This is a genomic window from Mesorhizobium sp. M0018, from assembly GCF_040323955.1.
In the GTDB taxonomy this organism is placed as follows: Bacteria; Pseudomonadota; Alphaproteobacteria; order Rhizobiales; family Rhizobiaceae; genus Mesorhizobium.
Window position 1 is genome coordinate 1 of record NZ_JAMYVL010000024.1, and the last position, 57671, is coordinate 57671.

Annotated in this window: 53 protein-coding genes and 1 riboswitch (1 of these 54 running past the window's edge); of the genes, 31 read left to right on the forward strand and 22 right to left on the reverse strand. The window is 63.6% G+C overall.

All coding sequences use genetic code 11. The features are described from left to right. Positions 1-161 precede the first annotated feature (161 nt). Genes NKJ81_RS26365 through NKJ81_RS26380 form a run of 4 tightly spaced genes read right to left on the reverse strand, consistent with a single transcriptional unit; the run spans position 162 to position 3918 of the window. A complete protein-coding gene (locus NKJ81_RS26365) occupies positions 162-1202 on the reverse strand; it encodes a heme-dependent oxidative N-demethylase family protein (RefSeq protein WP_352502038.1) in 1041 nt (346 codons plus the stop codon). Between the two features lie 9 nt (positions 1203-1211). Next, complete coding sequence (locus tag NKJ81_RS26370) at positions 1212-2177, reverse strand: PDR/VanB family oxidoreductase (protein ID WP_352542203.1); 966 nt, start codon at positions 2175-2177, stop codon at positions 1212-1214. Further along, complete coding sequence (locus NKJ81_RS26375; protein ID WP_352542204.1) at positions 2174-2770, reverse strand: dimethylamine monooxygenase subunit DmmA family protein; 597 nt, start codon at positions 2768-2770, stop codon at positions 2174-2176. Before NKJ81_RS26375 ends, NKJ81_RS26370 begins: the two co-directional genes overlap by 4 nt. Before the next feature lie 14 nt (positions 2771-2784). Beyond that, a complete protein-coding gene (locus NKJ81_RS26380) occupies positions 2785-3918 on the reverse strand; it encodes an aminomethyl transferase family protein (RefSeq protein WP_352542205.1) in 1134 nt (377 codons plus the stop codon). A 286-nt stretch (positions 3919-4204) separates the two neighbouring features. Between NKJ81_RS26380 and NKJ81_RS26385 the strand changes: the two genes are divergently transcribed. The 16 genes from NKJ81_RS26385 to NKJ81_RS26460 all read left to right on the forward strand — a co-directional run bounded on the left by NKJ81_RS26385 (position 4205) and on the right by NKJ81_RS26460 (position 21951). Next, positions 4205-4492, forward strand: a complete 288-nt coding sequence (locus NKJ81_RS26385) for a hypothetical protein (RefSeq protein WP_352472310.1) — start codon at positions 4205-4207, stop codon at positions 4490-4492. An 11-nt stretch (positions 4493-4503) separates the two neighbouring features. Beyond that, positions 4504-4881, forward strand: coding sequence for a hypothetical protein (locus tag NKJ81_RS26390; RefSeq protein ID WP_023673992.1), 378 nt, complete (start codon positions 4504-4506; stop codon positions 4879-4881). Positions 4882-4896: 15 nt separating this feature from the next. Continuing rightward, on the forward strand, positions 4897-5058 hold the full coding sequence (locus NKJ81_RS26395; protein ID WP_023673991.1) for a hypothetical protein: 162 nt from the start codon (positions 4897-4899) through the stop codon (positions 5056-5058). A gap of 15 nt (positions 5059-5073) precedes the next feature. Beyond that, entirely contained in the window at positions 5074-6474 is a 1401-nt protein-coding gene (locus NKJ81_RS26400) for an APC family permease (protein ID WP_352472309.1), read from the forward strand. A 46-nt stretch (positions 6475-6520) separates the two neighbouring features. After that, the gene (locus NKJ81_RS26405; RefSeq protein ID WP_352542206.1) at positions 6521-7201 is read left to right on the forward strand and encodes a hypothetical protein; all 681 of its coding nucleotides are present in this window, start codon (positions 6521-6523) and stop codon (positions 7199-7201) included. Continuing rightward, complete coding sequence (locus tag NKJ81_RS26410; protein WP_352542207.1) at positions 7198-7530, forward strand: hypothetical protein; 333 nt, start codon at positions 7198-7200, stop codon at positions 7528-7530. Before NKJ81_RS26405 ends, NKJ81_RS26410 begins: the two co-directional genes overlap by 4 nt. Before the next feature lie 84 nt (positions 7531-7614). Further along, positions 7615-8508 carry a class II glutamine amidotransferase gene (locus NKJ81_RS26415; protein ID WP_352542208.1) on the forward strand — a complete coding sequence of 298 codons (894 nt, stop codon included), beginning with the start codon at positions 7615-7617 and terminating at the stop codon, positions 8506-8508. A 4-nt stretch (positions 8509-8512) separates the two neighbouring features. Next, positions 8513-9247, forward strand: coding sequence for a GltB/FmdC/FwdC-like GXGXG domain-containing protein (locus NKJ81_RS26420; RefSeq protein WP_352453795.1), 735 nt, complete (start codon positions 8513-8515; stop codon positions 9245-9247). A 6-nt stretch (positions 9248-9253) separates the two neighbouring features. Further along, positions 9254-10582: an FMN-binding glutamate synthase family protein gene (locus tag NKJ81_RS26425; protein ID WP_023673984.1), complete on the forward strand. Its 1329-nt coding sequence runs from the start codon at positions 9254-9256 to the stop codon at positions 10580-10582. Between the two features lie 33 nt (positions 10583-10615). After that, a complete protein-coding gene (glnT, locus tag NKJ81_RS26430; RefSeq protein ID WP_023673983.1) occupies positions 10616-11923 on the forward strand; it encodes a type III glutamate--ammonia ligase in 1308 nt (435 codons plus the stop codon). Between the two features lie 36 nt (positions 11924-11959). After that, positions 11960-13213, forward strand: coding sequence for a sarcosine oxidase subunit beta family protein (locus tag NKJ81_RS26435; RefSeq protein WP_352542209.1), 1254 nt, complete (start codon positions 11960-11962; stop codon positions 13211-13213). Positions 13214-13230: 17 nt separating this feature from the next. Further along, on the forward strand, positions 13231-13506 hold the full coding sequence (locus NKJ81_RS26440; protein ID WP_352542210.1) for a sarcosine oxidase subunit delta: 276 nt from the start codon (positions 13231-13233) through the stop codon (positions 13504-13506). A 223-nt stretch (positions 13507-13729) separates the two neighbouring features. Next, entirely contained in the window at positions 13730-16711 is a 2982-nt protein-coding gene (locus NKJ81_RS26445) for a sarcosine oxidase subunit alpha (protein WP_352542211.1), read from the forward strand. Next, positions 16704-17333, forward strand: a complete 630-nt coding sequence (locus tag NKJ81_RS26450; RefSeq protein WP_352542212.1) for a sarcosine oxidase subunit gamma — start codon at positions 16704-16706, stop codon at positions 17331-17333. Before NKJ81_RS26445 ends, NKJ81_RS26450 begins: the two co-directional genes overlap by 8 nt. 265 nt (positions 17334-17598) lie before the next feature. Beyond that, positions 17599-19968 (forward strand): trimethylamine N-oxide demethylase, encoded by a 2370-nt coding sequence (locus NKJ81_RS26455; protein WP_352542213.1) that lies wholly within the window; start codon positions 17599-17601, stop codon positions 19966-19968. A 273-nt stretch (positions 19969-20241) separates the two neighbouring features. Beyond that, positions 20242-21951 (forward strand): trimethylamine N-oxide permease, encoded by a 1710-nt coding sequence (locus NKJ81_RS26460; protein WP_352542214.1) that lies wholly within the window; start codon positions 20242-20244, stop codon positions 21949-21951. 146 nt (positions 21952-22097) lie between these two features. On the opposite strand, the gene msuE is transcribed toward NKJ81_RS26460, so the two are convergent. The 9 genes from msuE to NKJ81_RS26505 all read right to left on the reverse strand — a co-directional run bounded on the left by msuE (position 22098) and on the right by NKJ81_RS26505 (position 33539). After that, positions 22098-22658: an FMN reductase gene (msuE, locus tag NKJ81_RS26465; protein ID WP_352542215.1), complete on the reverse strand. Its 561-nt coding sequence runs from the start codon at positions 22656-22658 to the stop codon at positions 22098-22100. Between the two features lie 112 nt (positions 22659-22770). Next, positions 22771-24126 (reverse strand): LLM class flavin-dependent oxidoreductase, encoded by a 1356-nt coding sequence (locus NKJ81_RS26470; RefSeq protein WP_352455214.1) that lies wholly within the window; start codon positions 24124-24126, stop codon positions 22771-22773. A gap of 133 nt (positions 24127-24259) precedes the next feature. Next, positions 24260-25753 carry an aldehyde dehydrogenase family protein gene (locus NKJ81_RS26475; protein WP_352542216.1) on the reverse strand — a complete coding sequence of 498 codons (1494 nt, stop codon included), beginning with the start codon at positions 25751-25753 and terminating at the stop codon, positions 24260-24262. A gap of 70 nt (positions 25754-25823) precedes the next feature. Continuing rightward, positions 25824-28964, reverse strand: coding sequence for an efflux RND transporter permease subunit (locus tag NKJ81_RS26480; RefSeq protein WP_352542217.1), 3141 nt, complete (start codon positions 28962-28964; stop codon positions 25824-25826). 208 nt (positions 28965-29172) lie between these two features. Beyond that, positions 29173-30321, reverse strand: coding sequence for an efflux RND transporter periplasmic adaptor subunit (locus NKJ81_RS26485; RefSeq protein ID WP_352542218.1), 1149 nt, complete (start codon positions 30319-30321; stop codon positions 29173-29175). A 62-nt stretch (positions 30322-30383) separates the two neighbouring features. Then, positions 30384-30992, reverse strand: coding sequence for a TetR/AcrR family transcriptional regulator (locus NKJ81_RS26490; protein WP_352542219.1), 609 nt, complete (start codon positions 30990-30992; stop codon positions 30384-30386). A gap of 238 nt (positions 30993-31230) precedes the next feature. Beyond that, entirely contained in the window at positions 31231-32871 is a 1641-nt protein-coding gene (locus NKJ81_RS26495; protein ID WP_352542220.1) for an acyl-CoA synthetase, read from the reverse strand. A gap of 90 nt (positions 32872-32961) precedes the next feature. Continuing rightward, on the reverse strand, positions 32962-33291 hold the full coding sequence (locus tag NKJ81_RS26500; RefSeq protein ID WP_352542221.1) for a type II toxin-antitoxin system RelE/ParE family toxin: 330 nt from the start codon (positions 33289-33291) through the stop codon (positions 32962-32964). Between the two features lie 2 nt (positions 33292-33293). Next, positions 33294-33539 (reverse strand): type II toxin-antitoxin system ParD family antitoxin, encoded by a 246-nt coding sequence (locus NKJ81_RS26505; protein WP_352453248.1) that lies wholly within the window; start codon positions 33537-33539, stop codon positions 33294-33296. Positions 33540-33685: 146 nt separating this feature from the next. On the opposite strand from NKJ81_RS26505, the gene NKJ81_RS26510 reads away from it, so the two are divergent. The 4 genes from NKJ81_RS26510 to NKJ81_RS26525 all read left to right on the forward strand — a co-directional run bounded on the left by NKJ81_RS26510 (position 33686) and on the right by NKJ81_RS26525 (position 37394). Beyond that, complete coding sequence (locus NKJ81_RS26510; protein WP_352542222.1) at positions 33686-34651, forward strand: sugar-binding transcriptional regulator; 966 nt, start codon at positions 33686-33688, stop codon at positions 34649-34651. An 81-nt stretch (positions 34652-34732) separates the two neighbouring features. Next, positions 34733-36787, forward strand: a complete 2055-nt coding sequence (locus NKJ81_RS26515) for a bifunctional aldolase/short-chain dehydrogenase (RefSeq protein ID WP_352542223.1) — start codon at positions 34733-34735, stop codon at positions 36785-36787. Positions 36788-36862: 75 nt separating this feature from the next. Beyond that, positions 36863-37120, forward strand: a complete 258-nt coding sequence (locus tag NKJ81_RS26520) for a type II toxin-antitoxin system RelB/DinJ family antitoxin (protein WP_352472285.1) — start codon at positions 36863-36865, stop codon at positions 37118-37120. Position 37121: 1 nt separating this feature from the next. Further along, positions 37122-37394, forward strand: a complete 273-nt coding sequence (locus NKJ81_RS26525; RefSeq protein ID WP_352502059.1) for a type II toxin-antitoxin system YafQ family toxin — start codon at positions 37122-37124, stop codon at positions 37392-37394. A 29-nt stretch (positions 37395-37423) separates the two neighbouring features. Here the strand turns inward: NKJ81_RS26525 and NKJ81_RS26530 are convergent, their stop codons facing one another. The 4 genes from NKJ81_RS26530 to NKJ81_RS26545 all read right to left on the reverse strand — a co-directional run bounded on the left by NKJ81_RS26530 (position 37424) and on the right by NKJ81_RS26545 (position 42116). Then, positions 37424-38266, reverse strand: coding sequence for an acyl-CoA thioester hydrolase/BAAT C-terminal domain-containing protein (locus NKJ81_RS26530; RefSeq protein WP_352542224.1), 843 nt, complete (start codon positions 38264-38266; stop codon positions 37424-37426). 157 nt (positions 38267-38423) lie between these two features. After that, positions 38424-39479 carry a substrate-binding domain-containing protein gene (locus NKJ81_RS26535; RefSeq protein ID WP_352472282.1) on the reverse strand — a complete coding sequence of 352 codons (1056 nt, stop codon included), beginning with the start codon at positions 39477-39479 and terminating at the stop codon, positions 38424-38426. 46 nt (positions 39480-39525) lie between these two features. Beyond that, positions 39526-40521, reverse strand: coding sequence for an ABC transporter permease (locus NKJ81_RS26540; RefSeq protein ID WP_023676003.1), 996 nt, complete (start codon positions 40519-40521; stop codon positions 39526-39528). Positions 40522-40604: 83 nt separating this feature from the next. Then, positions 40605-42116, reverse strand: coding sequence for a sugar ABC transporter ATP-binding protein (locus tag NKJ81_RS26545; RefSeq protein WP_352542225.1), 1512 nt, complete (start codon positions 42114-42116; stop codon positions 40605-40607). Between the two features lie 135 nt (positions 42117-42251). On the opposite strand from NKJ81_RS26545, the gene mtnK reads away from it, so the two are divergent. The 10 genes from mtnK to dhaL all read left to right on the forward strand — a co-directional run bounded on the left by mtnK (position 42252) and on the right by dhaL (position 52948). Then, positions 42252-43523, forward strand: a complete 1272-nt coding sequence (gene mtnK, locus NKJ81_RS26550; RefSeq protein ID WP_352542226.1) for an S-methyl-5-thioribose kinase — start codon at positions 42252-42254, stop codon at positions 43521-43523. Beyond that, a complete protein-coding gene (gene mtnA, locus NKJ81_RS26555) occupies positions 43520-44614 on the forward strand; it encodes an S-methyl-5-thioribose-1-phosphate isomerase (protein WP_352542227.1) in 1095 nt (364 codons plus the stop codon). The genes mtnK and mtnA overlap by 4 nt, the downstream gene beginning before the upstream one ends. A 181-nt stretch (positions 44615-44795) precedes the next feature. Further along, the gene (locus tag NKJ81_RS26560; RefSeq protein ID WP_031211585.1) at positions 44796-45680 is read left to right on the forward strand and encodes a helix-turn-helix domain-containing protein; all 885 of its coding nucleotides are present in this window, start codon (positions 44796-44798) and stop codon (positions 45678-45680) included. Positions 45681-45809: 129 nt separating this feature from the next. Continuing rightward, complete coding sequence (locus NKJ81_RS26565; RefSeq protein ID WP_352542228.1) at positions 45810-46469, forward strand: 2Fe-2S iron-sulfur cluster-binding protein; 660 nt, start codon at positions 45810-45812, stop codon at positions 46467-46469. Between the two features lie 3 nt (positions 46470-46472). Further along, positions 46473-47459 (forward strand): FAD binding domain-containing protein, encoded by a 987-nt coding sequence (locus NKJ81_RS26570; RefSeq protein ID WP_352542229.1) that lies wholly within the window; start codon positions 46473-46475, stop codon positions 47457-47459. 71 nt (positions 47460-47530) lie between these two features. Further along, positions 47531-48001 carry a nuclear transport factor 2 family protein gene (locus NKJ81_RS26575; RefSeq protein ID WP_352503006.1) on the forward strand — a complete coding sequence of 157 codons (471 nt, stop codon included), beginning with the start codon at positions 47531-47533 and terminating at the stop codon, positions 47999-48001. 98 nt (positions 48002-48099) lie between these two features. Then, complete coding sequence (locus tag NKJ81_RS26580) at positions 48100-50409, forward strand: xanthine dehydrogenase family protein molybdopterin-binding subunit (protein ID WP_352542230.1); 2310 nt, start codon at positions 48100-48102, stop codon at positions 50407-50409. A 116-nt stretch (positions 50410-50525) separates the two neighbouring features. Further along, positions 50526-50672, forward strand: a riboswitch (FMN riboswitch). A gap of 77 nt (positions 50673-50749) precedes the next feature. Then, positions 50750-51223 carry a 6,7-dimethyl-8-ribityllumazine synthase gene (locus tag NKJ81_RS26585; RefSeq protein ID WP_352542231.1) on the forward strand — a complete coding sequence of 158 codons (474 nt, stop codon included), beginning with the start codon at positions 50750-50752 and terminating at the stop codon, positions 51221-51223. 69 nt (positions 51224-51292) lie between these two features. After that, on the forward strand, positions 51293-52300 hold the full coding sequence (locus NKJ81_RS26590) for a dihydroxyacetone kinase subunit DhaK (RefSeq protein ID WP_352503003.1): 1008 nt from the start codon (positions 51293-51295) through the stop codon (positions 52298-52300). Positions 52301-52309: 9 nt separating this feature from the next. Then, positions 52310-52948 (forward strand): dihydroxyacetone kinase subunit DhaL, encoded by a 639-nt coding sequence (gene dhaL / locus NKJ81_RS26595; protein ID WP_352542232.1) that lies wholly within the window; start codon positions 52310-52312, stop codon positions 52946-52948. Here dhaL and derI read toward each other — a convergent pair. The 3 genes from derI to NKJ81_RS26610 are packed head-to-tail and all read right to left on the reverse strand — an operon-like array spanning position 52945 to position 54948. Further along, complete coding sequence (gene derI, locus NKJ81_RS26600; protein ID WP_023676015.1) at positions 52945-53388, reverse strand: D-erythrulose-4-phosphate isomerase; 444 nt, start codon at positions 53386-53388, stop codon at positions 52945-52947. The two genes, dhaL and derI, sit on opposite strands and share 4 nt — an antisense overlap. 26 nt (positions 53389-53414) lie before the next feature. Then, positions 53415-54173 (reverse strand): triose-phosphate isomerase, encoded by a 759-nt coding sequence (locus NKJ81_RS26605; protein ID WP_352472271.1) that lies wholly within the window; start codon positions 54171-54173, stop codon positions 53415-53417. A 10-nt stretch (positions 54174-54183) separates the two neighbouring features. Beyond that, positions 54184-54948, reverse strand: a complete 765-nt coding sequence (locus NKJ81_RS26610) for a DeoR/GlpR family DNA-binding transcription regulator (RefSeq protein ID WP_023676017.1) — start codon at positions 54946-54948, stop codon at positions 54184-54186. Between the two features lie 255 nt (positions 54949-55203). Between NKJ81_RS26610 and fba the strand changes: the two genes are divergently transcribed. Further along, positions 55204-56268 carry a class II fructose-bisphosphate aldolase gene (gene fba, locus NKJ81_RS26615; RefSeq protein WP_352472270.1) on the forward strand — a complete coding sequence of 355 codons (1065 nt, stop codon included), beginning with the start codon at positions 55204-55206 and terminating at the stop codon, positions 56266-56268. 47 nt (positions 56269-56315) lie between these two features. Here the strand turns inward: fba and NKJ81_RS26620 are convergent, their stop codons facing one another. Together NKJ81_RS26620 and NKJ81_RS26625 are read right to left on the reverse strand one after the other, a co-directional pair. Beyond that, positions 56316-57254 carry a sugar phosphate isomerase/epimerase family protein gene (locus tag NKJ81_RS26620; RefSeq protein ID WP_352542255.1) on the reverse strand — a complete coding sequence of 313 codons (939 nt, stop codon included), beginning with the start codon at positions 57252-57254 and terminating at the stop codon, positions 56316-56318. Next, on the reverse strand, positions 57254-57671 hold the 3' end of the coding sequence (locus NKJ81_RS26625; RefSeq protein ID WP_352542233.1) for a glycerol-3-phosphate dehydrogenase. Its footprint extends 1100 nt past the window's final position; 418 of the gene's 1518 nt are visible here — the last part of the coding sequence; the start codon falls outside the window, past its right edge; its stop codon occupies positions 57254-57256. The genes NKJ81_RS26620 and NKJ81_RS26625 overlap by 1 nt, the downstream gene beginning before the upstream one ends.

The following is a 57671-nucleotide window of genomic DNA, read 5'->3' on the forward strand; positions in this document are numbered from 1 at the left end:
ATCAGAAAATCCAAACCATCGACCTCAACCTCGTCGAGAGATAGCATGGAGCACTGTTCGCGATGTCCTCGCACACCTGTTCGCGATGTCTCCGGTCCAAACACCCCCCTTGGGGGGAGATTGGCAGCTTGACGGGCAGCGCGAACCTCGCAAACAGAACCTCAATCCGGCCCGAACCCCGGCGATGTCGCACTGCCGTCATCCAGCTTCGACAGCCATTCGACCAGCGTCGCGCGGTAGCGCGTCAGGCCTTTGTAGTTGGCGAGTTCGTCGGGAAGGTCGCGGATGACGCGGTGCAGGCGCCTTGCCCATTTCGGCTGCGTCACCAGCTCGTCCATCTTGATCAGGTAGCAGCGGATCGGGAAGACGATCGCATTCGAGCGCGGCAGCCGCCAGAAGCTCTGCAGCTCGACGCGCAGATGGACCTTGTCGCCGACGTTTTTGGGCGTCACCGTGGTCCGGTCCGGACCCCATTTGTGATAATTTTCCGGGCTGGTATCGAGGCGAGGATTGATTGTCATCGTCCAGTTCAGCCGGCGCGCCGGCTTGCCCTGCTGGATGTTGGTGAGGAATTTCAGCGCCCGGACGAAGATGCCCTTCTCATGCGCCAGCGGCACCGGCGCGTGCCATTCGAAGAAGTTCATGCCGATGTCGAAATCGAGCGACCAGTCGGCCTGGGTGGTGACCATGCCGGCATCCATCCACAGATTGCCGTCGCGCTGGTCGAGAATGCAGAAATCGCCCTGGCTCTGGCGGGTGATGTATTCCATCGGCCCATAGGGCAGCGTCGAGACGTCGCCGAATGTGAAGCTGTCGTCGATGCCGAGCGGCCGGTTGATCCAGCGCCAGCGGTCGCCATGGCGCGTCAGCGTGAAATGCTCGGGATAGCCCAGCGCCTGCTGCTCCATCAAAAGCTCGAGCAGATCCCAGCCGGCCAGCGTCATGTGCGGCAGCGACTGGCAGCGCAGCGGATCCTCGGCCAGCACCAAAGCGCGGTCCTGCATCTCGGCGACATAGTGCTCGTCGACGTCGATCAAATTCTCCAGCACGCTGCCCTTCGGCCCGACGACATGCGGCTCGATGTTGACGGCATACATGTAGCTGTCTTCATGGAACGGGAACGGGAACCGCCTGATGTGCTCGGGGCTGTTCCTGAACGTGAAGTCGTCGCGGAAGGTTTCCTTACGAAAGGTGATGCCCAAGCTCGCCTCCTATCTTTCCAGCACCAGCGACCTGCCCTCGAAGCGCGAGACGCAGGGCATGATCTTGCAGCCCGAACGGTGGTCTTCCTCGCTCAGCCAGTGGTCGTTGTGGATGAATTTGCCGTCATGCGAAATGACGTTGGTCTCGCACTGGCCGCAGACGCCGCCGCGGCAGAGATAGGGCGGATCGACCCCGGCCGCCTCGATCGCCTCGAGCAGGCTCTGCTGCTCGTCGACACGGATGATCTTGCCGCTGAGCGCCAGCGTCACGTCGAAGGGCGCGCCGGGCTGCGGTGCCGCGAAATGCTCGAAATGCACGGTCTCGGCAGGCCAGCCTAAGGCAGCCGCGCGATCGCGCACCCAGTCGATCATGCCGGACGGGCCGCAGACATAGAGATGCGTGCCGAGCGGCTGCGACGACAGCAGCCGGTCGAGATCGACGCGCTCGTCGCGGTCATCGTGATAGAGCCTGACCCGGCGATCGTAGCGCTCTCTCAGCAGGTCGGCATAGGTGCCGAGCGAGGCGGTGCGGCAGGTGTAGTGCAATTCGAAATTGCCGCCTTCCGCCGCCAGCTGCGCGGTCTGCGCCATGAACGGGGTGATGCCGATGCCACCGGCCAGCATCAGATGCTTCCTGGCGCGCAGATCGAGCGAGAACAGGTTGACGGGGTAGCTGACCACCATCTCCGTGCCCGGCCTGACCTGCCTGTGCATGAACAGCGAGCCGCCGCGGCCGGCGTCGTCGCGGCGCACCGAGATGGTGTATTCGCTGGTGTCGAGCGGCGAGCCCATTAGCGAATAGGGATTGAGCCTGGTGCGTTCGCCATCGCGCATCTCGACGACGACATGGGCGCCGCCGGAGAAGGTCGGCAAAAGCTCGCCGTCGCGCCGGCGGAAATGAAAGCGCGTCACCAGCTCGTTGACCGGGACGACATCGCTGACGACGACATCGAGTTTGGTGGTGCCGGTGCTCATCGAAAGACCTCCTCGATCGGAGGAATTTCGCTGCGGTCCTCGGCGTTGATGCAGACGCCCTGGAAGGCGGCGAGGCGCCGCGAATAGTGATCGCGCACCAGAAGCAAGAGGCCGCAATGCGAACAGGTTGCCGGCTGCGTCGTCACGTTCTCGGTGATGCCCTTGCAGTGGACGCACTGCATGCGGCGCGCCAGCGAGCCGCGATGCTCGGTCTGAACCGAGGTGTGGTCGATGCCGGCTTCCAGCGCCGCCTGCATGGCCTGGCCGATCAGCCCCTCGGTGCCGGCAAGATAGAGCCTGAGTCCCATATGCGCGTTGGCCAGCGTCTGCTTCAGCCGCGGCAGGGCGCTGGCAAAGGAATGGCCGAGGTAGAACTGTGCCGGCTTCAGGGCTTCGAGCGCATCGGCGTATTTGCCGTCGCGGCCGGGAATGAAGATGATGTGGGCGCCACCGAAGAAATCCGCCGGTGCCTTGGCGGCCAGATCGGCAATCGCCAGCGCTCCCTCTGCATCCGCTATGAAAAGATGATGCTTGCCAGGCTGCGGAGACAGGGTCCCATAGACCGGGCGACTGATGATGCTTTTCGCTGCCATACCCGCAGTATGCCTCAGCCTTTCGCCGTGCGCTTGGTCTTCTTCGGATCATCGAAAGGAAGCGGCTCGGCGGTTGCGCTGATGGTGCCGCTCTTGTTGCGGATCTCGAGCCTGGTGCCCTGCACCGCGCAGTCGACGTCGAGTCGGGCAATGCCCATCGATTTTTTGACCAGCGGCGAATACATGGCGCAGGTCACCACGCCGACCTTTTTGCCGTCGCGATAGACCGGCGCGCCCTCGTCGGCCGGCTCCTTGCCTTCGAGCAGCACGCCGAAGATCTTGAAGCGCTCCTTGCCCTTGAGGCGGTAGTGCTCCTCGGCACCGCGAAAGCCCGTCTTGCCGGGGCTGACGGTGAAGTCGAGACCAAGCTCCCACAGTGTGTCGCCGGGGCCTTCGTTCTCGAACGGGTATTTCTGCGAATTGTCGTAGGGGTAAAACAGCAGGTAGCTCTCGACGCGCAGCATGTCGAGCGTGGTGAAGCGGCACGGGATGATGCCGGCACTCTTGCCCTCGTCGAGGATCCTGTCCCAGATCGTTCCGGCGTCCTGGCCACGGCAGAAGATCTCGTAGCCGCGCTCGCCGGTGTAGCCGGTGCGCGAGATCATCACCGGAAAGCCGAACAACTGGGTCTGCATGTGGTGGAAATAATTGAGGTCGCGAATGCCGGGCACATGCTTTGCCAGATAATCGACGGCGGTCGGGCCTTGCAGCGAAAGATCGTGCAGATTGTCGTCGAAGCGCAGCGACACGTCGCGACCGACGGAAGCGCGCTGCAACTCTTCATGGCCGGTGCCCGAGCCATGCACGACCATCCAGGAATTCGGGCCGGTGCGGTAGAGGATGCAGTCGTCGGTGAACTTGCCGGCCTCGTTGAGCATGCAGGCATAGGCCGACTTGCCGGGATAGATCTTTTCGACGTCGCGCGTCGTCGCCAGGTCGATCAGGTGCGAGGCGTGCGGCCCGGTGATGTGGACCTTCTTCAAGCCGGACACGTCCATCAGGCCGGCCTTGGTGCGGATGGCGATATACTCTTCGTCGGCGTCCTTGTCGTAGGTCCAGGCGGTGCCCATGCCGCTCCAGTCCTCGAGCTTCGAGCCGAGCGCGCGATGGCGGTCCGCAAGCGTCGAAAATCTCCAGGATGCCGTCATCCGCTGTCCTCCGTTCGAAAGAAACTTTTTTGCTTTCCCCTGCTCCCTGCACACAGGCGGGAGCGTTGGCTTGAATATTGATCGCAAACGCCGGGAGCCTGCAATACCCGTAAGCAAATAATTTCATTGTCAGGCAAATCCGGCGCGCCCAAACAAACGGTTAACGTCGCGTAAAATCGTCTTGACAATTCCACAATTCGGCCGGATTTTATGAAAAAAATTTCACTCTCTTGAAAGAGGGCAATGACCGGCCAATCTGGACCGGCGTTGAAAAAGGGGAAAGCCGATGTCCGACCTGCAACAGCGCGTGGAAGCGTTGTACCGTTCCGACGTGCGTGGATCCGTGCTCCTGATCGTCTGCCTGTGGGCGACGATCCTCTTTGTCCTGTTCATGACATGGCCATACGTCCCCGACGCCGGCATCAAGCTCGTCGTCGCGGTCGCCGCCGCCGCGGTGCTGATCTTCAACACGGCCGCCATCCTGGCGATGGTCAACCACTACAAGGAAGACAAGGACTTCATCTACGGCCTCGACATCAAGAACGCCGACGCCTACCGCAACCGCAAGTCCTGAGGGGGAGACGCATGGCCCGCTATACACCGCCCGAACAGAGCAAGGCCGGACAGGTTTTCGATATCGCCGTCGTCGTGGTCGCGATTTTCGTTGCGCTGTGGCTGCCGCTGAAACTAGGTCTGGCAGGGGCGGCAAAATCCATCGACGCGCTCGACGCCAAGACGTGGGAAGCGCTCGGCCAGAACCCGACCATGGCCTCGATCTGGGAAAAGCTCGGCTACACGCCGGAAACCGCGCACGACATCATCCAGAACCGGTTCCACTACATCATCGACTGGCCGACGCTGATCATCATGGCGGCGGTGCTGATCGGCTATTTCATCTTTCTGTTCCGCGCATCGGACCGCGAATACCGCGACGTCATCGACGAAAAGTTCGGCGACAAATAGATAGGAAGCATCGTCATGTGGGTGGCACTCTCTTACGCATGCTGGGGCATCTCGATCGTGCTCGCGCTGTGGATGCTCTACGACTGGTTCAAGATCGACACGACCTATTCCGAAGAGATGCTGACCTCGTCCAGGGAAGGCGAACTTGAAGCCGTGTCCGAAAAACACCGGATCTGAGTGGGGGATTGAGCGATGACGATCACGGCTGAACCAGCGGTGCAAGTGCAGGGCGACAGGGTTTCACTGCTCAGGGTGCTTGGCCCCGCCCATGTATGGGCGCTCGGCGTCGGCATCGTTCTGGTCGGCGAATTCACCGGCTGGAATTTCGCGGCGGACAAGGGCGGCGCGCTGGCGGCGCTGATCGTCTGCTGGATCGTCGGCCTGCTCTACACCTCGGTCGCGATGATCGATTCCGAAGTTACCTCGACGGTTGCCGCCGCCGGCGGCCAATATGCGCAGGCCAAGCACATTGTCGGGCCGCTGATGGCCTTCAACGTCGCGCTGTTCCTGGTCTTTGCCTACACCATGCTCGAAGTGTCGGACGCGATCCTGCTCGGCGACACCATCGTCGCCAAGGCCGGCGTCGAGGGCCTCAACCACAATTCCTTCATCGCCGCGACAATCGTCGTGCTGGCATGGCTGAACTATCGCGGCGTGCTGATGACGCTCAACGTCAACTTCGTCATCACCGCCATCGCCTATGTCTCGATCGTCATCCTGTTCTTCTCGGTCAGCCCGTGGACGCAAGGCGCCGTGCTCAAGCTCAACGAGTTGGTGACCCCGGGCAACGCCCTGCCCTACGGCTGGATCGGCGTCATCGCCGCCTTCCAGTTCGGCATCTGGTATTATCTCGGCATCGAGGGCACCACGCAGGCCGCCGAGGAAGTGCGCTCGCCGGCGCGCTCGCTGCCCTACGGCACGATGGCCGGTATGATCACGCTTCTGATCGCCGCCGCCATGACCTGGTATGTCTGCGCCTCGATGATGCCCTGGGAATATCTCGGCATCACCTATTATCCGCTGTGGGATGCAGGCAAACTGACCGGCAGTGCGCTGCTGGAGAACCTGTTGTTCATCGCGACGCTGCTTGCCGCGCTCGCCTCCGCCAATGGCTGCATCAACGACGCCGCGCGCGCCTGGTTTTCGCTCGGCCGCGACCGCTATCTGCCGACCTGGTTCTCGGCGGTGCATCCGAAATACCGCACGCCCTATCGCTCGATCCTGTTTCTGCTGCCGATCGCGCTCGCCTTCGCCTTCATCGCCGACCTCAACCAGGCGATCACCTTCTCGATCCTGTCGGGCGTGCTGCAATACACTTTCATGAGCATCAACATCATCATGTTCAGGAAAAAGTGGCCGCTCGGCTCGATCCGCCGCGGCTACACCCATCCGTTCCATCCGCTGCCGGCGATCGTCTTGTTCTGCCTTTGCGTCGTCACCTTCTTTGCGATCTTCCTCGGCTTCGGCTCGCAGCTGATCGCCATGGTCGCCTTCTACTTCCTGATCTCGCTGTGGTTCCACTTCTACCGCTACAAATTCGTGCGCCGTGGCGCCCAGTTCACCATGCCGTGGCCGAAGCCGCAGGGCTACTGACGGCGCGCCCGGTCTGGGCGGGCATTTGCGTGACGAGGTGCGTTAGGTGATCTCAGCATTGCTCGCCGGGGCGGTTGCCCTGGCTCTCGTCCTCCATATAGCCTGGCTTGCGCGGGCCAGCCGCGCCAAGGCTTCGACCGGGCTTGCCGCCGACGAAGCCGGCGTCCGCGTCGTCGTCCCCGACGCGGCCAACGTCTCGGACGGCACTGCCGGCGTCGTCACCTTCGCCGGCTCGTGGAACGGCCGGCGGGTGCAGGTGCGGACCATCGTCGACACGCTGGCGATCAGGAAGCTGCCGGCGCGCTGGCTTAGCGTTTCGATCACCGAAAAGGTCGCGATACCAGGCACTTTCGATATGATGATGCGGCCGGGATCGCCGACGACTTTTTCCAATTTCGATCATCTCGTCCACCCGCTGCCGAAGGCGGCGGGGTTTCCGGCCGAGGCGGTGCTGCGGAGCGACCGCAAGGGCGTGCGCTTCCCCGAAGCCATCATCGCCGGCCACCTCGATGTCTTTGCCGAGGAGCGCGCCAAGGAATTGCTGATCACGCCGAACGGCGTGCGCATCGTCTGGCTGCTGGCCGAGGCCGAGCGGGCGCGCTACGGCGTATTCCGGCAAGCCGAATTCGGCACGGTCAGGCTCGATCCGGTGCTGATCGAGAGGCTGCTGTCGTCGGCTTCGGCGCTGCGCGATGCCATCAATCAAAGCGAACGGCAAGCGGCATGACCAGCCAGATCACCACCTCCCCCGCACCACCGAGCCCCTATCTGGTTCTGGGCGCTGCGATCGTTTTGCCGGCGAGCGGGCATGTCGTGCTCGGCGTGCCGGTGCGCGGCCTACAATTCCTGTTCTTCATGGTGATCCTCGCCTGGGTCACCGCCAAGATCGCGCCGCCCGACGCCAGCTTCGTCGGACGCCATGCCGGCGGCTTCCTGATCTATGCCCTGTCGATCCTGGATGCCTACAAGATCGCCCGCATCCGCTATGCCAAATGGGTTCACAATGGCGGCCAGCGCAGCGATAGTGCGGCCGGCGGCGCCTCAGCCGATATATAACGACAGGAAAATTTTTTTCATACCAATTGAATTCCCGGGACTCATTCGATACATCTCGGAGGGAACAAACTCGCGGAGGCTGACATGTGCGGAATCGTCGGACTGTTTTTGAAGGACAAGTCGCTCGAGCCCCAGCTTGGCGCGATGCTGTCGGAGATGCTGATCTCGCTCAGCGATCGCGGTCCCGACAGCGCCGGCATCGCCATCTATGGCGCGCCCTCCAATGAAGCCAAGATCACCATCCAGTCGGCCAAGCCGGAGCGCGATTTCCGCAGCCTCGACGCCGAACTCGCCAAGGCAATCGGCGCGCCGGTGAGCATTGCTGCGAAGTCGACGCATGCCGTGGTCCGGACGACGCCTGCCAAGATCGACGAAGCACGCGAGACGATCCAGGCGCTGCGCCCCGACATCCGCATCATGGGCGCCGGCGACGTCGTCGAAATCTACAAGGAAGTCGGCTTGCCCGAAGCGGTCGTCGACCGTTTCGGCGTCCGCGAGATGACCGGCACGCACGGCATCGGCCATACCCGCATGGCGACCGAATCGGCGGTGACGACGATGGGCGCGCATCCGTTCTCGACCGGCGCCGACCAGTGCCTGGTCCATAATGGCTCGCTGTCCAACCACAACAATGTCCGCCGCGAGCTGATCCGCGAAGGCATGACATTCGAGACCGAGAACGACACCGAGGTCGCTGCCGCCTATCTCTCCTCGCAGATGGCGCATGGCAAGAACCTCGGCGAGGCGCTGGAAGGCACGCTGAGTGATCTCGACGGGTTTTTCACCTTCGTCGTCGGCACCAAGAACGGCTTCGGCGTGGTGCGCGACCCGATCGCCTGCAAGCCCGCCGTAATGGCCGAAACCGACCAGTATGTCGCCTTCGGCTCGGAATATCGTGCGCTCACCAAACTGCCCGGCATAGACAATGCGAAGGTCTGGGAACCCGAGCCCGCAACCGTCTATTTTTGGGAGCATTGAACCAATGCCGGCAATTAACCTCTCCAAGGCGGCTCGCGAGCCGGGCCATGCATCACGGGTCTTCGATCTGGCCGAAATGTCGCTGCGCGAGCTCAACCAAGCGCTGCACGATCTGGCGCCCGGTTCGAACGAGACCGCCTGGGAGGTGCTCCACCCGCGAGGCAGCCATTCGGTCGCCGTCGGCGTCGACCAGCCGGTCGCCATCGATGTGCGCGGCAGCGTCGGCTATTATTGCGGCGGCATGAACGACGGCGGCACCATCACCGTGCATGGCTCGGCCGGGCCCGGCGTCGGCGAGAACATGATGTCCGGCCAGATCGTCGTCAAAGGCGATGCCAGCCAGTATGCCGGCGCCACCGGCCGGGGCGGGTTGCTCGTCATCGAAGGCAACGCGTCGTCGCGCTGCGGCATCTCGATGAAAGGCATCGACATCGTCGTCCATGGTAATATCGGCCACATGTCGGCCTTCATGGCGCAGTCCGGCAACCTCGTGGTGCTGGGCGACGCCGGCGATGCGCTCGGCGATTCCATCTACGAGGCGCGGCTTTTCGTGCGCGGCAAGGTCGAAAGCCTCGGCGCCGACTGCATCGCCAAGGAGATGCGGCCCGAGCATCTCGAATTGCTGCAAGGCTTGCTCGACCGCGCCGGTGTGACCGGCGTCAAGGCGGCGGAGTTCAAGCGTTATGGCTCGGCTCGTACCCTCTACAATTTCAATATCGACAACGCCGACGCGTATTGAGGCTCAATGACCTATCGCAACCCGCCGACGACGCCGCGCAAATCCGCGACCTTCGACGACTACACGCTTTCCGAGATCCGCCGCGCCGCGGCGACCGGCATCTATGACATCCGCGGCGCCGGCGCTAAGCGCAAGCTGCCGCATTTCGACGACCTTCTGTTCCTCGGTGCCTCGATCTCGCGCTACCCGCTCGAAGGCTATCGCGAGCGCTGCGACACCAGCGTCGTGCTCGGCTCGCGCTATGCGAAAAAACCGATCGAACTGAAAATCCCGATCACTATTGCCGGCATGAGCTTCGGCTCGCTGTCCGGCCCGGCGAAGGAAGCGCTTGGCCGCGGCGCGACGCTGTCCGGCACCTCGACGACGACCGGCGACGGCGGCATGACCGAGGAAGAGCGCGGCCATTCGAAGACGCTGGTCTACCAGTATCTGCCGTCACGCTACGGCATGAACCCGCGCGACCTGCGCCGCGCCGACGCGATCGAAGTGGTCGTCGGCCAGGGCGCCAAGCCAGGCGGCGGCGGCATGCTGCTCGGCCAGAAGATCTCCGACCGCGTCGCCGAAATGCGCACGCTGCCGAAAGGCATCGACCAGCGCTCGGCCTCGCGCCACCCCGACTGGACCGGGCCGGACGACCTCGAGATCAAGATCCTCGAACTGCGCGAGATCACCGACTGGGAAAAGCCGATCTACGTCAAGGTCGGCGGCGCGCGGCCCTATTACGACACCGCGCTTGCGGTGAAATCGGGCGCCGATGTCGTCGTCGTCGACGGCATGCAGGGCGGCACTGCGGCGACCCAGGAAGTGTTCATTGAAAATGTCGGCCAGCCTACGCTTGCCTGCATCAGGCCGGCCGTGCAGGCGCTGCAGGACCTCGGCATGCACCGCAAGGTGCAGCTGATCGTCTCCGGCGGTATCCGCAACGGCGCCGACGTCGCCAAGGCGCTGGCGCTCGGCGTCGATGCGGTGTCGATCGGCACGGCAGCGCTTGTCGCGCTCGGCGACAACGACCCGCGCTGGGAGGCGGAATACAACGAGCTCGGCACCACCGCCGGCGCCTATGACGACTGGCATGAGGGTCGCGACCCGGCCGGCATCACCACGCAGGATCCCGAGCTAATGAAACGGGTCGATCCGATCGCGGCCGGCCGACGGCTGGCGAATTATCTTAAGGTGATGACACTTGAGGCTCAGACAATCGCCCGCGCCTGCGGCAAAAACAGCCTGCACAATCTCGAGCCCGAGGATCTTGTGGCCTTGACGATCGAAGCCGCCGCCATGGCCGGCGTGCCGCTGGCCGGCACCAACTGGATACCGGGCAAGAACGGCTTCTAAGACAAACCAAATGCCAGTAAGCGAGGAACTATAATGGGGAACGATCTCGCCGCCTTCGCCAAGGAAAAGGGCGTCAAATATTTCATGATATCCTACACCGACCTGTTCGGTGGACAACGCGCCAAGCTGGTGCCGGCGCAGGCGATCGCCGACATGCAGCGGGACGGTGCCGGCTTTGCCGGCTTTGCCACCTGGCTCGATCTGACGCCGGCGCATCCCGACATGCTGGCGGTGCCGGATCCGGCCTCGGTGATCCAGTTGCCTTGGAAGCCGGAGGTCGCCTGGGTCGCCGCCAACTGCATCATGGACGACAAATCGGTCGAGCAGGCGCCGCGCAACACGCTGAAGCGGTTGATCGCGGAGGCTGCTGGCGACGGCATGCACATCAAGACCGGCGTCGAGGCCGAATTCTTCCTGATCTCGCCGGATGGCAAGACGATTTCCGACGAATATGACACGGCGTCGAAGCCCTGCTACGACCAGCAGGCGGTGATGCGCCGCTACGACGTGATCGCCGAGATCTGCGACCACATGCTGGCGCTCGGCTGGGGCGCCTACCAGAACGACCACGAGGACGCCAACGGCCAGTTCGAGATGAACTGGGCCTTCGACGATGCGCTGGCGACCGCCGACAAGCATTCCTTCTTCAAATTCATGGTGAAATCGGTCGCCGAAAAGCACGGCCTGCGCGCAACCTTCATGCCTAAACCCTTCCAGGGCCTGACCGGCAATGGCTGCCATGCGCATATCTCGGTGTGGGACAAAGACGGCAAGACCAATGTCTTTGCCGACAATGCGATGGAGCTCGGCCTGTCGGCCAAGGGCAGGAATTTCCTCGGCGGCATTATGAAACATGCGTCCGCGCTTGCCGCCATCACCAACCCGACGGTCAATTCCTACAAGCGCATCAACGCACCGCGCACCATCTCCGGCGCCACCTGGGCGCCGAACACGGTGACCTGGACCGGCAACAACCGCACCCACATGGTGCGCGTGCCCGGCCCCGGCCGCTTCGAGCTGCGCCTGCCGGACGGCGCGGCAAACCCGTATCTGCTGCAGGCGGTGATCATCGCCGCCGGCCTTGACGGCGTCCGCTCGAAGGCCGACCCCGGCCGGCGCTACGATATCGACATGTACCAGTTCGGCCATACGGTCGAGGGCGCGCCGAAGCTGCCGCTCAACCTGCTCGACGCGTTGCGCGAGTTTGACAACGACAAATCGCTCAAGGCGGCGCTGGGTGAGGAATTCTCGTCGGCCTATCTAAAGCTCAAGCAGCAGGAATGGAATTCCTATGCTTCCCACTTCACCCAGTGGGAGCGCGACCACACGCTCGACATCTGATCCGGAATTGTTGCACGCCCGGCGCGAAACAGGTTCATGAAATACTCGATCTTCTCCCTCGCCCGGGCGGCATTTTCCGGCCATAAGAACTGGCAGCGCACCTGGCGCGACGCCAGCCCGAAGAGCCACTACGACGTGGTGATCATCGGCGGCGGCGGCCATGGCCTGGCGACGGCATGGTTCCTCGCCAGCGAATACGGCATCAGGAATGTCGCCGTGCTGGAAAAAGGCTGGATCGGCTCCGGCAATGCCGGCCGCAACACAACCATCATCCGCTCCAATTACGGGCTGCCCGGCAATACCGGCTTCTACGAGCTGTCGATGAAGCTGTGGGAGCGGATGGAGCAGGACCTCAACTACAACACCATGGTCAGCCAGCGCGGTGTCATCAACCTCTACCATTCCGACGCGCAGCGCGATGCCTATGCGCGGCGCGGCAACACCATGCGCATCAACGGCATCGATGCCGAACTGCTCGATCTGACGGCGGTCAGGAAGATGATGCCGTTCCTGAACTTCGACAACGCACGTTTCCCGGTGCAGGGCGGGCTTTTGCAGCGGCGCGGCGGCACGGCGCGGCACGACGCCGTGGTCTGGGGCTATGCGCATGCGGCGAGCGCGCTCGGCGTCGACATCATCCAGAACTGCGAGGTGACCGGTTTTGTCCGCGATGGCAGCGGCAAGGTGACCGGCGTCGAGACGAGCCGCGGCAGGATCGGCGCGGCCAAGGTCGGCATGGCGGTCGCCGGCTCCTCGTCGCGCGTCGCGGCGATGGCCGGCATGCGGCTGCCGATCGAAAGCCATGTGCTGCAGGCCTTCGTCTCCGAGGCGATCAAGCCGCTGATCCCCAACGTCATGACGTTCGGCGCCGGGCATTTCTACGTCAGCCAGTCCGACAAGGGCGGCCTGGTCTTCGGCGGCGACATAGACGGTTACAATTCCTATGCCCAGCGCGGCAATCTGCCTGTCATGGAAGACGTGTGCGAGGGCGGAATGGCGCTGATGCCGATGATCGGCCGGATACGGCTGCTGCGTCAGTGGGGCGGCATCATGGACATGTCGATGGACGGCTCGCCGATCATCGACAAAACACCGGTCAACGGGCTCTATCTCAACGCCGGCTGGTGCTATGGCGGCTTCAAGGCGACGCCCGGCTCCGGCCTGGTCTTTGCCCATCTGCTGGCGCGCGACGAGCCGCACAAGGAGGCTGCCCGCTTTCGTCTCGACCGCTTCCGGCGAGGTGCGATGATCGACGAAAAGGGCCAAGGCGCCCAACCGAACCTGCATTAAAGGCTGGCTGAAGAAGCATGCGCATTGTCTGTCCCTTCTGCGGCGAACGCGAACTCGGGGAGTTCACCTATCTGGGCGACGCCAAGCCGGTGCGTCCGGCGGCCGGCGCCACCGACGACGAGGTCTTCGACTACGTCTATCTGCGCGACAACATCGCCGGGCCGATGAGCGAATACTGGTACCATGGCGGCGGCTGCCGGGCCTGGCTGAAGGTCGCCCGCAACACGCTGACGCACGAGATTTCGGCGGTCGAACCGGCTGCAGGCGTTGGTGCAAGGCAGGCTGCAAGATGAATTCTGTCCAGGTTAGCGCCGCCCCTCACCTGCCTGCCGGCCTCCTCTCCCCGTATAGAGACGGGGAGAGGGGCGCCGCCATCGATTGTTTCGCCAATCATCGACGTTCCCTGAAAGGCGCCGAGGTTGCGGCCAGCCCCCTTCTCCCCGTCCCTATACGGGGAGAAGTGCCCGGCAGGGTGATGAGGGGCAGCGCGGCGCTCCTGCTTAAGGGCCAGCAAACGTGACCTCCAGCCAGCCCTATCGTCTCGTATCAGGCGGTCTCATCGATCGCGCCGCGCCGCTGGCCTTCCGCTTCGACGGCAAGAGCTTTGCCGGCTTCCAAGGCGACACGCTGGCCTCGGCGCTGATCGCCAATGGCGTCAAGCTGGTCGGCCGCTCGTTCAAATACCATCGGCCGCGCGGCATCCTGACCGCTGGTTCGGAGGAGCCCAACGCGCTGGTCGAACTGCGCAGCGGAGCGCGGCGCGAGCCGAACACCAAGGCGACCACGGCCGAACTCTATGACGGGCTCGAAGCCGCCAGCCAGAACCGCTGGCCGTCGCTGCGCCACGACCTGATGGCGGTCAACCAGCTGTTCGCGCCGATCTTCGTCGCCGGCTTCTACTACAAGACCTTCATGTGGCCGGCGAAATTCTGGGAAACGATCTACGAGCCAACGATTCGCCGCGCCGCCGGCCTCGGCCGCGCTGCAGGCGTCGCCGATCCCGACCATTACGACAAGGCGTGGGCGCATTGCGACGTGCTGATTGCCGGGTCCGGCCCGGCCGGGCTGGCTGCGGCACTGGCGGCCGGGCGCGGCGGCGCCCGCGTCATCCTGTGCGAGGAAGATTTTGCGCTTGGCGGCCGTCTGCTCGCCGACGGCGGCATGATCGACGGCGCGCCGGCGGCCGAATGGATTACGCGCACGCTGGCCGAACTCGCCGCACTGCACGATGTCCGCATCATGACCCGCACGACATTGTTCGGCGTCTATGATGGCGGCACCTATGGCGCCATCGAGCGGGTCAACGACCACCTGCCCTCGCCGCCCGAGCACCAGGTGCGCCAGCGGTTGTGGCGGATCGTGGCCAAGCGCTGCGTCGTCGCCGCCGGCGCCATCGAGCGACCGATCGTCTTTGCCGGTAACGACACGCCGGGCGTGATGATGGCTTCGGCTATGCGGACCTATGTCGCGCGCTACGCGGTTACCCCTGCCAGGAGGATCGCGCTGTTCACCAACAATGAGGATGGCTGGCGCACGGTCGAGACCGCGCTTGGCGCCGGTTTGCAGATCGCGGCGGTCGTCGATGCGCGCCCGGACGTCTCCGCCGCGCATCGAGCGCTTGCCGCCAAGGGCGGCTTTGCCGTGCTCAACGGCTCGGTCAGCGGGGTCGAAGGCGGCAAGGACGGGGTCCGGAAAATCGTGGTGGCGCTGACCGGCGGCGCACGGGCGGAAGTCGAAGCCGACGGGCTTGCCGTGTCCGGCGGCTGGAATCCGGCGGTCGGGCTGACCTCCTATCATCGCGGCCGGCCGAAATGGCAGGACGATATCGCAGCCTTCGTGCCGGATGGTGCGCCGCCCGGCATGATGGCCGTCGGCGCCGCCAACGGCGCCTTCGGGCTGGGCGACTGCCTGCGCCAGGGCTTTGCCGCGGGTGCTGCGGCAGCGCAGAGTGCTGGACGCGGCGGCAATGCCGGCACATCGCCGGTCGCCGACAGGGAGGCGTTTTCGCTGACGCCGCTTTGGTATGTGGCCGGCAAAGGGAAAGCCTTCGTCGATTACCAGCATGACGTGACCGCGTCCGACATCGAGCTGGCGCAGCGCGAAGGTTTCGAATCGGTCGAGCATCTCAAGCGCTATACGACGCTCGGCATGGCCACCGACCAGGGCAAGACCTCGAACGTCGCCGGTCTCGCCATCATGGCGGCAATCAGCGGCAAATCGATCCCCGAAACCGGCACGACGATCTACCGCCCACCCTATGTGCCGGTCGCCATCGGCGCCTTCGCCGGCCATCATCGCGACGAAGACTTCCATGCGACGAGGCTGACGCCGTCGCATCACTGGGCAGCCGAACAGGGCGCGGTGTTCGTCGACACCGGCCTGTGGAAGCGCGCGCAATGGTATCCGCGCGCCGGCGAAAAGGACTGGCTGGAATCGGTCACCCGCGAGGTCGAGGCGGTGCGCTCCGGCGTCGGCTTCTGCGATGTCTCGACGCTCGGCAAGGTCGACGTGCACGGCCCGGATGCCGGCGCCTTTCTCGACCGCGTCTACATCAACACCTTCTCCAGTCTCGCCGTCGGCAAAGCCCGCTACGGGCTGATGCTGCGCGAGGACGGCATCGTCTATGACGACGGCACGACGTCGCGGCTGGCCGAGGACCACTATTTCCTGACCACCACCACCGCCAAGGCCGGGCTGGTGATGCAGCATCTCGAATTCTGCCGGCAGGTGCTGTTCCCCGAATTCGACGTGCAGCTGACATCCGTCTCCGATCAATGGGCGCAGTTCTCGATCGCCGGGCCGAAGACCCGGGACCTGCTTCGGGAAATCGTCGATCCGGCGGAGGATTTGTCGAACGAGGGCTTTCCCTTCATGGGGGCGCGGGAAGTCGCGCTTCGCGGTGCCATCAAGGCGCGGCTGTTCCGCATCTCGTTTTCGGGCGAAATGGCGTTCGAAATTTCGGTTCCCGCCCGCTATGGCGAGGCGCTGGTGCGCAATTTGATGCTGGCCGGCAAGCCGTTCGGCGTTACGCCCTACGGTACCGAGGCGCTCGGCGTCATGCGCATCGAAAAGGGCCATGTCGCCGGCCCGGAGCTGAACGGCACGACGACCGCCGCCGACCTCGGCCTCGGCAAGATGATGTCGACCAAAAAAGATTTCATCGGCCGCGTCATGGCCGGGCGCGAGGCGCTGATTGCCCCAGACCGGCAGGTCGTCGTCGGCATCAAGCCGGTCGACAAGACGCGCCGCCTGCGCTCCGGCGCGCATATCATTCCGAAAGGCGAGACGCCCGGTCCCGGCAACGACCAGGGCTATGTCACTTCGGTCTGCTTCTCGCCCATGCTCGACCAGTGGATCGGGCTGGCGCTTGTTGAGCGTGGCCGCGAGCGCATCGGCGAGATCGTCCATGCGCATGACCCGCTGCGCGGCGAAGACTACGACGTCGAGCTGTGCAGCCCGGCCTTCTACGATCCGGATGGAGGGCGCCAGCGTGGCTGAGTTTTCCTGGATTGCCCGCAGTCCGCTGGAGAAAGCGCTCGTTGTCGGCGCCTATGGCGCGCGCGGCACGGCGGCCGGCGTATCGCTCACCGAGATCCGCAATTTCGACCTGATCCAGGTGATGGCGCGGCGCGGCAAAGCGGCAGAACTGGCGAAGGCCGCCGAAACCCGCTTCGGCGTTGCCGCCCCGGAAACGCCCAAGGCGACCCGAACTCCCGACGCTACGCTGATCTGGTCGGGACCGGATCAGTTCCTGGTCCTGTCCAATGGCGGCAAGCACGCGAGCGAACCGCTGAGCCAGACGTTTGCGCAATCCGCCTCGTTGTCCGACCAGTCGCATGCTCGCGCGCTGATCAGCGTTTCCGGAGAAAAGGCGCGCGCGATGCTGGCCAAACTGTCGTCACTAGACCTGCACCCCGCGGCGTTCCCGGCCGGCACCGCTGCGGCGACCTCGGTCGATCACACCAGCATCAATCTCTGGCGCGGCAATGACCGGCCGGACGGACAGGCGGTGTTCAATCTTCTGGTGTTCGCCACCTTCGCGGAAAGCCTGTCGCATACGATGCTGGACGCTGCCGCCGAGTATGGCGTCGAGATCAGCCACAGCGAGGAGTTGGCATAGCCTTGGCGCGTCTTTCCTTCTCCCCTTGTGGGAGAAGGTGGATCGGCGCGCAGCGCCGAGACGGATGAGGGGTGTTCCAGCGGAGTGAGAGGCTGGCGTTCCCTGGAACACCCCTCATCCGTCGCCTTCGGCGACACCTTCTCCCACAGGGGGAGAAGGTGGAGCTTGTGCCACCTTCACCTTGCCAAACCCGATCCCCCTGCTATTCTTCCCGCTAAAATAATTTCACACACAGGCAAACTTGTTTCTCGAAACCAAGGTTGAGATGAGCCAGTCGCCCTACCCCGCCGTCGTCGCCGGACCGCCCCGGCCGAGCGTGATCCTGCGGCCAGGGCAGATTACGTTGCCGGCCGGGATGGAGCGCTACACGGTTCAGGGCAATGGCGCGGTGCTGATCGAGGTCGAGGCCGGCGACATTGTCACCGTGCGCGATGTCGAGGGCGGGCAGGCCTGCGAGCTGCTGGCATGGGACAGCAGCGACGCGACCGATCCCGGCATTCTCGGCGAGAAATCGAACAGCAATGCCGCCGGCATCAAGGCGCTGCTGGCCGAAGGCGACGACAGCCTCGCATCCTTGCGCCGGGGGCTCGAGCGGCGCCAGGTGCAGCTCGACCAGGCGAAGGCGGTTCGCGTTTTCGGCGGCGCCACCCCTGCCGGTACCGAACAGGCTTTTACCGTCGCCCGCGATGGGTCGATGCTGATTGCCGCGCCCGGCGGGCCGATGCTGGTCGACGGCCACGATACGGCGACGCCGCTTAGCGTCATCGTCCGCCGCGCCACCATCCGCCCAGCAGCGAAATCCAGGCTTGCCGACCCGCTGGCCGATCCCGTGCTCGACCTGCGCGTCCATTCGGCGACGGCGGAGGCCTACTTCGTCAAGGCGGGCGACTATCTGCAGATCATCGATGTCGACGGGCGCCAATGCACCGACTTTCAGTGCTTTTCGGCGCGCAAGCTGGACAGGGGCCGCGATCATCCGCTCGACGTGACGACGACGCGCACGCTGATGGGTTCGAGCTATCCGATGCCCGGTCTGCACTCAAAATACTACGACCAGGACATGGAGCCGCTGGTCGAGGTTGTGCAGGACACTTGCGGCCGCCACGATGCATTCGCGCTCGCCTGCGCGGCCAAATATTACGACGACATCGGTTATCCCGGCCATCCCAACTGCTCGGAGAATTTCAACCGCGCGCTGGCCGACAAGGGTGTCACGCCTCGCGCCGGCTGGATGGCGATCAACTTCTTCTTCAACACGGCCATCGACGCGCATGGCGTCGTGGTGTCGGACGAGCCGTGGTCGCGGCCCGGCGACTATGTGCTACTCAAGGCGCTCACGGACATCGTCTGCGTCTCGTCCGCCTGCCCCGACGATACGACGCCGGCCAATGGCTGGAACCTGACCGACATCCATGTGCGAACCTATCCCGGCCAGCACAAATTCTCGCGAGCGATCGCCAGACGCATGACGCCCGATTCGGAACCGAAAATGACCCGCGAGACCGCCTTTCATTCGAGCTTTGCCAAGCACACCCGCAACTTCGTCGAGTACAAGGGCTATTGGCTCGCCAATTCCTTCGCCAAGCAAGGCCCGATCGATGAATACTGGGCCTGCCGGCAGGACGCCGTGATCATGGACCTGTCGCCGCTGCGCAAGTTCGAGGTCACCGGGCCGGACTCCGAGGCGCTGCTGCAATACACGCTGACCCGCGACATCAAGAAGCTCGGCGTCGGCCAGGTCGTCTATTCCGCCATGTGCTACGAGCATGGCGGCATGATCGACGACGGCACGCTGCTCAGGCTCGGCAAGGATAATTTCCGCTGGGTCGGCGGCGACGATCTATCCGGCCAATGGCTGCGGGAAACGGCGCAAAAACTCGGCCTCACCGTGCTGGTGCGCTCCTCGACCGACCAGATGCACAATGTTGCCGTGCAGGGACCGAAAAGCCGCGACGTCCTGCGGCAGATCATCTGGACCTCGCCGCTGCAGCCGTCGATCGACGAACTCGAATGGTTCCGTTTCGCCGTCGCCCGCATCGGCGGCGGCAACGGCATTCCGGTCGTTGTCTCGCGCACCGGTTACACCGGCGAGCTCGGCTACGAGATCTGGTGCCATCCGCGCGACGCCGAAAAGGTGTTCGACGCGATCTGGCAGGCCGGCCAACCGCACGGCCTGAAGCCGATGGGGCTGCAGGCGCTCGATATGGTGCGCATCGAGGCCGGGCTGATCTTTGCTGCTCACGAGTTTTCCGACCAGACGGATCCGTTCGAGGCCGGCATCGGCTTCACCGTACCGCTGAAGACCAAGAGCGACGATTTCATCGGCCGCGAGGCGCTGATCCGGCGCAAGGAAAACCCGCAGAAGAAGCTGGTCGGCCTCGACGTCGACGCCAATATCGCGGTCGGCCACGGCGACTGCGTGCATGTCGGCCGGGCCCAGATCGGCGTCGTCACCTCGGGCATGCGCTCGCCGGTGCTGAACAAGACCATCGCGTTGGCCAGGCTCGACGTCACGCATTCGGCGATCGGCACCGAGGTCGAAATCGGCAAGCTCGATGGTCACAGCAAGCGGCTGCCGGCGCGCGTCGTCGCCTTCGCCCATTACGACCCGCAAAAGACCAGGCCGCGCTCCTGATCGACGCTGTCTGGTTCTTCCCTTCTCCCACAACAAGGGGAGAAAGACCGCACCCGTTGGCAGCGCCAGCGAAGCTCGACTGTTTCACAAACGCAATGTGCACAGCGTCACAAACCACTTGACGTGAAAGCGCCTTGGGTCAATCTTCACTGCTAAGAAAAAAATACTACTGAGCGGAAAACGCCTGGGGCCGTTCAACGTGAGCGTCGATGACGCCTCGCGAGATTGCGGCTGTTGCCGATGGGGAACATCAAAAATGGGGAATCCACGTAAATGAGCACGATAGTCACCACCTTGGTGCCGCCTGCCGAAGGGCAGCTGCACCGGAACATCGATTGGCGCGGCGCCTTCTGGGTGGCAAGCGGCGTTCCGGCCCTTGTCTTGTTTTCGATCGGCGGCATCGCCGGCACCACCGGAACACTGGCCTTCCTGATCTGGGCCGTATCCATGGTCATGGGCTTCCTGCAGTCCTTCACCTATGCGGAGATCGCCGGGCTGTTCCCGAACAAATCCGGCGGCGCCTCGGTCTACGGCGCCACCGCGTGGCTGCGCTATTCGAAATTCATCGCGCCGCTTTCGGTGTGGTGCAACTGGTTCGCCTGGTCGCCGGTGCTGTCGCTCGGCTGCTCGATCGCCGCCGCCTATATCCTCAACGCACTGGCGCCGGTGCCGCTGTTCACCGACACGTCGCCGGAGGTCGCCGCCTATATCGCGGCCCATGCCGGAACCAGCGCCGCCGACGCCATCACCGCGGTCACCGCGGCGGCGACGCCGGCGATCCGTAACTGGACGCTCTACGGTCACACGCTTGGCCCGGTTTCCTTCACCTTCAACGCCACCTTCTTCATCGGCGCGGTGCTGATGCTGATCATCTTCTCGATCCAGCATCGCGGCATCCTGGGCACGGCCAACGTGCAGAAATATATCGGCCTGCTGGTCATCATCCCGATGCTGATCGTCGGCGTGGTGCCGATCGTCACCGGCCAGATCAACTGGGCAAACTTCTCGCCGCTGGTGCCGCTCGCGGCAGCCTATGCGCCGGAGCCCGGCGCGTGGAACATCGCCGGCTGGACGCTGGTGCTCGGCGGCATGTTCATCGCGGCGTGGTCGACCTACGGCTTCGAGACCGCGGTCTGCTACACCTCCGAGTTCAAAAACCCGGGCACCGATACCTTCAAGGCGATCTTCTATTCCGGCCTGTTGTGCATGCTGCTGTTCATCCTGGTGCCGTTCACCTTCCAGGGCGTGCTCGGCTTGAACGGCATGCTGGCGACGCCGATCGTCGACGGCTCCGGCGTTGCCGATGCGCTGGCCGGTATGGTCGGCGGCGGACAGCTGATCCACAGCCTGCTGGTGATGCTGATGATCCTGGCGCTGGTGCTCTGCATCATGACGGCGATGGCCGGCTCCTCGCGCACGCTCTATCAAGGCTCGGTCGACGGCTGGCTGCCGCGCTATCTCAGCCATGTCAACGAGCACGGCGCCCCGACGCGGGCGATGTGGACCGACCTGATCTTCAACCTGATCGTGCTGGCCATCGCCTCGGCCGACGCAACAAGCTTCTTCTTCATCCTCGCCGTGTCGAATTGCGGCTACATCATCTTCAACTTCCTTAACCTCAATGCCGGCTGGATCCACCGCATCGACAATGGCCACATCGCGCGGCCATGGAGGGCGCCGAGCTGGCTGCTCGGCCTCGGCGCCATCTTTGCCTACGTCAACGCGGTCTTCATGGGCGCCGGCGCCAAGGTCTGGAACCCGATGGCATTGTGGGCCGGGCTGATCACGGCAGCCTTGATCATCCCGGTGTTCTGCTTCCGGCACTACATCCAGGACAAGGGCAAATTCCCCGACCACATGCTGGCCGATCTCGGCATGAGCTCGTCCGACCTTGCGGTGAAAAAGGCGGGGATGCTGCCCTATCTGACGCTGGTCGCCGGCGTCGTGGTGATGCTGCTCGCCAACTGGCTGTTCGTCATCTGACGGCTGCGTTGAGGGATCGGGCACGCAAGGCGCGCTCGATTCCTGCATTTTGTTCTTGCTTTGTGCCGGCAGCTATGCTAATAATTTTGGTATGGTGCTGATTCGCCCCGAGACCCGCCGCTGAGGCGGGTTTTTCTTTTTAGGGGCTATTCGGCAGCGGTGCCGGCGCGGGAGCGACCGCCAAGCGCTGCACCGATATCCTCGAGGACCTGTCCGACGCGCGCCTGGATCGTCTCGGACGCAAGCACGCCGTCGATGAAATCCCTGTCCGAAGCGTAGATCGCGGTCGGCAGCGTAAAGGCCTCGAAGAAGCCGAACAGCGGTCTCAGCTGGTGCTCGATGATCAGCGCATGCCGGTCGCCGCCGCCGGTCGCCAGCAGCACCACCGGCTTGCCCCTGAGCGCCGTTGGGTCGACAAGATCGAAGAAGTGTTTGAACAGGCCGGTATAGCTGCCCTTGTAGGTGCGCGAGCCAACGACGAGCACGTCCGCCGCGACGACGCGCTTGAGGATATCGCCCGCTTGCGCATCCAGTTCACGCGCCCATTTGGCGCCACCGAGGCTGGGGCCGAGGTCGACGACGTCATGCGTGCTGGCGGCCAGGCCATATCTGCCGGCTACCTCGTTCACGATACGATCGACGAAGCCGCGCGTCTTGGACGGCCGGGTGAAATTGCCTGAGAAACCGACAACGGCCGGATTGGTCATGATGCAAAGCCCTCGCGATGATTTCGGGCTGCCAGCCCGCTGCTGACCCTATGGACATTCGGGCCGAACGAAAAGAACGGATGCTTGCCACGGTCTAAAATCATTACCGGTTCTAGCCAGCTTTGCGGATCGCTGCCGTCTCAGGTTGGAAGAACCGGTTTGGCGGCCGCTTCAGGCCAAGATTTTCGCGCAGGGTCGATCCTTCGTATTCGCTCCTGAAAATGCCGCGCCGCTGCAATTCGGGCACGATTTTCTCGACGAAATCATCCAATCCGGCGGGAAGATAGGGGAACATGACGTTGAACCCGTCCGAGCCTTCGGTGACCAGCCATTCCTCCATCTCGTCGGCGATGGTTTTCGAAGTGCCGACGAAGGCAAGACCGGAATAGCCGCCCAGCCGCTGCGCAAGCTGCCTGACGGTCAGGTTTTCCTTGCGCGCCAGTTCGATGACGCGCTCGCGGCCGCTCTTGCTGGCGTTGCTTTCCGGGATTTCGGGCAAGACTGAATCCGGATCGAACCGCGACGCGTCGTGGCCGAGCGCGATCGACAGCGAGGCGACGCCGCTCTCGTAGTAGACGAGGCTGTCGAGCTTGGCCCGCTTCGTCTGCGCCTCCTCGACGGTCTCGCCGACAATGACGAAGGCGCCGGGCAGGATCTTGATGTCGTCGCGCGACCGGCCAAGTTTTTGCGCACGTTTCTTGACGTCGGCAAAGAAGCGCTGCCCCGAGGCGAGATCGGCATGGGCGGCGAAGATCACCTCGGCCGTTTCCGCCGCGAGCTGCCGTCCGGCCTCCGACGCGCCGGCCTGCACGATGACCGGCCAGCCCTGCACCGGCCGCGCGATATTGAGCGGTCCCCGCACCGAAAGATATTCGCCCTTATGGTCGAGCACATGCAGCTTCGCCGGATCGAAATAGAGCCCGCTTTCGGCGTCGCGGATGAAGGCATCGTCGGCAAAACTGTCCCACAGGCCGGTGACGACATCGTAAAACTCCCGCGCCCGGCGATAGCGCTCGTCGTGCTCGACATGCTCGTCGAGGCCGAAATTCAGCGCGGCGTCGGGATTGGATGTGGTGACGATATTCCAGCCGGCGCGCCCGCCGCTGATATGGTCGAGAGAGGCGAAACGACGGGCGATGTGGTACGGCGCGTCGAACGTCGTCGAGGCGGTTGCGATCAGCCCGATACGATCGGTGACGGCGGCAAGCGCCGACAACAGCGTGAACGGCTCGAAGGACGTGACCGTGTGGCTGCGCCGCAGCGCCTCGATCGGCATGTTGAGCACGGCCAGGTGGTCGGCCATGAAGAAGGCGTCGAACTTTGCCGCTTCCAGCCTTTGCGCGAAGTGCTTGAGATGCGCGAAATTGAAGTTGGCGTCGGGATAGGCGCCCGGGTAGCGCCAGGCGCCGGTATGAAGGCTGACGGGCCGCATGAAAGCGCCAAGCCGCAATTGTCGATTTTCTGCCATGGAAAAATGCACCGATGACGACGAGCGTAACGCTCCAATTGCTCGAGCATGGGATGGCTTTGCGGCCATGGGAAGGAATTCTGTTTTGCAAAACCGGCGTCGGGGAGCATTTTTTGTGCGGGCGGCGGACCGATCAATCGATCTTGATGAACACGCCCTTGGTGTTAAGATATTCGGCGAGGTGCTCGGCGCCGCCCTCGCGGCCGTAGCCGCTCATCTTGTAGCCGCCGAAGGGCACGGCCGGATCGATGGCGTGATAGGTATTGACCCAGACCGAGCCGGCGCGGATCTTGCGCGACAGCTGGTGGGCGGTGGCGAGATTTTGGGTGAAGACCCCTGCAGCCAGGCCGTAAGGCGTGTTGTTGGCCCGCTCGACTGCCTCGTCCAGCGTATCGAACGGCAAGGCTGAAATTACCGGCCCGAAGATCTCCTCACGGGCGATCTTCATGTCGTCCGAGACGCCGGCAAAGACGGTCGGCGCGACGAAATTGCCGGCGCCAAGCGCGCCTTCCACAAGCCGGGTGCCTCCGGTGACGAGTTTCGCCCCTTCCGCGGTGCCGGCCTCGAGGTAACCGGTGACCCGTTGCAGCTGCTTTTCGGAGACGAGCGGACCGATCTCGGTCGCCGGGTCGATGCCGTCGCCGACCCTGAGACCCTTGGCGTATGCCGCGAGCCGCTCGACGAACTCGTCATGGACGGCGCGTTCGACGAAAAGGCGCGAACCGGCGATGCAGATCTGGCCGGAATTGGCGAACACCGACATCGCCGCCACCGGCACCGCCTTGTCGAGATCGGCATCGGCGCAGACGATGACCGGCGACTTGCCGCCGAGCTCCAGCGAGACGCGCTTGAGGTTGCCGGCCGAGGCCCGCACGATCGACCGACCGGTCGCCGTCGACCCGGTGAAGACGATCTTGTCGACGCCCATGTGCTCGGCGAGTGCGGCACCTGCCTCGGTGCCGGTGCCGGTGACGATGTTGACGACGCCTTCCGGGACGCCGGCCTCGTTCATGATGTCGGCGATCAAAAGCGGCGTCAGCGGCGCCTCTTCCGATGGTTTCAGCACGATGGTGCAGCCGGTCGCCAGCGCCGGGCCGATCTTCCAGATCGACGCCGCCGTTGGCGCGTTCCAGGGAATGATGGCGCCGACGACGCCGACCGGCTCCTTGCGGGTGAAAGAGACGATTTCGCCGGGCAGCGAGTTGTCGATCGTCTCGCCGTGCAGCGCCGTCGCCATGCCGGCATAGTAGCGCAGCATGCCGATGACCCGGTTGCGATTGGCGCGGGTGCGTATGATCGGCATGCCCATGTCGGTGGTGTCGGAGCGGCTGATCTCTTCCCAGTGCTTTTCGAAGAGGTCGGCGATCCTCAGCAGCAGCACCTGGCGCTCATAAGGCTTGAACCGGCTCCACGGGCCCTCGAACGCCTTGCGCGCAGCAGTCACCGCCAAGTCGATGTCCTGGCGGTCGGCGCGCGGCACCGTGGCGATGACCGCGCCGGTGGCGGGATTGCGGCTCTCCGTGGTCCGGCCGGAGCGGGCATCGACCCAGCCGTCGCCGATGAGCATCCGGCGATGGCGCCCGTCGATCGGCAGCCGCAGCGGTGCCTTTGTCTGAGCCATGGTCATGACGGTCCTCCTCCGGCGCCTACGCCTGGTGGGCGGATTAAACCGCCGGAGGTCACATTTGCCAACAGCTCTATTCGGCCGCCAGGGCCAGTTGCGGCCTTTCGCTTTCTTCTGCCACCTTGGCCGCCTCTTCCGTTGCCACCACCTTCTTGGGCTCCCTGCCGAAGAACAGCGCATAGGCTGCCGGCAGGACAAGGATGGTCAGCACCGTGGCGACGAGAATGCCGCCCATCATGGCGTAGGCGAGCGGCCCCCAGAAGACGCCGCGCGAGATCGGGATCAGCGCCAGCACCGCCGTCAGCGCCGTCAGCACGATCGGCCGGAAGCGGCGCACCGCCGAGCCGATGATGGCCTCGGAACGCTCCACGCCGGCGGCGATGTCCTGGTCGATCTGATCGACCAGGATGATCGAGTTGCGCATGATGATGCCGAGCAGGGCGATGACACCGAGGATGGCGACGAAGCCGAACGGGGCGCCGCTGATCAAAAGTGCCGCCGCCGCGCCGATGATGCCGAGCGGACCGGTGGCCAGCACCAGCATGGCCTTGCCGAAATGCTGCAGCTGGATCATCAGCAGCACGACGATGACGGCCAGCATGATCGGCGCTTTCGCCGCAATCGAGGCCTGGCTTTCGGCCGCATCCTCGGCGCCGCCCTGGATCTCGATCTTGTAGCCGGGTGCGAGGCTGGCGCGCAGGCCCTGCATCTCGCTGTACATTTTCATGGCGACATCGTTCGGCTGCACGCCGTCCGGCAGCGTGGCGCGTACGCTGATGGTCGGCAAGCGGTCGCGCCGCCATTCGACGCCTTGCTCCAGCACCGGGACCACCTTGGCGACCTGCGACAGGGGCACGGAGCCGCCGAAATCGGTCGGGATGTAGACGGAGTCGACCGCCGACAGCAGGTGACGGCTTGCCTCCGGCTCACGGGCGACGATCGAAACCGTCTCCTCGCCGTCGCGGAAGTCATCGAGCGGCGCTCCCGACATGGCCGCCTGCAGCGTCTGGCGGATGCGCTGCGAGGTGACGCCGAGCGCACGGGCGCGATCCTGGTCGATCACCAGCTTCATCGTCGGCACCGGCTCCAGCCAGTCGTCGTGGATGGCGCCGAGCAGCAGATTTGCCTGGAACTTCGCCTTCACCTCGTCGGCGATGCGGCGCACCTCCTGGCGATCCGGACCCATGACGCGCATCTGCACCGGCCAGCCGGTCGGCGGACCAAGGAACAGGCGGTCGACCTTGGCGCGGATCGATGGGAAATCATTGGCCAGGATGGTGCGCAGCTTGACAATCAGCCGCTCGCGGGCCGGTTCGTCATTGGCCATCACCAGAAGCTGGGCGAAGTTCGGATTGCGAAGCTGCTGGTCGAGCGGCAGGAAGAAGCGCGGCGCGCCTTCGCCGACATAGGTGGCGATGAAGCGCTTGTCCTTGTCGTCCATCATCCTGGCTTCGAGCGCCTTGGCCTGGGTCTCGACTTCCTTGATGCTGGTGCCTTCCGGCAGCCAGAGGTCGACAAGGATTTCCGGGCGCGACGATTGCGGGAAGAAATTCTGCGGGATGAACTGGAACGCCCACAGGCTGGTGGCAAACGTCATCAGCGTCATCACCAGGACAATGATGCGGTGGCGCACCGCCCATGCAACGGTCGAGCGAAGACGGCGGTAGAAGCGCGTGTCGAAGACATCGTGATGGTTGCCGGCGTGCTTGCGCTGCTTCAGGATCATGTGGCCGAGCCACGGCGTGAAATAGACCGCCGCGAACCAGGACACGACCAGCGCGATGCCGACGACGTAAAACAGGGTCCGCACATATTCGCCGGCCGTCGAGGCCGCGAAACCGACGGGGATGAAGCCGGCCGTGGTGATCAGCGTGCCGGTCAGCATCGGGAAGGCGGTCGAGGAATAGGCGAAGCTCGCCGCCTCGACCTTGACCAAGCCTTCCTCGAGCTTTCGCTCCATCATTTCGACGACGATCATCGCGTCGTCGACCAAGAGGCCAAGGGCGATGATCAGCGCGCCGAGCGAAATGCGCTGCAGGTCGATGCCGAGCTCGTACATGATGGCGAACGTGGCGGCCAGGACCAGCGGAATGACGATCGCGATCACCAGGCCCGAGCGCCAGCCGATCGACAGGAACGATACGAAAAGCACGATCAGCAGCGCTTCGCCGAGCGCTTCCATGAACTCGCTCACAGCCTCCTTCACGACATGCGGCTGGTCGGAAATCTGATCGACCGAAACGCCATAGGGCAGCGCCTCTTCGAAGCGCTTATAGGTCGCTTCGACGTCCTTGCCGACGTCGGTGACGTTGAAGCCCTTGGCCATGACGACGCCGAGCTGGACGCTGTCGTGACCGTTGAAACGGTATTTGCGCTGGTACGGATCCTCGAGGCCGGAGGTCACGGTGGCGATGTCGCCGAGGCGCGTCACCTGGTTGCCGGCGCGCAGGCGAAGCTCGCGGATGTCGGCCGCCCTGGTAACATCGCCCTCGACCGAAATGCGCACCGAACGCTGGCCGGTGTCGACCGAACCTGCCGGGTCGACATTGTTCTGGCCTTGGATCGCATTCTGCAGGTCGGTCAACGTCAGGCCGCGTTCGGCAAGCACCTTGGATGAAACGTCGATGTAGAGCTTTTCCGGCTGGTCGCCGATGATCACGGCCTTCTCGACACCGGGCGTCGTCAGCAGCATGTCGCGCGCCTGGATGGCGAATTTCTTCAGCTCGGGATAGCTGTAGCCGTCGCCGCTGATCGAATGCAGGGTGATGAACGTGTCGCCGAATTCGTCATTGAAGTAGGGCCCGAGCAGCCCTTGCGGCAGCTCATTGGCGATATCGCCGACCTTCTTGCGCACCTGATAGAAAGCATCGGCGACCTGCGCCGGATTGGTGTCGCCCTTGACCTGCAAGGTGATGATGGCGCTGCCGGCGCGGGTGTAGGAGCGGACGAAATCGAGGTGCGGCGTTTCCTGCAGCTTGCGCTCGATCTTGTTGACGACCTGGTCCTCCATCTCCTTGATCGAGGAGCCTGGCCAGATCGCCTGGACGACCATGACGCGGAAGGTGAAATCGGGGTCTTCCTTCTGGCCCATGCGCATCAGGCCGAGTGCACCGGCGACGATGATCAGCCCGAACAGGAAGCGGGCAATGCTCGGATGGCCGATTGCCCAGCGCGAAAGATTGAAAGACCGCTTTTCATTGGTGTCGATGGTCATCGGCGTCAGTCCGTTTCAATTTGATCAACAGAGCACGCGCTTTCGCATGCCCAAGGAACTTCCGATGTGGGCTTCCGGGCGGCGTGGCTTTCCGAGTTGAGAGATCTACATCGCGGTGGGACGCGAGGATCGACGTGGGGGTTACATCGACCTGAGATCTCGAAAATCGGGGGCGCCTGCCGCCCGGAAACCGTGAATTGCCTGGCCGTCAGCGCAAGCGCCTTGCAGCGTCATCGGCCGACGCCGACTGTTGCGCCGCATCACCGGTCAGCTTGACTTTCAGATTCTCGGTCATGAACTGCGTGCCGGCGGCGACGACGACGTCACCCGGCTTCAGCCCATCGGCGACACTGACGCCGTCGGGGGTGAAGGCGGCGACCTTGACCGGATGCGCATGGACGGTCCCGCCGTTGCGGTCGACTGTCCAGACGATCGATTGGCTGTCCTTCTGCGCCAACGCAGCCAGCGGGATCGACACCAGCTGCTGCCGGTTGTCCACCGCGGCTTCGATGGAGGCGGTCATGCCTAGCAGCACGCGAGGATCGTTGGGCAGGCTGACGCGAACGGCAAAGGTGCGCGACTGCGGATCGGCGCTGCCGGCGACTTCGCGGACCTTGCCGTCGAGCGTCAGCGCCTCATCGGACCAGAAGCCAGCCTTGACGGTCTTGCCCGGCTTGAATTCGGCAATATCGGTTTCCGGAACAGCGATCAGGACTTCCTTCTCGCCGTCGATGGCAACGGTCACCACCGGCGTGCCGGAGCCGACAACCTGGCCGACATCGGCGGCAACTGATGTGACGATGCCGTTCTTGTCCGCCTTGAGATCGGTATAGCGGACCTGGTTCTGTGCCTGGGCAAGCTGCGAGCGGGCGGAGTCTCGCGTGGCGACCGCCTGATTATAGGCGAGCGTCGCCTGCTCGAGCTGCGACTTCGGGGCGAAATTCTTGGCGTAGAGCTGTTCGGCCCGCTTGCGCGTAAGCTCGACTGTCTCGACCTGACGGTCGGCAGCATCGAGGCTGGCCTGAGAGCTTCTCACCGAGAGCTCGTAGTCGGTGGGATCGACGCGGGCGAGAACGTCACCCGGCTTGACGCGGTCACCGATGTCGACAAGGCGCTCGGTGATCTTGCCGTTGATGCGAAAGCCGAGATTCATCTCGGTGCGGGCACGCACCGATCCGGAATAGGAAAGCTGACGGGTATCGCTCGCCTTGGCGATCTCGACCACCTTGACCGGGCGGATGATCTCGGTGACCTCGGCTTTCTCCTGCGAGCAGCCGGCGAGGCCGAGAGCGGCAACGACAATCAGTGCCAGGCCGGCGGCCGGTCGCCTGTAGGTGATGGACTTGGACAAAGACACTTTTCGTACTCCCGAATTGTGGAGATGAATTGCCGACATCACCGCCCGACGGGCGGCAATGGTCATTTCTTCAAGGCTCTGATGGCAAACTCGGTAAGCTCGTCCGGCGTCGCCCGGTTCTTCTTGGCGAGGCACTGGGCCATCATCTGTGGATGAGAGAGGCTGATAATGGCAGCACCGAAACACCGGGAAGCGACTACCGGATCCTGATCGACGAACTCGCCGGTGGCGATGCCCTCGCGGATCACGTCAGCGACCAGGTCGTGGATGCGGTCGATGTGCTTTTCGATGACATGCCAGTCGCGCTCGATGGCGACGATGACCATCTCGTGCACCTTCTCCTGGTCGATCATGGTTTCCAGCGTCCACTGATAGTGCGTATGCACGTAGCGGCGGAGCTTTTCGCTGGCGGTGCCGGAACCATGGCAGGCTTCGTAGCTCAACCGGTAGCAGGTCTCGAGCATACGGCCGCAAACCGCCTGATGGATTTCCACCTTGGAGGCGAAGAAGCGGTAGATGTTGGCAGTCGACATGCCGAGTTCGCGCGCAATGTCGGCGACGTTGGTCTTGCCGTAGCCGTAGTGGCGGAACAATCGCTCCGCGCAATCCAGGATGCGCGTGACATTTTCCTGGCGGGCGGAATCGGCGGTGGTGTCTAGGGTTTCAAGCATCTCGTTGGCCAAATTTACGACTGACGAATTTAGAATTTCGTCACTCGTAAATTGAAAACCATCACCTGTCAAGGCACGATTTTGGCTACTAGTGACAGATGGTGACATCCCCCGACGGAGTTGGCCCACGAAACGCATGTGGTTTCCGCCGGGCGCGCCTGCAACGCCGCCCCGTGTTTTTTTGCGAAGGATCTTGAAAAGATGCTTTCCGAAATCGGTTCCGTTTTCGGATCAGGCCCTAAGGCTGCTTTGCCATCTCCCGCAGCCGGAACTTCTGGATCTTGCCCGTCGAAGTCTTCGGGATTTCCGCGAAGATCACCGCTTTCGGCACCTTGAAGCGGGCGAGCAGCGCGCGGCAGTGCTCGACTACCTCCGCCTCGGTCGCCGCCTTGCCCGGCTTCAGCTCGACATAGGCGACTGGCACCTCGCCCCATTTGTCGTCGTACCTAGCGACAACGCCGCAGGAGCCGACTGCGGGATGCTTGTACAGCGCCTCCTCGACCTCGATCGAGGAGATGTTTTCGCCGCCGGAGATGATGATGTCCTTGGAACGGTCCTTGAGCTGGATGTAGCCGTCCGGATGTATGACGCCGAGGTCGCCCGAATGGAACCAGCCGCCGGCAAAGGCCTCGTCGCTCGCCTTGCGGTTCTTGAGATAGCCTTTCATGACGATGTTGCCGCGGAACATCACCTCGCCGATGGTCTCGCCGTCGGCCGGCGTCTCTTGCATCGTCTGCGGGTCCATCACAGTCAGGCCTTCGAGCGCGGCGTAGCGCACGCCTTGCCTGGCCTTCTTCGCCGCCCTCGCCCCTTTCTCCAGCCGGTCCCACTCGCCGTGCCATTCGTTGACGACGGCCGGGCCATAGGTTTCGGTCAGGCCGTAGAGATGGGTGACGGCAAAGCCCGCATCGGCCATGCCCGACAGCACCGCCTCAGGCGGCGGCGCTGCGGCGGTGTTGAAGGTGACGGTCTGCGGGAATTGCCGCTTGTCCTCGTCCAAGGCGTTGATCAGCACCGACATGACGATGGGTGCACCGCACAGATGGGTGACGCCGTGATCGGCGATGGCGTCGTAGATCGGCTTCGGCCGCACCCAGCGCAGGCAGACATGCGTGCCGGCCTGCACGGCAAGCGTCCAGGGAAAGCACCAGCCGTTGCAGTGGAACATCGGCAGCGTCCACAGATAGACCGGGTGCTTGCCCATCCCGGCATGGATGGTGTTGGCATAGGCCATCAGTGCCGCGCCGCGGTGGTGACAGACGACGCCCTTCGGATTGCCTGTCGTGCCGGAGGTGTAGTTGAGCGAAATGGCATCCCATTCATCGTCCGGCATCGACCAGGCGAAATCCTCGTCGCCGTCGGCGACAAACGCCTCGTAGTCCAGCGTGCCGATCCGCTCGCCCTTGGCATAGGGCGCATCGGCGGCATAGTCGGGATCGTCGTAATCGATCAGCAGCGGCCTGACCTTGGCCAGCGTCAGCGCTTGCCGAACCACGCCGGCGAATTCGCGGTCGACGATCAGCACCTTGCTTTCGGCGTGATCGAGCTGGAAGGCAATGACGGCGGCGTCGAGGCGGGTGTTGAGCGAATGCAGCACCGCCCTGGTCATCGGCACGCCGAAATGCGCTTCCAGCATCGGCGGTGTGTTGGACAGCATGACGGTGACGGTGTCGCCCTTGCCGATACCGCGCTTCGCCAGCGCCGAGGCAAGCCTCAGCGAGCGCTTCCAGAAATCGCGATAGGTCGTGCGTTGGCGGCCATGGATGATGGCGGTCTGGTCGGGAAAGGTTTTTGCCGCCCGCTCAAAATAGGTGAGCGGCGTCAGCGGCTGGTGGTTGGCCGGATTCCTGTCGAGATCCTGTTCGTAGGGATTGCCCATCCCGTCCTCCGCAATGTCTGGTCGAGCCTTCTTACCACCAGATCCTGAGCGCGTACTGGATTCGTGCACCGCCATCAGACACTTCGCCCATTACTTGGGACGCCCCTCCCCGCCCTCACCCTCCGGCCACAAAGCGTCGATGTCCCGATGCCCTTCCACGATATTCGCCACTTCGAAAAAGTCGCCATTATAGCGGAAGAAAATCACGTATCCCCTGAAAGCGAAACTTCGGACGTCCGGCCGGAGTTCGGGACGAGCACGACCAATCGTCGCCGGCAAGCTCGCCAGATCACGGCATTTCTGGCGCAGAGCATCCACAAAACGCCCGCCAATCAATAGGCTGCCGCTTTCACGAGTGAGGTATTCAAGGATATTGACCAAATCTGCTTGTGCCGACGGCAACATGCGCAGCCGTGGCACTCCTAAAAGCCTTCCCTTGCGAGTTGCTTGGCCTTGGCTTCCAAGGCGGCGTCAATATCCTGCTCGGTGGCTTCGCCGCCTTCAGCAAACGACTTGTCCACCATGGCACGGAGCGCCTTCAGCTTTTCCTCGCGCTCTTCGACAAGGCGCAGGCCCTCGCGCACGACTTCGCTGGCAGAACCGTAGCGGCCGCGCTTGACGATGTTGGAAACAAAGGTTTCCCAACGCTCTCCCAATGATACGTTCATTGTCGGACCTCCTGATTGGTTTATTGTACCGAGATAACAGCAAATGCGCAATTACTGACATCCAGAATGCCAGGTGTCGGATCAGGTGCGCAGTCTAAGGTTTGACTTTTGTCGAGAGCCGTGAATAATGTCAGCGAGGAGATGGCATGGCGATCCGACCGGCAGAACAGCTTATCCACAAGGCCGCCTGGCTTTACTATGCACACGGCCTGCGCCAGGACCAGGTGGCCAGCCAGCTCAAGATTTCCCGTGCCTCGGTGGCGATGTATCTGCGCAAGGCGCGCGAGACCGGCATCGTCAACATCTCGACCTCGACCCAGCTTTTCACCGACGACGTGCTGGCGCGCAAGCTGGAAGACGCGCTGAAGCTCGACGCGGTCTGGATCGCGCCGGAAAACGGCTATGTCGCCGACCCCTCGACCGACATCGCGGTGCTGGCGGCAAGCGTCTTTCTCGAGCTGGTCAGGAAGGGCGACCGTATCGGCGTCGCCTGGGGGCGGACCATCTACACCATCGCCGACATCATGTCCTATGCCGATCTGCAGGACGTCACCGTGGTGCAGCTCTGCGGCAATCTGGGCGCCCCCTATTCGTACCGGCCGGACCAGTGCACCATGGAAATCGCGCGCCGGCTCAACGCCAAGGGGCTGAATTTCTACGCGCCGCTGGTGCTGACGACGGAAGAACTGGCACGCGGCCTGCGCGCCGAGCCGGTGATCCGCGAGCAATTGTCGGGCATCGGTGAGTGCGACCTGGCGCTGTATTCGGTCGGCTCGGTGGACACCGACAGCCATCTGGTCAAATGCGGCGCGCTGACCGAGAGCGAAATGGCTGCATTGCGCAAGGCGGGTGCGGCCGGCGTCATCGCCGGGCAGATCATCGACGCCCGAGGCCAGGCGCTCGACTGCAGCTACAACCGCCGGCTGATTTCGGCAGAGCTGTCATCGCTGCGCAGTATCGAAAAGCGCCTTGTGGTGGTGCAGGAGGACAGCAAGTTCGAACCGCTCGTCGCGGCGATCGCCGGCGGGCTCTGCACCCATCTGGTCGTAGGCGCGCGCATGGCGCGACGGCTGCTCGACCATGCCGGAGCAGCAGCAAAAGAGGTCGCCTGATACCTAGAGCCGCCGACGCATTGTCATCAAGGCGTCGCGGTATTCCTGTTCACAATAAAAGAGAAATCGGACGAAGCTGACATGAAGAACCTGTGGAATGACGGCGAGGCGGAGAAGCTGGTCGCCGACTATGCAAAGAAGGGTGTGGCCCGCGACCTGGCGCTGCGCGTCTATACGACCAGGCTGCTGGGCGGCGAGCCGCGGCTCGTCCTCCATGGCGGCGGCAACACATCGTGCAAGACCAAGGCCACCGACCTTGTCGGCGACGAATGGGACGTGCTCTGCGTCAAGGGCAGCGGCTGGGACATGGGCGTCATCGAGCCGCAGGGCCTGCCGGCGGTCAAGCTCGGCGCGCTGTTGAAGGCGCGGTCGCTCAAGAAGCTCTCCGACGAGGACATGGTCGCGCTGCAGCGGGCGAACCTCATCGATCCGTCCTCGCCCAACCCTTCGGTCGAGACGCTGCTGCACGCCTTCCTGCCGCACAAATTCGTCGACCACACCCATTCGACGGCGATCCTGGCCATCGTCGACCAGGAGGACAGCGAGGCGCTGAGCCGGAAGGTGTTCGGCGAGAAAATGGGATTCGTGCCTTACATCATGCCGGGCTTCGATCTGGCCAAGGCGGCCGCCGATGTATTCGACGCCGATCCGACGGTCGAAGGCCTGATCCTCGACAAGCACGGCATCTTCACCTTCGGCGACGATGCCAGGCAGGCCTATGACCGGATGATCCATTATGTGAACGTCGCCGAGGATTTCATCGCTGGGAACGGCAAGCCGCGCACCGAAAAGGTGGCACTGCCGGCCAGGCTGGCGAAGCCCGCGGAGATTGCGCCGATGCTGCGCGGCGCAGTGGCGGTGGCACGCGGCGAAGGCCGCTTCGACCGGATGATCAGCGATTTCCGCACCTCGGATGCGATCGTGGATTTCATCAATTCGGCAAAAATTGCCGACTATGCCGGCCGCGGTGTGTCGACACCCGACCTGTCGATCCGCATCAAGACCGGACCGATGGCATTGCCGGCGCCCGACGCGGACAAGGTCGGCGACTACAAATCCGTCATCCGCCAGCATGTCGAGAAATTCGCCAAGGACTATCGCGCCTATTTCGAAACCAATGATGCGCTCGACGACGTGAAGCGCACCATGCTCGACCCGATGCCGCGGCTGACGCTGGTGCCCGGCCTCGGCATGTTCGGCCACGGCCGCACGCTGAAGGATGCGAAGATCGCCTCCGACGTCGGCGAAATGTGGATCGAGGCGGTACGCGGCGCCGAAGCCGTCGGCGATTTCCGCCCGCTCTCCAAAGCCGACCTGTTCCCGCTCGAATACTGGTCGCTGGAACAGGCCAAGCTCGCCGCCAACAAGCCGAAGCCGCTGACCGGCCAGGTGATGCTGGTCACCGGCGGCGCCGGCGCGATCGGTGCTGCCACCGCAAAGCTGTTCGCCGACAACGGTGCCCATGCCGTCGTCGTCGATCTCGATGCGTCAAGGGCTGCCGAGGCGGCAAAAAAAGCCGGCAACGGTTCGATCGGCATTGGCGCCGACATCACCGAACCGGTGCAGATGCGCGCCGCCTTCGACAAAGCGGTCGAGGTCTACGGCGGCCTCGACATTCTTGTCTCCAATGCCGGTGCTGCCTGGGAGGGCCGGATCGGCGAGCTCGACGACGCCACCTTGCGCAAGAGTTTCGAACTCAATTTCTTCGCCCACCAGTCGGCGGCGCAGAATGCCGTGCGCATCATGCTGGAACAGGGCACCGGCGGCGTGCTGTTGTTCAATACCTCCAAGCAGGCGGTCAATCCGGGGCCGAAGTTCGGCGCCTATGGCATTCCCAAGGCGGCAACGCTGTTTTTGTCCAGGCAATATGCCCTCGACTACGGTGCCCATGGCATCCGCTCCAATGCCGTCAACGCCGACCGCATCCGTTCGGGGCTGTTGACCGACGCCATGATCGCCAGCCGCTCGGGCGCGCGCGGCGTGTCGGAGAAGGAGTACATGTCGGGCAACCTGCTCGGGCAGGAAGTGACGGCAGAAGACGTCGCCCAGGCCTTTCTGCATCAAGCGCTGGCCGAGCGGACCACCGCCGATGTGACGACGGTCGACGGCGGCAACATCGCGGCTGCGTTGAGATAGCCCCTGATCGGGATCACTCTTGCGAAGTTGGTATTTTGTAGCTACATTGTGGCTCAGACCTCAAGGAGTCACAACATGGCAACGGATACCGTGGTCCGCGCTCGGATCGATACGGCGACAAAGGATCAGGCAACGGAGGCCTTGGCGGCAATGGGATTGTCCGTTTCCGACGCCATTCGCCTGCTGCTGGTCCGCGTCGCCGCCGACAAGGAATTTCCCTTCCCGGTGAAAGTGCCGAACGCAACGACTCGAAAGGCCATGACCGAATTGGAACGTGGCAAGGGCAAGCCTTTCGCCTCGGCCGATGAGTTGTTCAAGGATTTGGGAATGTGACGTGCTGACGCCCGTTCGCTCTGGGCAATTCCGTCGCGACGTGAAACGTGCGGAGAAGCGGGGCAAAGATCTTGGCAAGTTGCGCGAACTGCTAGGCCTCCTGCTCGCCGGAGATGAGCTACCGGCGAGCTATAAGGACCACTCGCTGAAAGGCGATTGGAAAGGCTTTCGTGACGCTCACATAGAACCGGACTGGCTCTTGATCTACCGAGTTGCCGGCGATGAACTCCAGCTAGCTCGCACCGGCTCCCATTCCGATCTGTTCAACGAATAGCCGAGACAGGTGCGCATTTGAGAATTTTGCTAAAGTAGTTCTCGGATGCCTTCCCAAGCCTTTCGGCCCAGCTTTGAATCGGCCTCGTCATTGCCTCCGTGTGCATGCAAAGTCGAGCGTGGTGTGTTCTCGCCTGGCAAGAGAATGCGGTGACCGGCATCCGGCGACGAAATGAGATGCGTGACCTTGCCTGCTTCGCCGCGCCGCCCAACAATATCTCGGGCGAACGATAGGGAAGGCCACAGTGCATCGCCGCCACCGGCGACGAGCAGAAGCTCGGCCGATGCGGTCTCAACAGGGATGGTCGCCGCATTCGCTTCCCGCTTGAACGTTTTCAAACAACTTTCGAAAAGCCCCCTATAGGACACCTGGCCATCGACATACTCTGGTGTCCAATCTGGATCTGTCGGCACAAACGGCAGCGCGATGCCGTCGAGCGACCATGAGGATCGTTCAGGCCAGCTGACACCATCGCGGCCCGCACCGACATTTCCCCAAACTACGGATGACGGGCTAATCGCGACCACCGCATCAATTCGCTGGTCATGGACGGCGGCAAGCAATGACGCCTCGGCACCCTTAGACGTGCCCACATAGACGATACGACGGCATCCTGTTTCAATGAGATAATCGGTTGCCGCAAAGAACGTTTCCAGGGGAATCTCACATATTCCGGGAACCTGGCCTTCACCGCCAAACCACTGCAGAGCCAAGGCCGATGCACCCGCATTTGCAAAGAGCCGCGCGCGACCGACGTCAACACGGCCGCTCGATCCACCCAACACCACAACGCCCGTGGTGGCCTTCAAGCATCGAAAACATGTTCCGGCGACGGCGCCGGTAAGACTTTCCTCTACCGCCCGCATCTCCATGTACCCGTCAATCCTGGGTTTCGATTGTCCAATCGGCCCGCAAAGCCGGCGGCTGCGACAATTGCAATTCGGCGGTCCGGCACGCCAGACATCTTCGACAAAAAGGCCGCCTGCAACAAGCTGCTGCAGACGGCTATTGTTTTGCTCGTGCCGAAAGTCACTTCGCGTTCGGGTTCGGCATCCAGGTCGGCATCGCGACATCGGCATGGGCGAATTGCGGCAGCTTGGCCGAGAGGTCCTCCATGTTCTTGATGTCCTTGTCGAGCAGATCCTTCTGGGTGATCAGCGTCGGCGGCACGATGACGTTGTGGCCGGGATCCTCGCCGGCCAAGAGCTGCGCCAGCGCACGCACCGAGACCTGGCCGACGACGGCCGGGTTGGTGGCGGCGGTTGCCGCCCAGGCGCTGTCCGGCTCGCGCATCGCGGCGATATCCGAGGTCGAGATGTCGGCCGAATAGATCTTGATGTCCTTGTTCAGCCCGGCCTCGTCGACCGCGATCTTCACGCCCTTGGCGAATTCGTCATAGGGCGCGAACATCACCTTGATGTCGGGATGGGCCGATAGCACCGAACGGGCCTGGTTGGCGACCGAATTGGCGATCGGATTGTCGAGCGTGCCGAACATGGCGGCTTCGTTGATGCCCGAATATTTCTTCTTGAATTCGACCCAGGTCTCGTTGCGGCGGTCGAGCGGCGCGATGCCGGCGACATAGACATAGCCGGCCTTCCAGCTCTCGCCATTGTCCTTGACCGCCTGTTCGAGCGCCAGGCGCGCGAGGTCGCGGTCGGACTGTTCGATCTGCGGGATCTTGGGGTTTTCGACATTGACGTCGAAGGCGACAACCTTGATGCCGGCGTCGACCGCACGCTGGGCGGCGTCCTTCATCGATTCCGTCAGTCCGTGCTGGATGATGATGCCCTGGACGCCGAGCGCGATAGCCTGGTCGACCATGTCCGCCTGAAGCGCCGCGTCCTGGCGGCTATCGAGCACGCGCAGGTCGACACCGAGCGCCTTGGCCTGCGCCTCGACGCCGGAAAGGTAGGCCTGGAAGAAGTCGCCGGTCGAGAGATAGCGGACCAGCGCTATCTTGACGGCACCCGGCTTGTCGAACGGCGCCGGCCTGTCCTGCGCTATTGCCGGCATCTGCATCAGCAATGTTGCGCCGGCAAGCCCGAGCGCTGCCTTCCCCAAAAGCCTTCTTGTGATGTTCACGTCGTTTCCTCCACTTGTTGAACCCAAAATATGACCCGGTCGAACCCTATCTCCTGCCCCTGCCGGAAAGGGCGAAGGTAAAGACAAGGGCGACCACGAGAACCACGCCCTTGACGAAATCCTGCGTGTAGTAAGGCGCGTTCATCATCGTCAGGCCTTGCAGCAGCACGCCGACAAACACCGCGCCGACAGCCGTGCCGAAGGCGTTCGGCTTGGCGGCGCCGAGAACCGCGTAACCGATGAGTGCCGCAGCCACCGCGTCGAGCAACAGATTATTACCCGAGGCGATGTCGCCGCGTCCAAGCCGGGCAGCGAGCAAAATGCCGCCGATCGAGGCAAAAACTCCCGAAATAACGTAGGCCCAGATTTTGTATGCCTTGACAGGCGCGCCGGCGAGTTCTGCGGCGCGTTCGTTGCTGCCGACCGCATACATCATGCGCCCGAAACGCGTGTATTCGAGAAAAAACCAGATCAGCACCGCCAGCACGAGCAGAACGACGACCGACACCGGAATGAGGTTCGGGATGAAGAAATCGAAGCGATGGCGGCCAAGCGCCAGGAACGCGGCGCCGAAGCTGCCGTTGGCGACCGAGCCGTCGGGCATGGTCATGCCGGTGGCGATCGAACGGCCTTCGGTCGGGATGCGCTGCAGGCCGACAAGCAGGAACATCATGCCGAGCGTCGCCAAAAGGTCCGGAACCCGCATATAGACGATCAGCCAGCCATTGATCAGGCCGACGACGGCGCCGATCACAAGACAGACGACGACCGCCACGACGGCGTTCTGCCCCAGCACCACCATGACATAGGCAGCTGCCATCATGGCGCTGGTGGCGACAGAGCCGATCGACAGGTCGAAGCCGCCGACGACCAGCGTGGCGGTGACGCCGAGCGCCAGAACGCCGGTGATGGCGACCGACTGGAAGATGAAGACAGCACTTTGCGGCGAGACGAAACCATCGGCAGCGACGGCGAAATAGGCGATCAGCCCGAACAACAGAACGATGAAGCCGTAGCGAATAGCATTGTCGCGCAGGATCATTCAGCGCTCCCGCACGCCGGCACCGTCTTTATCCAACCCGAATTCATGCCCTCTCCATTCCAATTCTCATCGTCATCCCGCCGTCAGGCTGCGCTGTGCAACGGCCCGCCCGCCACTTCGGCCAGCAGACGCTCGAGATCGACATCGGTATTGCGGTGCTCGCCGACGATCGTCTGCTCCGACATCACCAGGATGCGATCGGCCGTCTCCAGGGCTTCGTCGAGTTCGGTGACGAACAGCAGCGTCGCACGGCCGTGGGCGCTGGCCCGCAGCTTGGCGGCGATGTCGCGCCTAGCCGAAATGTCGACGCCCTGAAAGGGCTCGTCGAGGATGAAAAGCCTTGCCGCCTGCGACATCCAGCGGGCGACCATCACCTTCTGCTGATTGCCGCCGGAAAGCGACGCCATCTCGTCCCTCTCCGAGCGGCAGACGATGCCGAGCTCCTGGATCTGCTGGCGGGCAATGGCGCGTTCGATACGGCGTTTGAGAACACCGAGACGCGACATGCGGCTGTGGAACGGCAGGCTGATATTCTCCTGGATGTTGAAGTCGCCGACGATGCCGTTTTCGCCTCGGTCCTTGGCGACGAGAAACACACCGGCGGCAATCGCTTCGCCGGTCGATGCCGGAGCATAGGGTTTCCCGTTCAGCACCATGGTCCCGGCCAGCGGCTGGCGCAGGCCGAACAGCGTCTCGGCGAGCACGGTCTTGCCGACACCGACAAGGCCGGTGATGGCAACGACCTCGCCATCGCCGAGGGTCAGCGAGATCGGCCTGGCGCCTTCAGCAATCCGCAGCGCGTCGGCAGTGAAAATTGCTTTGGCCGAATTCCTGGCGACGATCCGCTCGAGCTGGATCTTGCGGCCGAGCATGGCGTTGACCGCACCTTCGTAATCCAGCGGCTTCTTGTCGAAGATACCTGAGATAACCCCATCGCGCATCGAAATGATGCGATCGGCAAGCCGTCTGATATCCGACATACGGTGCGAGATGTAGAGGATGGCCACGCCTTGCTGGCGAAGCCGGTCGAGCAGCGCGAACAGCCGGTCGGCTTCGGCGCTGGACAGCGAGGAGGTCGGCTCGTCGAGGATCAGCACTTTCGGCCGGTGCGCCATGGCGCGGGCGATCGCCACCATCTGGCGGTCGGCCAGAGAGAGATCGCTGATCCGGGCCTTGAGGTCGATGGCCAGTCCCATGCGGTGGGCCACCGCCTTTGCCTCGCGACGCACCCGGCCTGGATTGAACAGGGTCGGCACGCCGCTGCCGCTCAACCTGTCGAGGGTAAGGTTGGTGGCGACGTCGAGGTCGGCGACGACACCGTCATTGATGTTCTGGTGGACGGTAACGACGCCGGCGCGGATCGCCTCCGCCGGCGTTTTCGGGTCGAACACGTGACCGGCAAGCGACATCGTGCCGCCGCCATGGTCGTAGACACCACTGATGATCTTGACGAGGGTGGATTTGCCGGCGCCGTTGGCGCCCATCAGCACGGTCACTTCGCCGGCATGCAACTCGAGCGAGACGCCGCCAAGCACCTCGATATGGCCAAAGGATTTCCTCAGGCCGTCGACGCGGAACACGGCATCATTGCCCATTCGTTCCTCCCTGACCATGACGCTATGGGCTATATCGGCAATTGTCAACACGATTGACAATTGCCAGCAGGCTTCCTAGCTTGGCCCGACCGCGTTGGCTCCGCTATCATCGGAGCACATGAGCGGGAGGTGAGGATGACTGGGAAATCGCCGTTCGAAGCACTGTCGGTCGAGACACTGGCGGGCCGTCTCGGTGCCAACGAGCCCCTGTGTTCGCAGATCGGCAAGGATACGAGCCAGTGGAAGGTTCGTGAAGTCGGCGACGGCAATCTGAACCTGGTGTTCATCGTCGAGGGTGCTGAGGGTGCGGCCGTCGTCAAGCAGGCCCTGCCCTACGTCCGGCTGGTCGGCGACAGCTGGCCGCTGCCGCTAAAGCGCTCTTTCTTCGAATACCATGCGCTGACGCGGCAACAGGCGCGGGCGCCGGGTTCGGTGCCCGATATCTATCACTTCGACGAAGGCCAGGCGCTGATCATCATGGAGTATCTGTCGCCGCACATTATCCTGCGGCGGGCGCTGATCGAAGGCCGGCAATTGCCCAACATCGCGACAGACATCGGCTTGTTCATGGCCCGCACGTTGTTTCGCGGCTCCGACCTGCATATGGCGACCAAGGACCGCAAGGCCGATCTGGCACTGTTCGCCGATAATGTCGAACTCTGCGACATCACCGAGAACCTGGTTTTCTCGGATCCGTATTTCGATGCCAAGATGAACCGGCACACCAGCCCGCAGCTCGACGGCATTGTCGCCGAGCTGCGCGCCGACCGCGACCTCAAGGTCGAGGCGCAGCGCATGAAGCACATCTTCGCTGCCAATGCCGAGACGCTGCTGCATGGCGACCTGCATTCCGGCTCGATCATGGTCACCGACACCGAAACGAGGATGATCGACCCCGAATTCGCCTTCTACGGGCCGATCGCCTTCGACGTCGGCATGCTGCTCGCCAATTTCTGGATGGCGTTCTTCTCGCAGCGTGGCCATGAACAGGACGGAAGCCGCGACGCCATGCGTGGCTATCTGCTCGGCGTTACGGTCGAGACATGGTCGGTGTTTCGCGCCGAGTTCTCGCATCTGTGGCGAACCGAGCGTACTGGCATGCTCTACCAGAAGAGCCTGTTCGAAGATCAGGGCGACGGGCTTGGCGCCGAGCAGGCGCTCGACCACATGCTGCAGTCGATCTGGACCGATCTGCTCGGCTTCGCCGGCGTCGAGGTTCACCGGCGAATTCTCGGCCTTGCCCACAATGCCGATTTCGAGACCATTGCCGATCCGGATCTGCGCGCCAGATGTGAGGCAAAGGCGCTGAAATTCGGCCGTCACCTCGCCGTCAACCGGCGCCAGATCCACAGCATCGACGAGGTCAACCGGTTGGCCGCGCTGATCGAACGGGAGAGCAGGATTTGAACGTCGGCGACCGCCACTACCGCACCATCTGGCCGAGTGACGACGGGCGTTCGGTGGAGATCATCGACCAGCGCTGGCTGCCGCATGATTTCCGCATCGAAAAGATCGATACCGTCGCGGGCATCGCCACGGCAATCCGCGACATGTGGGTGCGCGGGGCGCCGCTGATCGGCGTCACCGCGGCCTATGGGGTCGCCATGCAGATGGCCGACGATCCGTCGGATGCAGCACTCGACGCCGTCTGGGCAACCTTGCACGAAACGCGCCCGACGGCGATCAATTTGCGCTGGGCGCTGAACGAAATGCAGCGCTTCCTGCTGACGCTTCCCCTGGCAGAACGTGCCGCGGCTGCCTATCGGCGTGCCGGCGAGATCGCCGACGAGGATGTCGGCCTCAACCGCGCCATCGGCGCTCATGGGCTCGAAATCATCAAGGCGATCGCGGCGCGCAAGCAGCCGGGCGAACCGGTCAATATCCTGACCCACTGCAACGCCGGCTGGCTGGCCACGGTCGACTACGGCACCGCCACCGCGCCGATCTATCTGGCGACGGAAGCCGGCATTCCAGTCCATGTCTATGTCGACGAAACACGACCCCGCAACCAGGGTGCCCAATTGACCGCCTGGGAGATGGCCGGCCACGGCGTGCCGCATACGCTGATCGTCGACAATGCCGGCGGCCATCTGATGCAGCGCGGCCAGATCGACATGGTCGTCGTCGGCACCGACAGGACCACCGCCGACGGCGATGTCTGCAATAAGATCGGTACCTATCTCAAGGCGCTCGCCGCCGCCGACAACGACGTGCCGTTCTATGTCGCGCTGCCGTCGCCGACGATCGACTGGACCGTGGGCGACGGGCTGGCCGACATCCCGATCGAACAGCGCTCGCCCGACGAGGTCTCACTGGTCTGGGGCAAGACCGCTTCCGGCGAGATCGCCCAGGTCCGCGTATCGCCGGAAGCCACGCCGGCGGCCAATCCGGCCTTCGACGTGACGCCGGCGCGGCTGGTCACCGGCTTGATCACCGAACGCGGTGTCGCTACGGCCTCGCGCGAAGGCCTGAGGGCGATGTTTCCCGAGCGCGGATGATCGGCTTTTCCGGGAGGGCGCTCCGGATTTGCCTGATCTCACGATTTCTTGAACACGGCACGGTTAAAAACGCCCGTTGCCCGTCCCACATGGACGGCCGGATGCGTAGCGGCGGGGCGGCGCCCAACGCTCGAAGCCGGGGCTGCCCACGGCTCGGCGAGTGAACCAGCGGGATACCGCGATGTCATTCAGACCGTTGCTTGGTGACGGACGGGTTCGGAGCCAGGACGAGAAGTCGGAGCCCCTGCAAACCGCGTCATGGGTCAGCTCCTCGATCGTCTTCGACAACCGGCGGTGGGCGTGCCGGGAGGCGGAGCTCCGCTGGACAGCCCCTCATCATCTGATCGTGCTGACCGAAGAAGGCGGCACGTCCCATACATCCATCCGGCACGAGGCACGATCCCTTTACGACGGAATGGACCGTCCCGGAGCCCTCACCTTCGTCCCGGCAGGCGCGGAACGACAGGGCTTCTATCGCGATGTAAACCTCTCCTATTCAGCCCTGTGGATCGATCCCGATATCGGGCTTCCCGGATGCGAACGCCTGAGGAACCTGCCTATACTGGTAAACAAGAAAGACGCGGTCGTCGCCACGCTCTTGAGTTCGCTTCGTGACGAGATGGCACTCGGCCACAAGCCAGACACTGCCTATGTCGAGCATCTGGTCGCCCTCGTCAGTCTCCGCGTGGCCAACCTGAGCCGGGAGCAACCGCGGTTTGTACGTCACGGCTGTCTCAGCCGCCGGGCACTTGGTCGCGTTCGGGATTACATCGATGCGCATATGAATTCCGACATTTCGCTAAGCGAGCTGGCAGCCGCCGCGGGCATGGCCGTCGACAGTTTTGCGCGTCGCTTCAAGGCGACGACCGGCCTTGCACCCTACGCCTATGTGATCGAGGAACGGGTGCGGCGAGCGGAGGCGCTACTGCGCGAAACGGGTTTGTCGATCGGTGTCATTGCCTTTCGGCTCGGCTTCTCAAGCCAGAGCCACTTCACCACGACCTTCCGACGTCTGAGGGGCATGACGCCTCGTGCCTATCGGGTGAATTCTTCTCCAGAATCCTGATAGTGCCGCCGGTTTCTTGAAAGAAAGCCGCCGCCCGCACTCCCACCTCCGGTGTCGTTGGGTGACAGAACCCGAGGGTTCTCTGGGTCAAGTTGCCGTCTGCGCTTCATTGCGACTGGGAGATCATGCATGGCCAAAACGGACAACAGGAGCGGGCCGACGCGTCGGATGGTATTGGAAGGCGGTGTTGCGACCGGGGTGCTCCTGGCTACCGGACTACCGGTTGACGCCGAGCCGGCCGAGACCGTCACGGCGGCTGCATCGTCCTCGCCGCTACCGACTATGACGATGTCGTTACGGATCAACGCGAAGGATCTTGCCATCGAGCTCGACCCGCGGACGACGCTGCTCGACGCCCTGCGCAACCATCTCGGCCTCACCGGCTCGAAGAAGGGCTGCGACCACGGCCAGTGCGGCGCATGCACGGTGCTCGTCGATGGGCGCCGGATCAATTCCTGCCTGACGCTTGCCGCAATGCATGAAGGCGACGAGATCACCACTATCGAGGGCCTTGCCGAGGGTGACCGGCTGCATCCGGTCCAGGCCGCCTTCGTCGCCCGCGACGGTTTCCAGTGCGGCTACTGTACGCCAGGCCAGATCTGCTCGGCGGTTGGCATGCTGGGCGAGGCGCGGGCCGGCTGGCCAAGCCATGCGAGCGCCGACGTGGCAGCGGCTTCCGTCGCTCTCACCGATGCCGAGATCCGCGAGCGGATGAGCGGCAACATCTGCCGTTGCGCCGCCTATCCGAACATTGTCGCTGCAATCCGCGACGCGGCAGAGGAGGCATGAGCAATGCAGTCCTTCACTTATGAACGTGCGGCGAGTGCTGAGCAGGCGGCGGCCGCGGTTGCGGCCCGGCCGGACGCCAAGTTCATCAGCGGCGGCACCAACCTGCTCGACCTGATGAAGCTCGAGATCGAGCGCCCAGCGCATCTCGTCGACATCAGCCGGCTGCCGCTTGATCGGATCGAGGAGACGGCGGAAGGCGGACTTCGGATCGGTGCCCAGGTCCGCAATAGCGATCTTGCCGCCGACCCGCGGGTAAGGTCGCGCTATCCGATGCTCACGCAAGCGCTGCTGGCGGGAGCGTCCGGACAGATACGCAACAAGGCCTCGACCAGCGGCAATCTCCTGCAGCGCACGCGCTGTCCCTATTTCTACGACCGCAACATGCCCTGCAACAAGCGCCAGCCGGGTTCGGGCTGCGCGGCACTTCAGGGCTTCAATCGCATGCACGCCGTACTCGGCGCGAGCGAAGCCTGCATTGCGGTCCATCCCTCCGACATGGCGGTCGCCATGTCCGGGCTCGACGCCAGGATTGAGACCGTCTCGCCCGGCGGCGAGACCCGCACGATCCCGATCGGCGATTTCCATCGGTTGCCCGAGGCGACGCCCCAGGTGGAGACCGTGCTCGGCCACGGCGAAATAGTCGTCGCGGTTGCCCTGCCGCCGCCGCCACCCGGCCGACAGGTTTACCGCAAGGTGCGCGACCGTGCTTCCTACGCCTTCGCGCTGGTGTCGGTGGCAGCAATCGTCGAGAAAAGCGGCGACCGTATCCGAAGCGCTCGGATCGCCATGGGCGGCGTGGCAGCGAAACCCTGGCGCGCGACGGAGGCGGAGCGGACGCTCGCAGGCGCGGCGGCATCCGACGGCGCCTTTAGCGACGCGGCCGAAGCCGCGCTCGCCGGAGGCGTCGGTCATGGCGCCAATGGTTTCAAGATCCCGCTGGCGAAACGGACGATACGGCACACGCTGGCTGCTGCCGCCGAGACTGCATGAGGCGATGCGATGACAGTGACGACGACCCCGAACCGCTGTTCCCAGATGCCGGCGCCGAGCAGGAGATCGATATGAAACTCACGCGACGCGCCGTTGCCGCCGCGGGTGGCGGCCTTCTCGTCTCTGCCGCCACAGCCTGGGGCGCCACATCCGATCCGGGAGCTCGTCACGGGCTCGAGGCCGCCGTAGACGCCTTCTTTGCCGGCTGGGCCTCTGGCGACTGGACGGCATTCCTTGACTGTTGCGATGAGACGATGACCTTCCAATTCCCTGTCGGCGAGCAACGAGGCCGACACGGACCGCCAGAGGGCAAACGGGCACTCGCAGCCTGGACCGCCGCGCATCAAGCGCAGGGGAACAGGATCACGAAATCGACCGTCGATCTCAAGCTCTTCGCCGCCGACTGGGTCATCGTCTGCGATCGCGGGAGCGGGACAATCGGTGGCGCGCCCTACACTGGCCTGCATGCGATCTTCATGCGAGCCGGCCCAACAGGGAGGCTGGTCGAGTTTCGCGAGTATTTCGGCGAGATCGCCGCGTGAGCTCCGGCCGCCGCGCGACGAACATAAAGGTGCGAGGAAGCGGCGTCGTCGCGGCCTCGATGCTTCCGAACTCCAGATGAAAAATCTTTAGGTGACTTATGAACGAGACCATACCCGGACTGCCCGGCTCCGCCACCCATTCAAGGGTGAAACCTCGTGCCGATGCTGGCATCATCGGGCGGCCGATCGACCGCATCGACGGTCCGCTCAAAGTGACGGGCGGCGCCACATACGCTTACGAGAATGAGCTGGATGGTACAGCCTATGGCTACATTCTCGGCGCCTCCGTCGCCAAGGGCCGCATCGCCGAGATCGACACGGCCGAAGCCGAACGGGCGCCGGCAGTGCTGCTCGTCATGACGCACCGGAATGCGCCGGCCCAGCCGGATTTCGGCCCAACGGTCACGCCAACGGTGCCGGAGGTCTTCGCGCGCCCCCGGCCCGCGCTCAACAGCGATCAGGTACGGTATTACGACGAGCCGGTCGCGCTGGTCGTTGCGGAGACGTTCGAGGCGGCGCGCGCTGCTGCGGGCCTCATCAGAGTACGCTACGACGAGGAGCCGGGCCTCTACGATCTACCGGGACATATCGCCGACGCCTACGCGCCAAAGCGGACCAATGCCGGCTTCGAGACCGACAGCGTGGTCGGCGACTTCGAGCGCGCCTTTGCGACGGCGCCGATCAAGATCGATTCCACTTACGGGACCCCCTTCGAACATCACAATCCGATGGAGCCGCATGCGACGCTTGCTGCCTGGTCAGGCAACGAGCTGACGATCCGAACATCGGCGCAGACCCTCGCGAACTTCCGGGCCGGGGTCGCCAGCACGCTTCGCATCCCGCTCGAGCGAGTGCGCATCGTCAGCCCCTTCATCGGCGGAGGCTTCGGCTCCAAGCTGATTGCCCATGCCGACACGATCCTGGCCGCACTTGCAGCGCAGGTGCTGCAGCGCCCCGTGAAGATCGCGCTGACGCGACAACAGATGTTCGCCAATGCCGGTCATCGCGCAGAGATGGTCCAACAGGTACGTCTCGGCGCGGACACTGACGGGCGGCTCACCGGGATCGCGCACGATGTCTGGTCGGCAACGTCCAGCTTCGAGGAGTACTGCGAACAAACGGCAGTTTTTGCGCGCTCGCTCTACGCGGCGCCGAACCGTCTCACCCGCCATCGCCTGGTTCCGCTGGACATCAACCGCGGCGAATGGATGCGCTCGCCCGGCGAAGCGCCCGGCATGCTGGCTTTCGAATGCGCCATGGATGAGCTCGCCGAGCGCGCCGGTCTGGACCCGATCGAACTCAGGATCCGCAACGAACCGGCACAGGATCCCGAGCGCGGCGTGCCGTTCTCCACCCGCAATCTCGTCGCCTGCATGGAGGAAGGCGCCCGCCGTTTCGGCTGGGAGCGGAGAAACCCGACACCGGGCCGAACTCGGGAGGGCCGTAAGCTTATCGGCCACGGCATGGCGGCGGCGATCCGTCCGAACTATATCGGCGCGGCGACGGCGCGGGTTGCGATCGACCGGGACGGTCGGGTGACGGCGCGGCTCGACATGACCGATATTGGGACCGGCACCTATACGATCCTGACTCAGATTGCCGCCGAGAGCCTCGGCCTGCCGATCTCGTCCGTCAAGGTGGAGCTCGGCGACAGCCGCTTCCCGCGTACCGCCGGCTCCGGCGGATCCTGGGGCGCAGCAAGCGCGGGTTCGGCCTTGCATGATGCGTGCAACATCCTCAAGAAACAGATCCTGGAGGCGGCGCAGTCGAACGAAGCCTCGCCGTTGCGCGGCGCGAACGCCACCGAGGCAAGCTTTGCCGACGGCGAGGTCAGGGTCGGCCAGCGATCGGCGAGCCTGGCCGATCTTATCCGAGGGATCTCTCCCGATGGACTCGAAGCCGAAGGCTCCGTAGCCGCGGGCGCCACCACCCAGTCATACAAGACCTATTCGCAGCATTCCTATGGCGCGCATTTCGCAGAGGTCGCTGTCGATTGCGATACCGGTGAAATCCGCATGCGCCGGATGCTGGCTGTGATCGGCGCGGGCCGTATCCTCAACGCCAAGACCGCGCGCTCGCAAATCATCGGCGGCATGACCTGGGGGATCGGTGCAGCGCTGATGGAGCAGACGGTGCTCGACCCGCGCTACGGCCACTTCGTCAATCACGATCTTGCCGAGTATCATGTGCCGGTCAATGGCGATGTCCCCGATATGGAGGTCGCCTTCCTCGAGGAAGACGACGACAAGGCCAACCCGCTTGGCGCAAAGGGTCTCGGCGAGCTCGGCGTGTGCGGTGCGGGGGCTGCTGTCGCCAACGCCGTTTACAACGCGGCCGGCGTGCGAGTGCGTGAATTTCCCATCACCTTGGACAAGGTGCTGCCTGCCTTACCTGTGATCGCCATTTGACCCTCTCCTCCCTCGCCCTCAACGGTCACCAGGTCGAAACGGATCGCTATTTCTGCGCCATCGACGGTGACGCCGGTGGTTGACAGCGCTTTCCGGCCCTTCCATACAAACGCCGTCAATGTTCTCAGGGCGGGGTGAAAGTCCCCACCGGCGGTAAGGGTCTCGGCCCAAGCCCGCGAGCGCTCTCCGGTTAGCCGGAGGGGTCAGCAGATCCGGTGTGATTCCGGAGCCGACGGTCACAGTCCGGATGGAAGAGAACGAAATGGAAGACGGTCCGCTTTCGCGGTTCGGACTCCGTATCGTGCGTCCTGATTCTGGTTCGAAACGGAAGGATGGACCCATGAATGAGCATTCCCACAACGACTATGAAGCGATCCGCGTTGCCGTCATTCGCGCGCGTTGGCATGCCGATATCGTCGACCAATGCGTTGAAGCATTCGAGGCGGAACTGGCGGTTCTCGGAGAGAAACGCTTTGCCGTCGATGTCTTCGATGTGCCTGGCGCTTATGAGATTCCCCTGCATGCAAAGACGCTTGCCGTGACCGGCCGCTATGCCGCTATCCTCGGCGCCGCGTTCGTCGTCAATGGCGGCATCTACCGGCACGAGTTTGTTGCAAGCGTGGTCATCGACGGTATGATGAATGTGCAATTGTCGACTGGCGTGCCGGTGCTTTCGGCGGTGCTGACGCCACACAACTACCATGACAGCGCGGACCATCACCGCTTCTTCTTCGAGCATTTCAGGGTCAAAGGCAAAGAGGCGGCCAGTGCCTGCGTGCAACTGCTGGCGGCACGCGAACACATCGCGGCGTGAAACCTCCACCGCCGGGTGGAAATCCCGGTAAGGCGCTGTAGTATCTCACGAAAACCAGGGAGGATGCCGGTGCAGACCAAGAAGATCATCAATGACGGTAACCGCTCCGTCGACGAGATGCTGGAGGGCATCCTGGCCGCGCATCCGCGCCATCTCAGAAGCGCGGACGGCAGTCCGCGCGCCATTATCGCCCGCGACGGACCGCGCCCAGGCAAGGTCGGTCTCGTCATCGGTGGCGGCTCGGGCCACGAGCCGACCTTCCTCGGCTTCGTCGGCAAGGGGCTGGCCGACGCCGCCGCGATCGGCAATGTCTTCGCCTCGCCGCCGCCGGACCCGATCCTCGAATGCGCCAAGGCGGCCAGCGGTGGCGCCGGCGTGCTGTTCATGTACGGCAACTATGCCGGCGACGTGATGAACTTCGACATGGCCGCCGAAATGGCGGCAATGGACGACATCGAGGTGCGCACCGTGCTGACCACCGACGATGTCGCCTCGGCGCCGCGCGACCAGAGGCAGAAGCGGCGCGGCGTCGCCGGCAATTTCTTCATCTTCAAGGCCGCCGGTGCCGCATGCGACCAGATGCTGTCATTCGATGAATGCGAGCGTATCGCCAGGAAGGCCAACGATCACACCTTCACCATGGGCGTGGCGCTGTCGCCCTGCTCGCTGCCGCAGACCCGCCGGCCCAATTTCGAGATCGGACCGGACGAGATGGAGATTGGCATGGGCATCCATGGCGAGCCAGGCATCGCGCGCGGAAAGTTGAAAACGGCCGACGAGATCACCGACGAAATGCTGGACAAGGTCCTCGACGAGATGGCGCCGGCGCGCGGCGATAAGGTCGCCGTTCTGGTCAATTCGCTCGGCTCAACGCCGTTGATGGAGCTCTACATCATGAACCGACGCGTCAAGCAGAGGCTGGATGACGTCGGTATTTCCGTCCACGCGACCTGGGTCGGCAATTACTGCACCTCGCTCGAAATGGCCGGCGCCTCGGTGACGCTGATGCATCTCGACGGCGAGTTGCAGGCGATGCTCGACCATCCTTGCGACGGCGCCATGTTCCGCGCCGGCTGAGAAAGCATCATGACCTCGATCGATTCAGTCGGCTTGAAAAGAATGTTCGATGAGATCGCGGCGGCGATCGACGCCGACAAGGACAGGCTCTGCCAACTCGACGGCGTCATCGGCGACGCCGACCATGGCATCGCCATGGCACTAGGCTTCACAGCTGCGCGCGATGCACTAGCGCAACTCGACCTCGCGGCGACCGAGCCGACGGCGCTGCTCAACACTGCGGCGAAATCCTTCCTCAACGCGGTCGGCGCCTCGTCAGGCCCGCTCTATGCGACCGCCTTCATGCGCGGTGCCGCCGCCGTCAAAGGCAAGGCAATTCTGGAGGACGCTGACACCATCGCCATGCTCCGGGCGATGGCGCAAGGCATCCAGGATCGCGGCAAGGCCGAGCTCGGCGAAAAGACCATGGTCGACGCCTGGCTGCCGGCTGCGCAAGCAGCGGGTGCCGCGCAGGAAGCCGGCAAGAGCCTGTCCGAGAGCCTGGAGGCTGCACTTGCAGCGGCCGAACGAGGTGCCGAGGCGACCAAGGGCATGATCGCCGCCAAGGGCCGCTCATCGCGGCTCGGCGAGCGCTCGCTCGGGCATATGGACCCCGGCGCCGCATCGGCCGTGACGATTATCAGAGCGATGTGGAACAGTCTGGCTTAACCCCGCTTCGCCGCGTCGAGCCTGTCGATCGCCTGGACATTGCCGGCCGACGGTCCCTTCTCATCGAATTCCGATGCAAGCCATGCATCGACGATCGACTTGGCCAGTTCCGGGCCGATGACGCGGGCGCCCATGGTGATGATCTGGGCGTTGTTGGATTTTGCCGCGCGCTCGGCCGAATAGGTGTCGTGGGTGAGTGCGGCGCGAATGCCGGGCACCTTGTTGGCGGATATGGATACGCCGATGCCGGTGCCGCAAAACAGGATGCCGCGATCGTTTTCGCCGTCCAGGATGGTCTGGGCGAGCTTCTGTGACAGGTCGGCATAGTAGCCCGACTGGCTGAGGTCGCTAACCGTGAGGCCGGGCTTGGTAGCGAGGTGAGCGGCAATGACGTCGAGCAGCGGCTTACCGGCGCTATCAGCTCCAATGGCAATTTTCATGTTCCGTTTCCTTCCTGTTTGGTGATTCAGATCGCCGCCGAGGCGCGCTTGAGGATGTCGATATAGCCGTCCGCCTGCCAGGCCGAGCGGCCGATGAACAAGCCGTCGATGTTGGGCTGGCCGACCAGTTCGGCGGCATTTTGCGGATTGACGCTGCCGCCATAAAGCACCGGCGGCACCACCGGCAGCAGGTCGCGTGCGATTTTCTTGATTAGCGCCTGCTGCCTGTCGGCATAGTCCGAACTGGCCGGCACGCCCTTGTCGCCGATCGCCCAGACGGGCTCATAGGCAAACAGGATCGTCGCCGCCTTCGCCGCGCCTTCGAGAAACTGCAGCGCGCCGTGCACCTGCAAGGCCAGCACCGCAGCGGCCTGCCCGCTGTCGCGTTGAGCCAGGGTCTCGCCGACGCAGATGAGTGGCACGAGACCATGCTTCACCGCCGCCGCAGTCTTCAGACCGACGGCGTTGTCGGTCTCGCCGAAATGCTCGCGCCGTTCGCTGTGGCCGAGCTCGACCATGTCGAGGCCGCAGTCTTTCAGCATGACCGGCGAGATCTCGCCGGTCCAGGCGCCGGCGTCGGCCCAATGCATGTTCTGCGCGCCGACCTTGATGCGCGTCGGCGACAGCGCTTTCTTGACCTCGCGGATCGCCGTGAAGGGCGGGATGACGAAAGGCTGGATGCGCTCGTCGAAACCGGGGACGAACTCCGCCAGCGCCTCGGCGAAAGCCATCGCCTCGGCGAGCGTCTTGTTCATTTTCCAGCTGGTGCCGACCCAATAAACCATACGTGCCCTCCTATTCTGCGATCACTGTCAGCGAAACGCCGGCACCATCCAGCGCGGCGCGCATCTGCGGCTGCGGCTCGCGGCCGGTGAAGACCGTGTCAAAGGCCTTGAGATCTGTCAGGAAGTGCAAGGCAGTGCGGCCGAATTTCCCATGATCGACCAGCAGATATTTGCGCGCTGCTGCGGCCATCATCAGCCGTTTGGTCTGGACCACTTCCTGATCCTGGTGAAAGGCAGAGGCACCATGGATGGCCGATGACGACAGGAACGCGACATCGGCGCGCAATGATTTCAGCGTGTCCTCGGCGAGCAGGCCGAAGAAGCCGTGAAACTTCTTGTTGTATTGGCCGCCGAGCGCAATCAGGTTGATGCCGGCAACGCCCGCCAAATCCTGGATGACGGCCAGATTGTTCGAGATCACCGTCAGCGGACGCAGATCGGCAAGATGCCGAGCAACGCCGCCCGCGGTTGAGCCATCGTCGATGATCACCGTCTGACCCGGTTCGATCATCGTCACGGCAGCGGCGGCGATGCGCTTCTTCTCGTCGCCGGCCAGCCGCTGGCGGTAGCGGAAATCGCTCTCGAAAAGGCTGCTCGGCTGGATCGAGGCGCCGCCGCGCACCTTGCGCAGGAAGCCGCTTTCCTCGAGCTCGTCGAGGTCGCGGTGGACAGTCATCTTTGACACGCCGAAGCGTGAGGCAAGATCGTCGACACTGGCGGTGCCGATGTCCATCAGAAAATCCATGATGCCTTGCCGGCGGCCGTCGCTCTTCATTTCCGCGGCATCCTTGTGCAATCCGGTTCCGAGATATAACAGCAAACGTCGCACAAGCCACCAAATTTTTGTGATAATGTTATATCTCTTTGGGATATCATGACGCTTCTGGTCGCGTCCTGTAACAAGAATTGCTGCCGGCCGAGCGCCCAGCGGTTGCGGTGCCGCGGAAATCCGGCCAGAAGCATCAGGGGCTCGTCGACAACCGAACGGCCCGCAAACACTGGCTCGAAACCGGATACGGGAGACTACTGAGTGGCTCGCATCACACTGAGACAATTGCTCGATCATGCCGCCGAATACGGCTATGGCGTGCCTGCCTTCAACATGAACAATATGGAACAGGGCCTCGCCATCATGGAGGCAGCCGAGGAGACCAAATCGCCGGTTATCCTGCAGGCGAGCCGCGGCGCGCGAGCCTACGCCAATGATGTGGTGCTGGCCAAGCTGATCGACGCGCTGGTCGAAATCCATCCCGATATCCCGGTCTGCATGCATCTCGACCATGGCAACAACGAAGCGACCTGCGTCACCGCGATCCAGCACGGCTTCACTTCGGTGATGATGGACGGATCGCTGAAGGAAGACGGCAAGACGCCGGCCGACTACGCCTATAATTCCGGCATCACCCACCGCGTCGTCGACATGGCGCATTGGGGCGGCGTCTCGGTGGAAGGCGAGATCGGCGTTCTCGGATCGCTGGAGATGGGCGGCGGCGAGCAGGAGGACGGCCATGGCGTCGAGGGCGTCATCAGCCACGACCAGCTGCTGACCGATCCCGTGCAGGCCGAACAGTTCGTGCGCGACACCCGTGTCGATGCGCTGGCAGTCGCCATGGGCACCAGCCACGGCGCCTACAAGTTCAGCCGCAAGCCGGACGGCGCTGTACTGGCCATGAACGTCATCGAGGAAATCCACCGCCGTCTGCCGAGTATGCATCTCGTCATGCACGGCTCGTCCTCGGTGCCGGAGGAGTTGCAGGAGATCATCAACAAATATGGCGGCCAGATGAAGCCGACATGGGGCGTGCCGGTCGAAGAGATCCAGCGCGGCATCAAGCACGGGGTGCGCAAGATCAATATCGATACCGACAACCGCATGGCGCTGACCGGCGCAATCCGCAAGGTGCTGACCGAGAACCCGAGCGAATTCGATCCGCGCAAATATCTGACGCCGGCAATGGCCGCGATGCGGAAGCTGTGCAAGGAGCGCTTCGAGCAATTCGGCACCGCCGGCAACGCACCGAAGATCAAGCCGCTGCCGCTGTCGGAAATGGCCAAGCGCTACAAGTCCGGAAGCCTCGATCCGAAATTTGGCTGACGTATTCCGGCTCTGAGCAGGAGCTGCCTCAGCTCCTGCTCATCCGATCATGCTCGCGGCAAGAGATCGGCCCGGCCGGTCTCGATAAAGGGTGCCCAGTAGTCGACCGACTCGCGGATCATGGCGATGACCTGGTGGTCGACGGGCTCGCGCTCGCGGAACGACAATTCGAGGCAGATCTCGTTGTCGACGCCGCCGCCACGGCGAACCGTCTCCAGCAGCTTTTCCGGCGTGATGCGGCCGTCCTTGTTGTGAGCGGCAATGAACGGCCAGTGACCACCCTTGTTCATCGACGACTGCTTGACGTGGATGATCGGCGATTGCCTGGGAAAGGCTTCGGCCCAGGCATAAGGGTCGGTGTCCGCCGGATTGCTCGAGGTCACGTCGCCATGGTCGATGTCGACCATCATCTTGAACGGGACGGCCATGCCGGCCGCTTCGATCTCGCGCTGCAGTGCCCGGCAGCTTTCGATCGTATGGCCGAATTCGCGGCCGACCGACATCGGCTCCCAGAACAGGTAGGTCAAGCCGGCTGCTTTGGCATGCTCGGCGACCTCGCGCCAGCATTCCAGCGCGATGTCGAAAAGCCGCGCGCGACGTTCAGGATTGTCGTAATCCCGGCGAGTGAAGATCGCGAATTGCGTGCCCATGCCTGCGGCGCCGAGCTCGGCCGAAACTTCTGAAAAGGTCTTGAACCAGTCGACGTAGTAGCGCCGCACGTCGGCATCGGGATGGCCGAAATGATTGAGCCGGCCGTAAGGGCCGGTCATCGCGGAGGTCACGCGCACACCGGTGCGGTCGAGCGCGGAGCGTAACAGGCGGACGAATTTGGCGATCGTCGCCGCCGGCCAGCCGGGATTGACGAATTCATGGGTGAGTTGGACGTCCCTGATACCGATCTGATAGGCGATCGCGTCGATCAGGTCGTCCGGCTCCGCAAAGCGGTTGACCAGCGGATTGGTGTTGAGCGAAAGCGTAAAGGCCATCAGCCGGCCTTTGCCAGCCGGCTCGAGCACCAGTCCTCGAAGGCGGTTCTTTCCGCGGCGGACAGATGCAGGCCGTGCTTGGTGCGCCTTTCGAGAATATCGGCGGCGGTCTCGGCCCATTCATGCTCGAACAGGTAATTGGCTTCGCGCTCGAAAAAATCCTTGCCGAAGCGCCGGCCCAGTTCGGCGAGCGAGGTGGCCGCGCCGACCAGATCGCGCGTCCTTGTGCCGAAGAGCCTGCCGTAATGCTTGACCAGCGATGCCGGCATCCAGGGAAATTCATGGCCGAGGTCGCCGAGGAACTGCTCGAAATCGGCATTGGCGATATCGCCGCCCGGCAGGTGCCCTTTCGAGGTCCACGGCTTGCCCATTTTCGGAAAGAACGGGGCGATACGGTCGAGCGCGTGCTCGGCCAAT

Coding starts and splice junctions, on each gene's coding strand:
- NKJ81_RS26560 (WP_031211585.1), top strand. CDS start 44,796: ATGTCATTCAGACCGTTGCTTGGTGACGGACGGGTTCGGAGCCAGGAC.
- NKJ81_RS26505 (WP_352453248.1), bottom strand. CDS start 33,539: ATGAACGTATCATTGGGAGAGCGTTGGGAAACCTTTGTTTCCAACATC.
- NKJ81_RS26385 (WP_352472310.1), top strand. CDS start 4,205: ATGTCCGACCTGCAACAGCGCGTGGAAGCGTTGTACCGTTCCGACGTG.
- NKJ81_RS26435 (WP_352542209.1), top strand. CDS start 11,960: ATGAAATACTCGATCTTCTCCCTCGCCCGGGCGGCATTTTCCGGCCAT.
- NKJ81_RS26575 (WP_352503006.1), top strand. CDS start 47,531: ATGAAACTCACGCGACGCGCCGTTGCCGCCGCGGGTGGCGGCCTTCTC.
- NKJ81_RS26370 (WP_352542203.1), bottom strand. CDS start 2,177: ATGAGCACCGGCACCACCAAACTCGATGTCGTCGTCAGCGATGTCGTC.
- glnT (WP_023673983.1), top strand. CDS start 10,616: ATGGGGAACGATCTCGCCGCCTTCGCCAAGGAAAAGGGCGTCAAATAT.
- NKJ81_RS26520 (WP_352472285.1), top strand. CDS start 36,863: ATGGCAACGGATACCGTGGTCCGCGCTCGGATCGATACGGCGACAAAG.
- NKJ81_RS26570 (WP_352542229.1), top strand. CDS start 46,473: ATGCAGTCCTTCACTTATGAACGTGCGGCGAGTGCTGAGCAGGCGGCG.
- NKJ81_RS26475 (WP_352542216.1), bottom strand. CDS start 25,753: ATGACCATGGCTCAGACAAAGGCACCGCTGCGGCTGCCGATCGACGGG.
- NKJ81_RS26565 (WP_352542228.1), top strand. CDS start 45,810: ATGGCCAAAACGGACAACAGGAGCGGGCCGACGCGTCGGATGGTATTG.
- NKJ81_RS26415 (WP_352542208.1), top strand. CDS start 7,615: ATGTGCGGAATCGTCGGACTGTTTTTGAAGGACAAGTCGCTCGAGCCC.
- msuE (WP_352542215.1), bottom strand. CDS start 22,658: ATGACCAATCCGGCCGTTGTCGGTTTCTCAGGCAATTTCACCCGGCCG.
- NKJ81_RS26515 (WP_352542223.1), top strand. CDS start 34,733: ATGAAGAACCTGTGGAATGACGGCGAGGCGGAGAAGCTGGTCGCCGAC.
- NKJ81_RS26610 (WP_023676017.1), bottom strand. CDS start 54,948: ATGAAGAGCGACGGCCGCCGGCAAGGCATCATGGATTTTCTGATGGAC.
- NKJ81_RS26605 (WP_352472271.1), bottom strand. CDS start 54,173: ATGGTTTATTGGGTCGGCACCAGCTGGAAAATGAACAAGACGCTCGCC.
- NKJ81_RS26410 (WP_352542207.1), top strand. CDS start 7,198: ATGACCAGCCAGATCACCACCTCCCCCGCACCACCGAGCCCCTATCTG.
- NKJ81_RS26470 (WP_352455214.1), bottom strand. CDS start 24,126: ATGGCAGAAAATCGACAATTGCGGCTTGGCGCTTTCATGCGGCCCGTC.
- NKJ81_RS26530 (WP_352542224.1), bottom strand. CDS start 38,266: ATGGAGATGCGGGCGGTAGAGGAAAGTCTTACCGGCGCCGTCGCCGGA.
- mtnK (WP_352542226.1), top strand. CDS start 42,252: ATGACTGGGAAATCGCCGTTCGAAGCACTGTCGGTCGAGACACTGGCG.
- NKJ81_RS26400 (WP_352472309.1), top strand. CDS start 5,074: ATGACGATCACGGCTGAACCAGCGGTGCAAGTGCAGGGCGACAGGGTT.
- NKJ81_RS26585 (WP_352542231.1), top strand. CDS start 50,750: ATGAATGAGCATTCCCACAACGACTATGAAGCGATCCGCGTTGCCGTC.
- derI (WP_023676015.1), bottom strand. CDS start 53,388: ATGAAAATTGCCATTGGAGCTGATAGCGCCGGTAAGCCGCTGCTCGAC.
- NKJ81_RS26455 (WP_352542213.1), top strand. CDS start 17,599: ATGAGCCAGTCGCCCTACCCCGCCGTCGTCGCCGGACCGCCCCGGCCG.
- NKJ81_RS26380 (WP_352542205.1), bottom strand. CDS start 3,918: ATGACGGCATCCTGGAGATTTTCGACGCTTGCGGACCGCCATCGCGCG.
- NKJ81_RS26490 (WP_352542219.1), bottom strand. CDS start 30,992: ATGCTTGAAACCCTAGACACCACCGCCGATTCCGCCCGCCAGGAAAAT.
- NKJ81_RS26480 (WP_352542217.1), bottom strand. CDS start 28,964: ATGACCATCGACACCAATGAAAAGCGGTCTTTCAATCTTTCGCGCTGG.
- NKJ81_RS26390 (WP_023673992.1), top strand. CDS start 4,504: ATGGCCCGCTATACACCGCCCGAACAGAGCAAGGCCGGACAGGTTTTC.
- NKJ81_RS26495 (WP_352542220.1), bottom strand. CDS start 32,871: ATGGGCAATCCCTACGAACAGGATCTCGACAGGAATCCGGCCAACCAC.
- NKJ81_RS26395 (WP_023673991.1), top strand. CDS start 4,897: ATGTGGGTGGCACTCTCTTACGCATGCTGGGGCATCTCGATCGTGCTC.
- NKJ81_RS26440 (WP_352542210.1), top strand. CDS start 13,231: ATGCGCATTGTCTGTCCCTTCTGCGGCGAACGCGAACTCGGGGAGTTC.
- NKJ81_RS26540 (WP_023676003.1), bottom strand. CDS start 40,521: ATGATCCTGCGCGACAATGCTATTCGCTACGGCTTCATCGTTCTGTTG.
- NKJ81_RS26420 (WP_352453795.1), top strand. CDS start 8,513: ATGCCGGCAATTAACCTCTCCAAGGCGGCTCGCGAGCCGGGCCATGCA.
- NKJ81_RS26510 (WP_352542222.1), top strand. CDS start 33,686: ATGGCGATCCGACCGGCAGAACAGCTTATCCACAAGGCCGCCTGGCTT.
- NKJ81_RS26425 (WP_023673984.1), top strand. CDS start 9,254: ATGACCTATCGCAACCCGCCGACGACGCCGCGCAAATCCGCGACCTTC.
- NKJ81_RS26580 (WP_352542230.1), top strand. CDS start 48,100: ATGAACGAGACCATACCCGGACTGCCCGGCTCCGCCACCCATTCAAGG.
- dhaL (WP_352542232.1), top strand. CDS start 52,310: ATGACCTCGATCGATTCAGTCGGCTTGAAAAGAATGTTCGATGAGATC.
- NKJ81_RS26460 (WP_352542214.1), top strand. CDS start 20,242: ATGAGCACGATAGTCACCACCTTGGTGCCGCCTGCCGAAGGGCAGCTG.
- NKJ81_RS26620 (WP_352542255.1), bottom strand. CDS start 57,254: ATGGCCTTTACGCTTTCGCTCAACACCAATCCGCTGGTCAACCGCTTT.
- NKJ81_RS26545 (WP_352542225.1), bottom strand. CDS start 42,116: ATGGGCAATGATGCCGTGTTCCGCGTCGACGGCCTGAGGAAATCCTTT.
- NKJ81_RS26375 (WP_352542204.1), bottom strand. CDS start 2,770: ATGGCAGCGAAAAGCATCATCAGTCGCCCGGTCTATGGGACCCTGTCT.